This is a genomic window from Streptomyces sp. NPDC048516 (assembly GCF_043199875.1).
Classification (GTDB): Bacteria; Actinomycetota; Actinomycetes; order Streptomycetales; family Streptomycetaceae; genus Streptomyces.
On record NZ_JBICWS010000002.1, the window covers coordinates 570,368 to 626,272 of the forward strand.

The window sequence follows — 55,905 nt, forward strand, 5'->3', positions numbered from 1 at the left end:
GGGCGCCCGGGGCGCTTGTCGCAGGCTGGGCCAGCCCCGTCCTGCTCGCCGGGGTCTTTCTGCTGCCGCCGCCCCTGGCCGCACTGGCCGCCGTCCCCGGAGCGCTGACCGGTCCGGCGAAGGCGCGCTCGGCCGTCGCCCGCAGGCTCTGGCACGCCGCCGAGGCGGCACTGGCCTGCTGCGCGGCCGCCCAGGTCTTCCGGGCCGTCGGCCACCACCCGCTGTCCGCACCGCAGTTCCCCGTTCTGCTGCTGCCGGCCGCGGCCGCCGCCACCACCTTCTGCGCGGTGCTCGTGGCGCTCGACGGCGGCGTGCTGGTCGCCGCCGAGCGGCGCCCGCTGCGTACCGCCTGGCGCGGGGCGCTCTCCCGTTCGCTGGGGCCGCATCTGGTGCACGGCCTGGCCGGGCTGATGATGGCGGTCCTGTGGCGCAGCTCGTACGGGCCGACGGCGGCACTGCTGGTGCTGTTGCCGATGTGCCTGTCCTGCTGGGTCTTCGCCCAGTACCACCGGGAACGCACCGCCCATCAGGCCACCATCCGCGCCCTCGTCCAGGCCGTGGACATCAAGGACCGCTACACCCGCGGGCACAGCGAGCGGGTCGGGCGTGCCTCGGTGATGATCGCCCGGGAGCTGGGCATGACGGAGGACCGGGTGGAGGTATTGCGGTTCGCCGGGATCCTGCACGACGTCGGCAAACTCGGCGTCCCCACCCGGCTGTTGCGCAAGGACGGACCGCTGACGCCGCAGGAGCGCCGGGTCATCGAGCTGCATCCCGAGTACGGGCACGAGATCGTGCGGGGGATCGGCTTCCTGGGGGAGGCGCGGGCGGCGATCCTGCACCACCACGAGCGGCTGGACGGGCGCGGCTATCCCTACGGGCTGATGGGGCATCACATCCCGGAATGCGCCCGGGTGGTGGCGGTCGCGGACGCCTTCGACGCGATGACCTCGACCCGCTCCTACCGCCGGGCCCGGCCGGTGCCGGCGGCCGTGGCGGAGCTGCGCAAGTGCGCCGGGGCCCAGTTCGACCCGCGGATGGTCCGGGCGCTGGCGGCGTCGCTCGACCGGTACGGCTGGCACCCGGACCTGGTGACGGCGGCGGACACGGAGCCCGGTGCGGTGCGGGAGGGGCCGGGAGCCGGCGGCCCGCCGGGAGCCGGTGCGGCGCAAGGGGGCGGTGCGGTGGAGGGAGCAGGTGCGTTGCCGGGAGCGGGTGCGATGCCGGGAGCCGGCGTGACGCCGGGAGCGGCCACGGTGCAGGGGCCCGGGGAGCCGGGCGCCGGGGAGCAGGGCCCCGGCGGGCAGCGGCCGGCCCGGCGGTCCGAGCCGCGCCCCGAAGAGGCCGGCCGGAAGGGCGCGCGATGAGCGGCGCCCCGGAGCGGACCCGGCCGCCCCTGCCGCCCTGGCCGTCCGGGAGCCGGGCGCCGGACGGCCGCGCCACCCGCCCCGGGGCGCCTGCCGCACGGGGCGGCGCCGTGATCGCCGCCGTCTACGCCCCGGCCGGCGTGCTGGCGTGCTGGTCGCTCGGCCGCACGCTCTGGGAGGGCCTGGCCGAGCCCGGGATCGCGCTGGCCTTCGGGCTGCTGATAGCGGTGGGCGAGCTGGTGGGCCGGGGCGCCCGGCCGGCGGCCGGGGGGCGGGGGCCGGGAGAGCGGGAGGGCGCCCCGCTCGGCGCGGCCGGCGCCCTCGCGTACGCACTGCTCGGTGAGGCCGGCGGACGGCCGACGACCCATGGCGTACCGCAGATCGTGGCCGTGGTCCTGGCGGCCGGTCTGGTCGGACTCGTCCCGCAGGTCGCCCGCGGCCGGGGACCGGCGCTCGACCATCTCGCCCGCCGCATGCTGACCATCGGGTTCGCCGCCACCTGCTTCCAGCCCCTCTACAACACCGGGACCCTGAGCAGCTGGGTGGCCTCAGGACCGGTCTACCCGCTGTTCCTGACCGGCCTGATGGCGCTGACCGCGCTGTGCGACGCGGTGCTGGCGGCCGCACTGTCCCGCGCCCGTACCGGCTGGCCGTACGGGCCGCTGCTGCGCGACGAGTTGCGGGCGCTGCCCGGCATCGGCTCGGCGATCTGCGCCACCGGAGTGGTGATCTCGCTGGCCACCGCGGTCGCCGGCCTCTGGGCGCTGCCGGTCTTCTGCCTGCCGCTGCTGCTGACCCAGTTCGCCTTCCGCCGGTTCGCGGCCGTGCGCACCACCTACCGCCAGACCATCGCCTCGCTGGCCCGCTCCACCGAGATCGCCGGCTACACCCCGCACGGCCACGCCCGCCGGGTGGCCGCGCTCAGCCGCGCCGTGGGCCGTGAACTCGGGCTGAACGCACCGGACCTGGACGTGCTCGAATACGCGGCGCTGATGCATGACATCGGGCAGCTCTCGCTCCTCGACCCGGTGCCGGACGGCGCCACCGCGCCGCTGCCGCCCGCCCAGCAGCGCCGGATCGCGCTGCTGGGCGGCGCCGTGGTCCGGCAGACCGGGGTCCCCGCGGAGGTCGCGGTGATCGTCGAGCGGCAGGCCGATCCGTACCGGGACCAGCCGGTCACGGCGCGTATCGTCCGCACGGTCAACGCCTACGACGATCTGTCGGGGGAGTCGGCGGGGCCGGGCGGCTCGCTGCGCGCCCTGGAGCGGCTGCGGCTGGCCACCGCGCAGGACCACGAGCCCCGGGTCGTCGAGGCGCTGGCCAGGGTCCTGGCGTGCGGCGGCCGCGCGGTGTGAGATGTCGGTGCGTGCGTGCGGTGCGGGGCGGCAGTGCGAGGCGGCGGCGTGCGAGGTGGCGGCGTGCGAGGGCGGTGTGAGATGGCCGACTCCTCGCGCGGTGCGGGACCGGCGGTGCCCGGTCGTCCGGCGTACGCCACCCCGTCCCGGATCTGTATGCACCGGTAAGGCAGGAAACGGTCCCCGGCCGGTCAGCAGCCGCCTCGGGGGGCCGTCTCGCCGTTCCCGGCCCGCATTGCCGCCGCCCGGCCTTCACGGAGCGCCGGATGTCACGGAACCCATGGGTAATGAGCGCCCTCCGAGATGGGCATGGTTGGATGCGAAGGAAGCCCCTTTCAGGGGGTTCAGGGGGTCGGCGAAGGGCAAGGAGCCGCAGGGGGACCAGCAAACCGGGCTGAGCCCCACGGCAATCTGTGGCAGGTTGTCGAGTGGGCCCCTCAAACGGCCCCGGACGCCGCTCGGCACCCCACCGCAGTGGCACCAAGAGCAACCAGCAGGCGGGAATCGTGAGGATCTTCGGCAAGGTACGGCATCGGCCCTCCGCCTCGTGGCGGCAGGCGACCGACCGCGCTTTCACGCTGATCGGCGACGGCCGTTACGAGGACGCGGGGGCGCTGTTGACCCGCGCCGCGGACATGGAGCCGTGGCTGTCCGAGTCCTGGTTCAACCTCGCCCTGCTGCACAAGTTCCGCCACGACTGGGACCAGGCCAGGGCCGCCGGTCTGCGCGCGGTCGCGCTGCTGGACCGTGAGGCCGGGGCGCCCGACTGGTGGAACGTCGGCATCGCCGCCACCGCCCTGCAGGACTGGCCGCTGGCCCGCCGGGCCTGGCAGGCCTACGGCCTCAAGGTCCCCGGTGAGGGCTCGCCGTCCGGCGAACCGCTCGGTATGGCCCTGGGCAGCGCCGCCGTCCGTCTCTCCCCGGAGGGCGAGGCCGAGGTGGTCTGGGGCCGCCGGCTGGACCCGGCCCGTATCGAGGTGCTCTCCATCCCGCTGCCGTCCTCCGGGCGGCGCTGGGGCGAGGTGGTGCTGCACGACGGCGTCCCGCACGGCGAACGGACCATTGCGTCGGGCGCCGACGGTGCCACCCGGGCCTATCCGGTCTTCGACGAGATCGAGCTGTGGGCGCCCTCCCCGGTCCCCACCTGGGTGGTGCTCCTGGAGGCCGCCACGGAGGCCGACCGGGACGCCCTGGAGCGGCTGGCGGCCGATGCGGGCTTCGCCGCCGAGGATTGGTCGTCGTCGGTCCGGCTGCTGTGCCGTACGTGCTCGGAGAGCCGGATGCCCAGCGACGAGGGCGACGGCGAGCATCTGGACCCGCACGACCACAGTGAACCGGGCCACCCCGGGCCGCTGGGACACCGCACGGCGGGCTCGGGCTCGCTGTGGGTTCCGGAGCGCGAGTGCGGTATCGCGGCGCCGTCCGCCCTGGTGCGCGGTCTGCTGGACGGCTGGGTCGCGGACAGCCCGGACACCCGTGAGTGGCGGGATCTGGAAGAGGTCTGCTGAGAGCCGGGGCGCGCCCCCGTAGGCTGTAGGGCGACTACTCAGGGTTTTCAGGAAGGCGTACGGCGGAGATGGCCCAGCAGCCTGTTTTTGATCAAGACGGTGACCAGCGCGTGGACGAAGCATTCATCGATGACGTCACGGACGCGGAGGAGCGGGAGACCGCCCACCGTGAGCGCGGCACCTCGCGGCCGATCACGGTCGTCGGCAACCCCGTGCTCCACAAGGAGTGCAAGGACGTCACGGAGTTCGACGACCGGCTTGCTCAGCTCATCGACGACATGTTCGCCAGCCAGCGCACCGCCGAAGGCGTGGGCCTGGCCGCGAACCAGATCGGTGTGGACCTGAAGGTCTTCGTCTACGACTGCCCCGACGACCAGGGCGTCCGGCACGTCGGCGCGATCTGCAACCCGGTCCTGGACGAGCTGCCCGCCGAGCGCCGGATCCTGGACGACTCCAACGAGGGCTGCCTGTCCGTTCCCGGCGCCTACGCCTCGCTGGCCCGCCCCGACTACGCCGTGGTCCGCGGTCAGGACGCCAAGGGCGAGCCGGTCGCGATCGAGGGCACCGGCTTCTTCGCGCGCTGCCTGCAGCACGAGACCGATCACCTCTACGGCTACCTCTACATCGACCGGCTCAGCAAGCGGGACCGCAAGGACGCGCTGAAGCAGATGGCCGAGCTGGAGCCGCGCTACCCCGTCGTCGCCAACGACTGACGCGAGCGGGCGCCCGGCCGGCGGCCGGGCGCCCGGACGACGGGAACCCCGTTCACGAGCCCTGCTGGTAGGCGCTCCAGACCTTCGGCGGGAGGGACGTCCCCAGCCCGGTGCCGGACCCGCCGACGCCCTGCATCGGCAGCAGCTCGGGCGCGCCGGGCTTGTTGCGGAACATGGTGACGGCGGTGGTCGGTTCGTTTCCGGCATCGGCGCGGGGCGCCGGGTCGGGGCGGACACCGCCCCCCTTCTCCGGTCCGGCCCCGGGCACGGAACCGAGGTCCGGGCCGGCGCCCGAGGGGCTGCCGATGAACCACGCGGACTTCATCCGGTCGCCCGGCTCCGTGCGGCCGGCCGCGACGGCCTGCTGGGATGCGGTGTCCGGCTGTCCCATGGTGCGCCGGCCGACTTCCTCCAGTGCGGTGGACACCTGCTGGGCGACCCCGGCGTCGAGGACCTGTACGGGCTCGCGGCGGTGCACGCCGGGCACGTTCTTGCCGTTGTGGGTCATCCGGGTCACCGCGTAGGGGTCGGTGTGCAGCCCGCCGTTGGCGAAGGTGGTGTAGGCGCTCGCCATCCGTATCGCGCTGGGGGCCGAGGTGCCCAGCGGGAAGGTCTGCTCCAGAGGGGCCATGCTCTCCTTGCGCAGGCCCGCCTCCACCGCGAGATCCCGGATCCGTTCCAGCCCGAGCTGCTGCCCGGCCTGGACGAACGGCGGGCTCTGGGCCTTCATCAGTGCACCCATCAGGTTCCCGAACCCGATCTTTCGCCGGTCCGCCGCCTGTTCCGCGGTGTCCGGGGAGTCGTCGTCCGGCCGCTGGAGCGCGGTCGCCAGCACGAACGGCTTGAAGGCGGAGCCGGCCGGGACCGCCGTGGTGTCCGCGTTGTTGCTGAAGTGCCGGGTGGCGTCCGCGCCGCCGTAGAGGGCGACGATCGCCCCGTCCTTGGGGAGTACGGAGGCCGCGCCGAATTCCACATAGTTGTCGGCCGCGCGCTTTTTGGGATCGATGGTGTCCCGGCGGACGTCCTTCACGGCCTTTTCCAGCCGGTGGGTGCGCTCTTTGTCGAAGGTGGTGTGAATGCGGTAGCCGCCGCGAGCCAGTTCCTTGTCGGTCAGGCCGGTGTCGGCCTTGATGAACTTATTGGCGACATCGACGAGATAGCCGGTCTGGCCGGCCTGGCTGGTGGGTTTGGACAGCCCCCGGGGTTCCGGGAAGGTGCGGTACTTCGCCCGCTCCTCCTGGCTCATCCTCCCGGTGGTGACCTGGCGGTCGAGTATCCACTTCCACCGGGCCACCGCCCGCCGGTGATTGGCGTCGCTCAGCCCCGGATCGTACTGTTCCGACCCCTTCAGCAAGGCCGCCAGCACGGCACCCTGACTGGGATTCAGGTCCTTGGCGTCAATGCCGTAATACGCATGGGAGGCGGCCTGGATACCGTACGAACCACGTCCGAACCAGCTGGTGTTGAGATAGCCGCGCAGAATCTCCTGCTTGGACTTCTGGTTGCTCACCTTCAGCGAGATGATGAGTTCCTTCACCTTGCGGGTGAGGGTCTGGTCCTGTGAGAGATAGGTGTTCTTCACATACTGCTGGGTGATGGTGGAGCCGCCCTGGGTCTCCTCGCCGGAGACCATGTTGACCACCGCGCGGCCGATGCCCTGGACGGAAACACCGGCATCGCTGTAGAAGGTGGCGTTCTCCGCCGCGATCACGGAATTCTCGACGGAGTCGGGCACCTTGTCGAGGGTGACGTTCTGCCGGTTGACGGCGCCGACGCTCACCATCTGGCTGCCGTCCGCCCAGTAGTAGACGGAGGCCTCCTGGCCGGCGAGCGCGTTCTCACTCGGTATGCCGACCTGTGCGTACACCACGGCGAACAGGCCCGCCAGACCACCCACGCAGAGCGTGACGGCGCTCAGCCACTGCCGCCATGACGGCAGCCAACGCCGCAGACCTTCCCGTCCCTGACGCGGATAGTCGATGAACCGGCGACGCCCCTTCATGCCCTTCATGCCCGAGTAGATGTGGCGGCCCCGGCTCCGGTTGCCGGGGTAACAGAACGCTCACAAACGGCGGGTGGGCGGGGCGAAGGGGCGTCGCGGTACGTCTTCCAGAAATCGTGCGAGCCGTCTAGAAGTCGTCGTCGAAGGAGACCGAACCCTCGACGGCAACCTGGTAGGCGGACGCCCGGCGCTCGAAGAAGTTGGTCAGCTCCTGGACGTTCTGCAGCTCCATGAAGGAGAACGGGTTCTGTGAGCCGTAGACCGGTGCGAAGCCGAGCCGCTGCAGCCGCTGGTCGGCGACGCACTGGAGGTATTCGCGCATCGAGTCGGTGTTCATGCCCGGCAGGCCCTCACCGCACAGGTCGCGGCCGAACTGCAGCTCCGCCTCGACGGCCTCCTTGAGCATCTCGGTGACCTGCTGCTCCAGCTTGTCGTCGAAGAGGTCGGGCTCCTCCTCGCGGACGGTGTCCACGACCGAGAACGCGAACTCCATGTGCATGGACTCGTCGCGGAAGACCCAGTTGGTGCCGGTGGCCAGGCCGTGCAGCAGGCCCCGCGAGCGGAACCAGTACACGTACGCGAAGGCGCCGTAGAAGAACAGCCCCTCGATGCAGGCCGCGAAGCAGATCAGGTTCAGCAGGAAGCGGCGCCGGTCGGCCTTGTCCTCCAGCCGGTCGATCTTCTCGACCGAGTCCATCCACCGGAAGCAGAACTGCGCCTTCTCCCGGATGGAGGGGATGTTCTCCACGGCCGCGAAGGCGGCGGCGCGGTCGTCCGGGTCGGGGAGGTAGGTGTCCAGCAGCGTCAAGTAGAACTGGACGTGCACGGCCTCCTCGAAGAGCTGCCGGCTCAGGTACAGCCGCGCCTCGGGGGAGTTGATGTGCTTGTAGAGCGTCAGCACGAGATTGTTGGCGACGATTGAGTCACCGGTCGCGAAGAACGCGACCAGCCGGCCGATCATGTGCTGCTCACCCGGCGAGAGCTTGGCGAGGTCGGCGACGTCGGAGTGGAGGTCGACCTCCTCCACGGTCCAGGTGTTCTTGATCGCGTCGCGGTAGCGGTCGTAGAACTCCGGGTACCGCATGGGGCGCAGCGTCAGCTCGAAGCCAGGGTCCAGGAGGTTCTTGGTGCCGGTGGTGCCGGTGGTGGCGGTGTGGGCGGCAGCGTTCGTCTCGGGTGCGGTGGTCATTACTGGCAGGCCTCGCAGGACTCGGGGTTTTCCAGGGAGCAGGCGACCGCCTCGGGGTCGGTGGCCTGCTGCGGTACGGGGGCGGGGGCGGCGGCCGCGGTGCCGCGTGCCGACTGGGCGATCCGGGTCGCCGGCCGCGACCGCAGGTAGTACGTCGTCTTGATGCCGCGCTTCCAGGCGTAGGCGTACATCGAGCTGAGCTTGCCGATGGTCGGCGACGCCATGAAGAGGTTCAGCGACTGGCTCTGGTCGAGGTAGGGCGTACGGGCGGCGGCCATGTCGATCAGGGCGCGCTGCGGGATCTCCCAGGCGGTGCGGTACAGCGCCCGGATCTCCTCGGGGATCCACGCGACGTCCTGCACCGAGCCGTTGGCCTCGCGCAGTGCGTCCCGGGTCCGGGCGTCCCACAGCCCCAGCGCCTTGAGCTCTTCGATCAGGTAGGCATTGACCTGCAGGAACTCACCCGACAGCGTCTCGCGCTTGAAGAGGTTGGAGACCTGCGGCTCGATGCACTCGTACACGCCCGCGATGGAGGCGATGGTCGCGGTCGGCGCGATCGCCAGCAGCAGGGAGTTGCGCATGCCGGTGGCCGCGATACGGGTGCGCAGCGCCGCCCAGCGGTCCGCCCAGCGCGGCTCGGCGTTGGGGTAGTGGTCGGGGTGCAGCACACCGCGGGCGGTGCGGGTCGCGGACCAGGCCGGGTGCGGGCCGTGCCGCTCGGCGAGGTCGGCGGACGCCTCGTAGGCGGCGAGCATGATCCGCTCGGAGATCCGGGTCGACAGGTCCCGCGCCTCGGGCGAGTCGAAGGGCAGCCGCAGCCGGAAGAACACGTCCTGCAGGCCCATCAGGCCCAGACCGACCGGGCGCCAGCGGGAGTTGGAGGTCCCGGCCTGCTCGGTCGGGTAGAAGTTGATGTCCACGACACGGTCGAGGAAGGTGACGGCGGTGCGGACGGTGGCGTCCAGCCGCTCCCAGTCCATCTCGCCGTGCTCACCCAGGTGGGCGGCGAGGTTGACCGACCCCAGGTTGCAGACCGCGGTCTCCCCGTCGTTGGTCACCTCCAGGATCTCGGTGCACAGGTTGGAGGAGTGCACGACCTGGCCGGGCTCGGCGGTCTGGTTGGCGGTGCGGTTGGCGGCGTCCTTGAACGTCATCCAGCCGTTGCCGGTCTGCGCCAGGGTGCGCATCATCCGGGAGTACAGCACCCGGGCGGGGATCTGCTTGAGCGCCCGGCCCTCGGCCTCCAGCTTGCGGTAGGCGGCGTCGAAGTCGTCGCCCCACAGGTCCACCAGCTCGGGGGCGTCCGAGGGCGAGAACAGCGACCAGTCGGCGTCCGCCTCCACCCGGCGCATGAACTCGTCCGGGATCCAGTGCGCGATGTTCAGGTTGTGGGTGCGGCGGGCCTCCTCACCGGTGTTGTCGCGCAGCTCCAGGAACTCCTCGATGTCCGCGTGCCAGGTCTCCAGGTAGACGCAGGCGGCGCCCTTGCGCCGGCCGCCCTGGTTCACGGCCGCGACCGAGGCGTCCAGGGTGCGCAGGAACGGCACGATGCCGTTGGAGTGCCCGTTGGTGCCGCGGATCAGTGAACCGCGGGCGCGGATGCGGGAGTACGACAGGCCGATGCCGCCCGCGTGCTTCGAGAGCCGCGCGACCTGGTGGTACCGGTCGTAGATCGAGTCCAGCTCGTCCAGCGGCGAGTCCAGCAGGTAGCAGGACGACATCTGCGGGTGGCGGGTGCCGGAGTTGAACAGGGTGGGGGAGGAGGGGAGGTAGGACAGCGAGCTGGTGAGGCGGTAGAGCTCGGCGACGTCGTCCAGGGCGCGGTCGCTGTGGTCCTCCGCGAGGCCGCAGGCCACCCGCAGCAGGAAGTGCTGGGGGGTCTCGATGACCTGACGGGTGGTCGGGTGGCGCAGGAGGTAGCGCGAGTGCAGGGTGCGCAGCCCGAAGTAGCCGAACCGGTCGTCGGCACCGTCGGCCAGCGCCCGCTCGACCAGCGCGTCCAGACGGGCCGCATGGCTGCGGACGAACTCCGCGGTTTCGTCGGCGATCAGGCCCTCGCGGTGGCCGACCTCGACGGAGGCGGAGAAGGCGACCGCCCCCTGTCCGGCCGCCTCCTGCGCGATGGCGAGGGTGAGCAGACGCGCGGCGAGCTTGGAGTACTGCGGCTCGTCACCGATCAGACCGGCCGCTGCATCGATGGCCAGCGCCCGCAGTTCGGCCTCGCCCGCGCCCGGGTGCCGGCCGCGCAGGGCGGCGGCGGCCACCTTGCCGGGGTCGGTCGCGGTCAGGTCCTCGGTCAGCTCGGTCAGGGTGCGCAGCAGAGCGACGCCCGGACCGTCCTCGCCTGCTCCGTCGCCGGAAGAACCGGCAGGCGTGGCCACCACGGGCGGCACGACCTCGGCGTCTGACGCGGGCTCCGTTGGCGCGATGGTCACGTGATGCTCTCCCTCACTCGGCGGGGGCCGGGAGGGGAGGGACGCGAAGGGCGCACGCGGGCATGCGGCACCCCGAAAGCGTCAGGGGTGCGCGGGCACACCGCGCGGCGTCCATCGGCCCAACCCTCGGGGCCCGGACGTTTCGACACCCGCACCCATGGCGGTGCGGACGTACCATCGGCAGGTCCTCGGACTACACGAGCGCACGCCGGAGCCGGTGTCCGGCCGGTCGAGCGCGCTCCCACACCGTTGCGGGACAGTTCCGGATTCGCACCGGATTCCCCTGCGGCGACAGCGAGGACGAGCATACATGTGGTGGTGGCCCCTCAGCGGCACCCCCACATCTAGTGTGTCGTGAGTGATCACACAGTGTCTGTCAGTGGCCTCAGCTATCGTCGGAGGCGCGTTCCTGTTCCGTCCCGTGGAAGAAGGAGAAGGCCTCATGACCGCGCTCGCCGACCGTCCGCACATCACGACGACGGACTTCGAAGAGGCTGCCCGGATATTCGCTCGATTGGAGCTCGGCGCACGTCTGGAACTCATCGACGGGAAGGTCAGGAGCAAGCCCATGCCGGACGCGGATCACGCGCTGATCATCGAATGGCTAACGCGTATCTGCATCCAGTCGCGCCCCGAGCTGTGGCTCTACCCGGACCAGGGAATCAAGGTGCAGCCCTACCGGCGCGGCAGGGCCCGTCCGGACGGGGCACTCGCCCCCAGCGGCGTCATCGGCGGACAGGGTGAATGGGTGAACCCCGATCCGGTGTTGATGGCCGTCGAGGTCACCTCCCACGACTCGGACACCGACCAGCGTGACCGGGTGGAGAAGCCTCGTGCGTATGCGGAAACCGGCATTCCGATCTACCTGTTGATCGATCGCGATAGTTGTGAGGTTTCGGTCTACAGCGAGCCGAATGGCGCCCGGTACGAGATCGTCCATACCGTGCCGTACGGCAAGTCCCTCCGCCTCCCCGACCCCGTCGGCATCACCCTCGACACCGAGCAGCTGAAGAACTGGGTGAACTGAACGGCGAACGGGCAACGGGCCGCCGTGCCCCGGAGGGAGCGCGACGGCCCGTTGCCGGAAGGCAGGTGGTTCAGTGCCCCGCAGGAGCCCCCGCCGTGGCCGGCGGCAGTTCGACGGTGACACCCTTGTCGCCGGCGTCCGCGGTGTAGTCGGCGGGACTGGTCTCGTCGATGCCGTCAGGGGCCTTGGCGGCCTTCAGGGCGAAGGTCAGGACGACCGTGACCACGACGTTCAGCACGAAGGCGGTCAGGCCGATGTAGCCGATTTCGCCGATACCGGGGATCTCCGCGCTGGAGCCGCCGAAGTGCTTCTGGGTCGGGCTGGCCACGCCGTAGGCGGCGAGCGTGCCGTAGAGCATGCCGACCGCCCAGCCGGTCAGCAGCGCCCAGCGGTGGAACCAGCGGGTGAACAGCCCGCCGACCAGCGACGGCATGGTCTGCAGGATCCAGATGCCGCCCAGCAGCTGGAAGTTGATCGCCACGGTCTTGTCCATGGTGAGGACGAAGACCAGCGCGCCCACCTTCACCAGCAGCGAGACCAGCTTGGCGACCTTGTGCTCCTGCTCGGGCGTGGCGCCGGGCTTGAGGAAGTCCTTGTAGACGTTGCGGGTGAACAGGTTGGCCGCGGCGATGGACATGATGGCCGCGGGCACCAGCGCGCCGATGCCGATCGCGGCGAACGCCACGCCGGTGAACCAGCTCGGGAACATGTCCTCGAAGAGCTGCGGGATGGCCAGCTGCGGGTTGCCCTGGATGTCCGTGCCGGCCTTGACCGCCATGAAGCCGAGCAGCGCCAGCAGGCCCAGCATCAGGGAGTACAGCGGCAGGATGGTGGTGTTGCGCCGGATCACGTTGCGGCTGCGCGAGGACAGCGTCGCGGTGATCGAGTGCGGGTACATGAAGAGCGCCAGGGCCGAGCCGAGTGCCAATGTCGCATACGCCCACTGGGCGTTGGGGCCGCTGATCAGCTCGCCGCGCGGTTTGCCGGGGACCGGTCCTGGCTGGGCGAGCGCCTTGCCGGCCGAGTCGAAGATCGCGTCGAAGCCGCCGAGCTTGATCGGGATGTAGATGATTGCCACGGCGATGACGAGGTAGATCAGCCCGTCCTTGACGAATGCGATCAGGGCCGGCGCCCGCAGGCCCGAGGAGTAGGTGTACGCGGCCAGCACGGCGAACGCGATCAGCAGCGGCAGGTCCTTGACGAACCAGTTGGTGTTCTCGCCGCCGCCGATGCCCATCACGTCCAGGACGGCCTGGATGCCGACCAGTTGGAGGGCGATGTACGGCATCGTGGCCAGGATGCCGGTGAGCGCCACGGCCAGCGACAGGCCCTTGGAGCCGAAGCGGCCGCGCACGAAGTCGGAGGTGGTGACGTAGCCGTGCTTGTGCGAGACCGACCACAGACGGGGGAGGAAGGTGAAGATGAGGGGGTAGACCAGGATCGTGTACGGGACGGCGAAGAAGCCGGACGCCCCCGCCGCGTAGATCGCCGCCGGGACGGCCACGAAGGTGTACGCGGTGTAGAGGTCGCCGCCCAGCAGGAACCACGTCACCCAGGTGCCGAAACTGCGGCCGCCCAGCCCCCATTCGTCGAGGTTGGCGGACTGCTCGGCCTTGCGCCAGCGGGCGGCCAGGAATCCCATGACCGTCACGGCCAGGAAGAAGAAGACGAAGACGGCGAGTGCCACGCCGTCGATGCCCTTGGAGGAAGCGGCAAGAGCCTGGGAGGCGCCCGTCGCGGTCGCGGTGAGAGTCACTGGGACGCACCGCCCTTGCGGGCGCGCTGCTCACGCTGGACGAGCTTGTACGCGATCATGGTGAGCACCGTCGAGACCAGCACCCACGCCATCTGGTACCAGTAGAAGAACGGGATCCCGATGAGCTTCGGCTCGATTTTGGCGTACGAGCTCACCCACAGCATCGCCACGAACGGAGCGATCAGGCAGACCCCGGCCACCACGCGCGCGGGGGTGACCACCTGTCTGCGATCCGGCGATTCGACTGACTGTGTCATGGCCATGGCTCCGTCCCCTGGGCTGTGGCTGTCTCCTGTGTAATGGGCTGGAAATCTATGGCAGGGCCGTGGCGCGCGTCACTAGCTGTCCGCATATCGGTATGGAGAATCCACCTGGGGACGCCCTTGCGGTGCGGCCGTTGAACCTCTTTGTCCAGGTTGGGGCGGAATTGCTGGGGTGGGGGCAGGGTGCGCGGTGGGGGGCGGGGCGTCGAGGGGTGTGCCGTACCCGCGGAAGTCCGGGAGTACGGCGGGTCGTCGGTCCGTCGGGTGGACCGGCCCACCGGCCCATGAGGGGGCGGCCGGCCCGTGCGGCGCTCAGTCCGTGGGGCGGCGCAGTCTGGCGACGAACTTGTAGCGGTCGCCCCGGTAGACCGAGCGCACCCACTCCACCGGCTGTCCCTGTGCGTCGAGCGAGTGCCGGGAGAGCATCAGCATCGGCAGGCCGACATCCGTGCCCAGCAGGCCGGCCTCGCGCGGCGTGGCCAGCGAGGTCTCGATGGTCTCCTCGGCCTCCGCCAGGCGGACGTCGTACACCTCGGCCAGCGCGGTGTAGAGGGAGGTGTACTTGACGAGGTTGCGGCGGAGCGCCGGGAAGCGCTTCGCCGACAGGTGGGTGATCTCGATGGCCATCGGCTCGCCGCTGGCCAGCCGCAGCCGCTCGATGCGCAGCACCCGGCCGCCGGTGGCGATGTCCAGCAGGCCGGCGAGCCGGTCGTCGGCGGTGACATAGCCGATGTCCAGCAGCTGGGAGGCGGGCTCCAGACCCTGGGCCCGCATGTCCTCCGTATAGGAGGTCAGTTGCAGCGCCTGGGACACCTTGGGCTTGGCGACAAAGGTGCCCTTGCCCTGGATGCGTTCCAGCCGGCCCTCGACGACCAGCTCCTGGAGGGCCTGGCGCACCGTCGTGCGCGAGGTGTCGAACTCCGCGGCGAGGGTGCGCTCGGGCGGGACCGGGGTGCCGGGCGGCAGGGTCTCGGTGATCTCCAGCAAGTGCCGCTTCAGCCGGTAGTACTTGGGTACCCGCGCGGTCCGCGTGCCGCCGCCGCTCTCGGCACCGTTGCCCCCGTCCGTCTCCATGACCCGCCTCTCCGACTCCTGTCGCGCTGCCGTCACCGGCTCCTCCGTACGTAGCGGCTCACATCGTGGCACGGGTGGGTTCCCGCGCTCCCGTGCAGGTCCCCGCTCCGTCAGATGTCGGTCCGGTAACGGACCTGACAGCGACTCTTATACACCCTTGACACCCCAAAAGGTCTAGGCCAAGCTGCGGGGCACTGGTCTAAACCATTAAAGACCACACCCGGTCTTGGGGGGAGAGCGCGATGAAGCGTGGGCTCATAGCGGCGACGGCGGTCGCGGGAATGCTGGGGAGTGTCGCCGCCTGTGGGGGCGCGGGCGGCAAGGCGGACGCCGAGGGCTTCAAGGGGAAGAAGCTGACCGTTTGGGTGATGAGCGGTTCGAATCCGGAGCGGTGGACCGAACAGGTCTCCGAGCAGTTCAAGAAGAAGACCGGCGCCACTGTCGAGTTCAAGGTCCAGCAGTGGAACGGCATTCAGCAGAAGCTGAGCACCGCCCTTTCGGAGGACACCCCGCCGGATGTCGTCGAAATCGGCAACACCCAGACCGCCGCCTATGCCAAGGCCGGAGCCCTGGCCGAGCTCGGCGACCTGAAAAAGGAGATCGGCTCCGACTGGAACGATGCCTTCAACAAGGCCTCGCTCGTGGACGGAAAGCAGTACGCACTGCCGTGGTTCGCCGGAAACCGTGTGGTGATGTACAACAAGAAGATCTGGGCCGAGGCCGGCCTCAAGGGCACCCCCACGACGCGCAACGAGCTCTTCAAGGCCTTTGACGCCATCAAGAAGAAGACCGGCGCCGAGCCGCTGTATCTCCCCGGCCAGAACTGGTACTTCCTCGACGGCCTGACCCTCGGCACCGGCGCCGAGCTGGTGAAGAAGCAGGGCGGCAAGTGGGTCTCCAACCTCGGTGACCCCAAGGTCTCCAAGGCCATGCACATCTACCAGCAGTACCAGGCCTTCAGCACCGCTCCCAAGAACAAGGACGAGGCCACCCCGCAGCAGGGTGAGGTCTTCGCCAAGGGGAAGACCGGTGCCGTCATCGCCATGGGATACGAGGCCGCCACCGCCGTCAAGGCCAACCCGGGCATCAAGAACGACATCGGCTTCTTCACCATCCCCGGTGAGACCGCGGCCAAGCCTGAAGGCGTCTTCCTCGGCGGCTCCAACTTCGCCGTCGCCGGTATGAGCAAGAACCAGGAACTCGCCAGGGAATTCCTGAAGGTCGCCTTGTCGAAGCAGAACGACGGACAGATGGTCAAGGAAGCCGGCTGGACCCCGAAGTCCGCCGATCTGGCCGCCGTTGCCCAGAAGAATCCGGCCGCCGCTGCCGCCGCGCCCGCCGCGGAGAAGTCCGGCGGCACCACGCCGCTGATTCCCCAGTGGGCCGCGGTGGAGAACCTGCCGAACCCGATCAAGAGCTATATGACGGCCGTTCTCGGCGGTAAGTCCCCGGCCGACGCCGCCAAGGACGTCGAATCCGAGATCAACGCACGGCTCGCCCGGCAGTAACCGGCGGCTGTCCGCGGGCTGTCCCTCCGCGGGCCGCCCTTCCGCGGACCCGCGGGCGCAGGCCCGGCACCAGGTGCACCGAGGTTTCACGGCACGAGGGGGAGCAGGGGACCATGGCAGCGCAGCTCGATGACGCGGCGGGAAGCGCCGTGCCGCAGACCGGCGGGGGAGGGGCCCCGCCCCCACGGGGTGGCCCGGAGCGCCGGCGGGCGGGGCCCGGCACCCCTCGCCCGTCCGCCCGCCGCGCCCCTCGTCCCCCCACCCGCCGCGCCCCGTACCTCCTGCTGCTGCCCGCCCTGCTCGCCACGGCGGTCTTCCTGGGCTGGCCCATGGTGCGCAACCTCCTGCTCTCCTTCCAGAACCTCAATATGAAGGAGCTGATCCAGCACCTCACCGACTGGCGCGGGACCGGCAACTACCAAGAGGTCCTGGGCAGCGAGCAGTTCTGGCGGGTCACCCTGCGCACCCTGGTCTTCACCGCGGTCAATGTCGTCCTGATCATGGTTCTCGGGGTGCTGATCGGGCTGCTGCTGGCCCGGCTCGGCAAGAAGATGCGTCTCACGCTGTCCCTGGCGCTGGTACTGGCCTGGGCCATGCCGGTGATCGCCGCCACCACCGTCTTCCAGTGGCTCTTCGACTCCCGCTACGGCGTCGTCAACTGGCTGCTGGACAAGGCGGGCTGGCACGCCATGGCCCACTACGACTGGGTCGGCACCCAGCTGTCGGCCTTCTCCGTGATCACCGTGCTGATCGTCTGGCAGTCGCTGCCCTTCGTGGCCCTGAACCTCTACGCCGCCACCACGACCATCCCCAGGGAGCTCTACGAAGCGGCCCGGATGGACGGCGCCGGCACCTGGCAGGTCTTCGCCTCCGTCACCTTCCCCTTCCTCAAGCCCTTCTTCCTGGCCACGACGTTCCTGGAGATCATCTGGGTCTTCAAGGCGTTCCCGCAGATCTTCGCGATCAACGAGGGCGGTCCCGACCGGCTCACCGAAACGCTGCCGATCTATGCCTTCACCGAGGGCGTCGGCAACCTCCACTTCGGCATGGGCGCCGCGATCTCCCTGCTGACGATCGCCGTGCTGCTGGCCGTGACCGCCCACTATCTGCGCCTGACGCTCAGGCAGGAACGACACGAGGAGAACGAGCTGTGAAGCGCACCGCTTCCGCGGCGGCCCGCCGCCTCTGGACCGATGCCACGGCGCTCGTGCTCGCCCTCGGCTTCGCCTTCCCCGTCTACTGGATGTTCAGCACGGCCTTCAAACCGACCCGGGACATCATCACCGAAGACCCCGTGTGGTTCCCCCTGCACGGCACCACCGAGCACTTCGCGACAGCGGTGAACGCCCCCGACTTCTGGGCGCTGGCCCGGAACTCGGTCGTGGTGACCGTACTCGCCGTCGGCCTGTCGCTGGTGATCGCGCTCTGCGGGGCGTTCGCCCTGACCCGGATGCGCTTCAGGGGCCGCCGGGGCATCCTGCTGACCTTCATGATCGCCCAGATGGCGCCCTGGGAGGTCATGGTGATCTCCATCTACATGATCGTCCGGGACGCGGACCTGCTCAACAGCCTGCTGCCGCTCACCTGCTTCTACCTGCTGATGGTGCTGCCCTTCACCCTGCTGACGCTCCGTGGCTACGTCGCCGCGGTGCCCAAGGAGCTGGAGGAGTCCGCGATGGTCGACGGCTGCTCGCGCCGGCAGGCGTTCGGCAAAGTGGTCTTCCCGCTGCTGGCGCCCGGCCTGATGGCCACCTCGCTCTTCGGCTTCATCACCGCATGGAACGAATTCCCGCTCGTGCTGGTCCTCAACAAGGAACCGGCCATGGGCACCCTGCCGCTGTGGCTCTCGCGGTTCCAGAGCCAGTTCGGGGACGACTGGGGTGCCACCATGGCCGCGGCCTCGATCTTCGCCGTCCCGATCCTGGTCCTCTTCTTGTTCCTGCAACGCAAGGCGGTCGGCGGTCTCACCTCCGGCGCAGTGAAGGGATAACGCCGCACATGACCTCTTTTGCGGGCTCCGCAGGCTCTGCACGCTCGGTACGCTCCACGGACACCCTCACCCGCGATGCGCTCGCCGTCCTCCAGCCGGGCTTCACCGGCACCACCGCCCCCGACTGGCTGCTGCGCCGGATCGGCGAGGGGCTGGCCTCGGTCGGCCTCTTCGGCCGCAATGTCGCCGGCCCCGCACAACTCGCCGCGCTGACCGACCGGATGCGCGCCGAACGGGAGGACCTGCTCGTCGCGATCGACGAGGAAGGGGGCGATGTCACCCGGCTGGAGGTGCGCGGCGGCTCCTCTTTCCCCGGCAACCATGCGCTCGGCGCCGTCGACGACACCGCCCTGACCCGCGAGGTCGCCCGCGAAATCGGCCGGCGGCTGGCCGGCTGCGGTATCAACCTCAACTGGGCCCCCTCCGCCGACGTCAACTCCAACCCCGCCAACCCGGTCATCGGCGTCCGCTCCTTCGGCGCCGATCCGCACCTGGTCGCCCGGCACACCGCCGCCTATGTCGAGGGTCTGCAGTCCACCGGCGTCGCCGCCTGCACCAAGCACTTCCCCGGCCACGGCGACACCGCCGTCGACTCCCACCACGACCTGCCGCGCATCGCCGCCGATCTGGCCACCCTCCACCAACGGGAGCTGGTGCCGTTCCGCGCCGCCATCGCCGCCGGAACCCGGGCCGTGATGAGCGCCCACATCCTGCTGCCCGCCCTGGACGCCGACCGCCCCGCCACCCTCAGCCCGGCCGCGCTGCACGGTCTGCTGCGCGCCCCCGCCGCCGAGGGCGGCCTCGGCTTCGACGGCCTGATCGTCACCGACGGGATGGAGATGCAGGCCATCTCCGCCACCTACGGCCTCGAACGCGGCAGCGTCCTGGCCCTGGCGGCCGGTGCCGACGCCCTGTGCGTGGGCGGCGGACTGGCGGACGAGGACACCGTGCTGCGGTTGCGTGATGCCTTGGTACGGGCGGTGCACGAGGGCGCGCTGCCGGAGAGCCGGCTGGCCGACGCCGCGGCACGGGTGCGGGCCCTGGCCCGCTGGACCCGGAACGCGAGTGCGGGGGAGGGGGCCGCGCCCGGGATCGGCCTCACCGCGGCCCGGCGCGCCCTGCGCCTCACCGCCGACGGCCCGTACGAGCCCCTGACCGCGCCCGCGTATGTCGCCGCCTTCACCCCGCTCGCCAATATCGCCGTGGGGGACGACACTCCCTGGGGCGTCGCCGCCGAACTGGCCCGGCTGCTCCCGGGCACCGAGACCACCACCTGCACCGCCCGGTCCGCCGCCGCGGCCGGCCCCGCCGCGCTGATCGACGGCCTGCTCACGGCGGCCGGGGACCGCCGCGTCGTCGCCGTGGTCCGCGACGTCCACCGTCACTCGTGGATGGCCGACGCGCTTAGCACCCTCCTCGCCGCCCGCCCCGACACCGCGGTCGTCGAAATGGGCGTCCCCCAGGCCCCGCCCCGAGGCGCCCCGCACATCGCCACCCACGGCGCCGCCCGCGTCTGCGGCCGCGCCGCCGCCGAAATCCTCACCGGCCTCCGGGAGCCGTCGAGCGGGGAGTGAGCCTGCTCGCGCCCGTCGGTCCGGCTGCTAGAGACCCTGCCATTCCGGCTTCGCCGCGTAGGTGGCGCGGAAGTAGCCGGCGAGCTTCAACTTGGCGGCCGCGGCCTCGTCCACGACGACCGTTGCGTGCGGGTGGAGCTGCAGCGCCGAAGCCGGGACCAGGGCTGCGACCGGGCCCTCGACGGCACGGGCCACGGCGTCGGCCTTGCCCCCGCCGGTGGCGAGCAGCACCAGATGGCGGGCCTCCAGGATGGTGCCGATGCCCTGGGTGATGACGTGGTGGGGTACCTCGTCCGGGCTCTCGAAGAACCGGGCATTGTCCGCCCGGGTCTGCTGGGTCAGCGTCTTGATACGGGTACGCGAAGCGAGCGACGAGCACGGCTCGTTGAAGCCGATGTGCCCGTCCGTGCCGATGCCGAGCAACTGGAGGTCCACACCCCCGGCCTCGCGCAGCGCACGGTCGTACGCCTCGCAGGCGGCCTGGACGTCCTCGGCCGACCCCTCGGGCCCCATGAAGGAGTCCTCGCCGAGGCCGAGCGGCCGGACCACCTCGCGCAGGACCACCGAACGGTAGGACTCGGGGTGCCCGGCCGGCAGGCCGACATACTCGTCGAGCTGGCAGATGCGCGCCTGTGACGCGTCCACCGCGCCGGCCCGGACCTGCGCCGCCAGCGCCTCGTAAATGGGCAACGGGGTAGAGCCGGTGGCCACACCGAGCAGCGCGTCGGGCTTCCGGCGCAGCAGGGCGGCGAGGGCCCCCGCGATCAGCTCGCCGCCTGCCGTGGCGTCGGGAACGATGACAACTTCCACGCTTGGCCTGCCGTTCTGGAGAATGGTCCATGTGGTATAGACCAATCTAGCAGAACGGAGGCCTCCGGGCCCGGCGGCGCTTCCGGGCAACAGGGCACCCGACCGCGCCCTTCGTCATGGCGATCGCCGCGCCGGCGTTGCGGGCCCGGCCGGCGACGGGAGGGCAACCGGCGAGCGGCACCGCCTGCCGAAAGCCTGGACGGGGCGTGGGGAGCGGGGAGCGGGGTGCGGGGCCTGGGGCACGGGGCGATTGAGGGGCGACGCCCGCACCGGGAAGCCCCCGGAAACACCCGCGGGCCGCGGCGCCGGGACAGGACCCTCAACCTGTCCGGCACCGCAGCCCGGAGCTGACATCGGCCGGTCCCGCCTTGCGGGCGGAAGGTGCCCCTGTGTGCGGTAGGGGCACGGTCCCGTCCAGGGACCGGTCGATCGGAGGCCTCGGCGCAGTCAGGGCAGAGAGCGCTTCGGCCTCGTTCCGCCCTCCTGTGCGGGGAGAGCGGAGGCCTTTTGCTGAATTCTGGACTAGACCATTCTCACTTGTCCATGCCCGTGCAAAGACAACAGGTACACCGTACGCCGGTAGGCTCCAAGACGTGCCCTCCATGAACGATCTCGTACGCCAGCACACCGCTCTGAGCGACACCGACCTCGAGTGGCTCCATCTGCTGGTCTCGGAGTGGCAGCTGCTCTCCGACCTCTCCTTCGCCGATCTCGTGCTGTGGGTTCCCACCCTCGACGGCACCCGCTACGTCTCGGTCGCCCAGATGCGGCCCAATACGGGCCCCACCTCCTACCAGGACGACATGGTCGGCCATCTCGTTCCCCGTGGCCGCCGTCCGATGCTGGATTCCGCCCTGGACGAGGGCCGGATCGTGCGGGAGGGCGACCCGGAGTGGCGCGAGGAGGTGCCGGTACGCGTCGAGTCCATCCCGGTGCGCCGCGAGGGCCGGGTGCTCGGTGTGATCGCCCGCAACACCAATCTGCTGACCGTGCGCACCCCCAGCCGGCTGGAGCTCACCTACCTGCAGAGCGCGTCCGACCTCGCCCAGATGATCGCTGCCGGAACGTTTCCCTTCCCCGGCCAGCAGGTCGACATGGATGCCTCGCCGCGGGCCGGCGACGGACTGATCCGGCTCGACGCGGACGGCATCGTCCAGTACGCCAGCCCCAATGCGCTCTCCGCCTACCACCGGCTCGGCCTCGCCGCCGACCTCGTGGGCCATCACCTCGGCCAGGCCACCGCCGAACTGGCGCCCGCCCGCGGCCCGGTGGACGAGGCACTGGTCAAGCTGGCCAGCGGCTGGGCCCCCAGGGAATTCGAGGTCGAGGGTGACGAAGGCGTCATTCAATTGCGCGCCATTCCGCTCAAACCCAAGGGGACGCACAGCGGTTCACTGGTTTTGCTGCGTGATGTGACCGAACTGAGACGTCGCGAACGGGAACTGATCACCAAGGACGCCACCATCCGGGAAATCCACCACCGGGTGAAGAACAATTTGCAGACGGTCGCCGCGCTGCTGCGGTTGCAGTCGCGCCGGATGGATTCCGCGCAGGGCCGCGAAGCCCTCAACGAGGCCGTCCGCAGGGTAGGTTCGATCGCGATCGTGCACGAGACGCTGTCCCAGACCCTCGACGAACGGGTCGAGTTCGACGAGATCGCGGACCGGGTGCTGGCCATGGTCGCGGAGATCTCCCCGGGCAAGGTGACCACCCGCCGCACCGGGCGCTTCGGCATCCTGGACGCCGAGGTGGCCACCCCGCTGTCCATGGTGCTCACCGAGGTGCTGCAGAACGCCCTGGAGCACGCCTTCGACCAGACGGAGCACGGCACGGTCGAGGTCGGCGCGGTACGCGGCGGCAGCCGTGGTGAGCCGCGGCTGCTGGTCACCGTCCAGGACAACGGCCGCGGCCTGCCCGAGGGCTTCGATCCGCATCGCGCCGGAAACCTGGGGCTGCAGATCGTACGGACCCTGGTGGAAGGGGAGTTGGGCGGAAAGTTCGACATGGTGCGGGCGCCCGAGCGCGGTACCCAGGTCATCCTCGACGTACCGGTACTCGCCGAGAAGCAGCACTGAGACCGGGCGGGGGGGGGGGGGGGGGGGGGGGGGGCGCCCCCCCCCGGGCGCCCCCCCCCCCCCCCCCCCCGCCCGGGGGCGGGGCCGCCCCCCCCCCCCCCCCCCCCGCCCGGCCTCGGACAGCAGCAAGCCCCGGACCCATCCGGTCCGGGGCTCAAAGCTATTGCGATGCGATTACGACCGGGCCTGTGAGCTCCGGGGGTGCATCGGGGGTACTGCGCGCTGCGGCTCGGGGGCCACGGGGCTACTGGCTCAGGCGCTGGCGTTGCGCGCCCGGTTACGAGCGGCACGGCGCTTCATCGCGCGGCGCTCGTCCTCGCTCAGACCACCCCAGACGCCGGAGTCCTGGCCGGACTCGAGCGCCCACTGCAGGCACTGCTCCATGACGGGGCAGCGGCGGCAGACGGCCTTGGCTTCCTCGATCTGCAGGAGCGCAGGACCGGTGTTGCCGATAGGGAAGAAGAGCTCGGGGTCTTCTTCGCGGCAAACGGCGCGGTGACGCCAGTCCATGGCTGCTCCATCTCCTCGTGTGACGGGATCGTTGCTTGTGAATGTGAACGCTTTCACGAATCCCCCCACAAGCAAAGGGCCCGACTCCAGTTGCGAACTGGTGCGGTCCTGTGGAATGAGAGGGAGGATTCGGGCTCTCAAGGGGGCCGGTAAAGCGGCCGTCCCGATCGCCATGAAGAGACTCGCAAACCTCGGCTGCGGATACAACCCCTTCCGGAAACTTTTTTTTGATTCCTTGGTGTCGCCTAGCTCACAGCCGTCATTCCAGGGGGTGGAAACCAGTCTAAACGTTCGAGTGAAAGGACTTTAGGCCCTACTGCTCACACAATCACACGCAGTGCACGGCGAACGCCTGTGAACGTCACACTCGTACGCAGCCCCAGGTGGTCACCGTCCATCTGGAACGGCAGGGGGACCTGCGAATGCAAGGTGAAGTTCGTGAGGTCGTGAAGTGAGAGTGCGTGCCTGCCCCGGGGGCCGCGCTCGGGTGTTGACGTCAGCAGCTGGGTGACATATCGGGTCACCGCGGGCGGTGAGAGCTTGCTCAGTGCGAACAGATCCAGGCCCGTGTCGAACGAGGCGTCCGGGGACGGGTAGATCGGCCGATTGCCCAGGTAGGACCACGGAGCGGTGTTGCAGATTATGGCCAGCGCCAGGTCCTCGTCGCGCACCGCGGAGCCCTCGGCACCGCCAGGGCGTTCGAGGGTGATGATGCCCCGCCGGCGGTTCGCCTCGCCCAGGAACTGCCGTACGACCTGTCGCACGTACAGGGCGTGGGTCGAACGCTTGCCGCGTTCGCGCTGCTGCTCGACCCGGCCGACGACGCCTGCGTCGAAACCGAAGCCGGCGCAGAAGGTGAACCAGCGCTCCGGTACGCCCTCGTCCTCGGTCCCCGGTGTGCCCGCGGCCAGCCCCAGGCCGATGGTGCGCTCGCTGCGGTCGCGCAGCGCGTCCAGCAGGGCGCCGGTCGCCTCCACGACGTCGTTGGGCAGCCCGAGCGCGCGGGCGAAGACATTGGTGGAGCCGCCGGGGACGACGGCCAGCCGGGGATGGGAGTCCGGATCGGGGCCGCCTGCCAGCAGGCCGTTGACGACCTCGTTGACCGTGCCGTCGCCGCCGAGCGCCACCACCAGGTCGGTCTCCCCGCTCTCGGTGGCCTGCCGGGCAAGATCACGGGCATGCCCGCGGTACTGCGTCTGTGCGACCTCCAGCTTGAGGTCGCTGGCGAGCGCGTGGGCGAGCACCTCACGGGTGCGGGCACTGGTGGTGGTTGCTGCGGGATTGACCACGAGAAGTGCGCGCATATGGAGCAGCGTACCTACCTGCTGGTACCGGCCATGCGTCCCGTCCGGCTCCGGGGCTGCCCCGGCTGCCGGGGCGCCGGCGCTACCCTGCTGGGGTGAGCAGTCAGCAGAAGCAGTCCGTGTCCCGAGCCGCCGGCGCCCCCACCGCGCCCGAGCCGACCGGCCCGCGGCCCGCCCGGCTGAGCGCCGCGGCGGCGCTCACCGCGGTCGAAGGGCTCGCGCTGGCCGCCCTCGGCGGATACATGCTGTTCATGGGTCTCGCCGGTTCGCCGGACAGTCCGCAGCAGGCGGAAATGGGCGGGCTGACGGTCCTGGCGCTCGCGGTGCTGCCGCTGGTGGCCGCGCGGGGGCTGTGGCTGCGCCGCCGCTGGAGCCGGGGCCCCTCGCTGATCACCCAGATCGTGGCGCTGCCGGTGGCCTGGACGCTGGTCCACGGCGGCGGTGCGCTGATCGCGGCCGGTATCGGACTGGCCGTGGCCGCTTTGGTGGTGCTCGTGCTGCTGGTCAATCCGACGGCCACCGAGGCGCTGGGCATCGGGCCGCGGGAGACGCCCTGAGCACCGTCCCGTGTGCGGCCCGTCCGGACGGCCGGGCCTGACGGGAGGGAACCTGGCCTGGCGCGAGGCTCGCAGGATCTGACGCGCGGGCCGCAGGATCTGACGCGCGGGCCGCAGGACCTGACGCGCGGGCCGCAGGACCTGACGCGAGGGCCGCAGGACCTGACGCGAGGGCCGGGCCCGACGGGAGGATCCGGGGCCGGACGTGCGAGGGGCGGAGCCCGTGAGAGCCCCGCCCGCCCCGCTCAGTTCTCGTTCACTCCTCGACGAGCAGCTTGTCGCGCAGCTGGGCGAGGGTGCGGGCCAGAAGGCGGGAGACGTGCATCTGGGAGATGCCGACCTCCTGGGCGATCTGCGACTGGGTCATGTTGCCGAAGAAGCGCAGCAGCAGGATCTTCTTCTCGCGCGGCGGCAGGTCCTCCAGCAGGGGCTTGAGGGATTCGCGGTACTCCACGCCCTCCAGCGCCTCGTCCTCCGCGCCGAGGGTGTCGGCGACGGCCGGGGACTCGTCGTCGGTGTCCGGGACGTCCAGGGAGAGGGTGCTGTAGGCGTTGGCCGACTCCAGCCCCTCCAGGACCTCTTCCTCGGAGATCGCCAGATGCTCGGCCAGCTCATGGACCGTGGGCGCCCGCCCGTGCCGCTGGGACAGCTCGGCGGTCGCGGTGGTCAGCGACAGCCGCAGCTCCTGGAGGCGGCGCGGCACGCGGACCGCCCAGCCCTTGTCGCGGAAGTGCCGTTTGATCTCGCCGACGACGGTGGGGGTGGCGTACGTGGAGAACTCCACGCCGCGCTCCGGGTCGAAGCGGTCCACGGACTTGATCAGGCCGATGGTGGCGACCTGGGTCAGATCGTCCAGCGGCTCACCACGGTTGCGGAAGCGCCGGGCCAGATGCTCGACGAGCGGGAGGTGCATACGCACGAGGGTGTTGCGCAGCTCGGCGCGCTCCGGGGAGCCGTCGGGCAGCGTGCGCAGCTCGTAGAACAACGCCCGGGCGCCGCTGCGGTCGTGCGGCTCATGCGAATGCTGTTGATCCTGCAGCTGGTGTTCGGGGGCAGGCGCATCGTGCTGATGCGCCTGCTGCCCCGGCTGCTCGCTCTGCTCCATGTGGTCCGCCCGCTCTGCCTGCTCCGCCGCATCCAACCGGCCGCCGTGGTCGTCTACGCCCACCGGATGCGGCCGGGCCTGCTGCTCGGGGATGGTCGCACTGGACGCCATCCGCCCGCCGCGTTCGAGATCTTTCACGGGGCCCCCTGTTCGGTCATGACGGTCCGGGACCGGCGCCGCGCTCCTTGTACAGACTGATGGTGACCGTTCGGTCCTCGGCGACCGTGGAATCGACCTTGCCGGCCAGCGCGGAGAGCACCGTCCAGGCGAACGTGTCGCGCTCCGGGGCGCGGCCGTCGGTTGTCGGGGCCGAAACGGTCACCTGCAGTGCGTCATCGATGAGGCGGAAGACGCAGCTCAGCACACTGCCGGGGACGGCCTGTTGCAGCAGGATCGCGCACGCCTCGTCGACCGCGATGCGCAGATCCTCGATCTCGTCGAGGGTGAAGTCCAAGCGGGCTGCGAGTCCGGCCGTGGCCGTACGCAGCACGGACAGGTAGGCACCCGCAGCGGGCAGACGGACTTCCACGAAGTCCTGAGTCCCGGGCTCGCCTGCGATCTGGGACACCCTCACCTCCAAGGTGGCACAAGCTGGTTGAGCTGGAAATGCGCGATATTCGCGTTGTTCGGGATATTCCTGCCGGGCCTTTCTCCCCTCGGATGAAAGGAGAACGATCCGGCGCGACACATGGTTCGGCTGTGACGCTATCGCGATCTGCGGGCCGGTGTCGCCCGGAAGGAGCGCGGCTGCCGTCCGGCGCGATCCGGCCCCGGTCCGCCCGGCGCCCTCACTGTCACTGATTGTAAAGCCACGGGTACGGACAGTGGCTAGGGGTGTGCACTGTCAAATCGATGCCGATTACGCTCCGTTGACACGCGAGGTGCCCGCGAGGTTGTGCAGCGCCTCTCCAGTGAGCCGGAAGACCGTCCATTCGTCCATGGGCTGAGCGCCGATCGACCGGTAAAAACCGATGGACGGTTCATTCCAATCCAGGACTGACCACTCGAAACGCTCGTATCCACGGGCCACGCAGAGCTCCGCGAGGGCCGTGAGCAGCGCCTTGCCGTGGCCGCCGCCGCGCGCCTCGGGGCGGACGTACAGGTCCTCCAGGTAGACACCGTGCGTGCCCGTCCACGTCGAGAAGTTCCGGAACCACAGGGCAAAGCCCACCGGGGCGCCGTCGGCCTCCGCGATCAGTGCGAAGGCGGCCGGCTGCGGACCGAACAGGGCCTCCTCCAGCTGCGGCGCGGTGGCCTGCGCGGCCTCGGGCGCGCGCTCGTACGCCGCCAGCTCGCCGATCATGGCCAGGATGACGGGGACGTCGTCGGGGGTCGCTTCGCGGATCATGGGTGAAGGCTAAACGGGCGTCCGGGGACGCTTCACACCAGCGTCTGGTCGGCGAAGCACCAGCGCCAGGACTCGCCCGGCTCCAGCGTCCGCATCACCGGGTGACCGGTTTCCTCGAAGTGCCGGGTCGCATGCCGGTACGGCGACGAATCACAGCAGCCGACGTGGCCGCAGACCAGGCACTTCCGCAGCTGTACGGGGTGGCTGCCGGCGGCCAGGCACTCCAGGCAGGTGGCGCTCAGCGGGGCCGGCCCGGGGCGCGGCAGTTCGGGAACATGCGTGCACTCGCTCATGATGGCCAGGTTAGATCGCCGGGACGGGTGGCGAAGGGTTCGGGGACAGGACGGGTCCGATGGCAGTGATGCCGCTGTTTTTGCTGGTCGCGGGGAGCGCGGCGGTCGCCGGACTGGCGCGCCGTACCCCCGTCCCCGCGCCGTTGCTGCTGGTCACCGCGGGCCTGGCGGCTTCCTACATCCCGGGCATCCCGGACTACACGCTCGATCCGCATATCGTGCTGCCGCTGGTGCTGCCCCCGCTGCTGCACACCGCGGCGCTGGACAGTTCGTACCTGGATCTGCGGGCCAATCTGCGGCCGGTGGCGCTGCTGTCGGTCGGCTATGTCCTGTTCGCGACGCTGGTGGTCGGCGGTGTGGCGTACCTCGTCATCCCCGGGCTGCCGCTGACCGCCGCGCTCGTGCTGGGGGCGGTCGTCGCCCCGCCGGACGCCGTCGCGGCCACCGCCATCGCCCGCAGGCTCGGGCTGCCGCACCGGATCACCACGATCCTGCAGGGCGAATCGCTGTTCAACGACGCCACCGCGATCACCGCCTACAAGGTGCTGCTGGCCGCGGCCCTCGGGGCCGGCGCCACCTGGGGCGACGGGATCAAGGAATTCGCCGTCGCCTCGCTGGGCGGTATCGGCATCGGTGTCGTCCTGATGGTGCCGCTGCACTGGCTGCGCGTCCGGCTGCGCGAGTCGGCGCTGCTGGAGAACACCCTCTCGCTGCTCATCCCGTTCTTCGCCTACGCGGCGGCCGAGCAGCTGCACGCCTCCGGGGTGCTCGCCGTCGTCGTGGTCGGCCTCTACCTGGGGCACCGCTCCTGGCAGGTCGACTTCGAGACCCGGCTCCAGGAGGAGGCCGTGTGGAAGGTGGTCTCCTTCGTCCTGGAGTCCGCCGTCTTCGCACTGATCGGGCTGCAACTGCGGGTCGTGCTGCGCGGGCTGGGGGAGTTCGGCGCGGTGCAGGCCCTCTGGTACGCGGCCCTGATGTTCCTCGCCGTGGTCCTGGCACGCTTCGTGTGGGTCTTTCCCGCGACCTATCTGCCCCGTGCCCTGTCGGCCCGGATCCGTACCCGTGAGCCGGACACGAACTGGAAGGCCCCGGTCGTCGTCGGCTGGGCCGGGATGCGCGGCGTGGTGTCGCTGGCCATCGCGTTCTCCCTCCCCGTCACCGTGCCCGGCGGCGGGTCCTTCCCGGCCCGCAACCTCGTGCTCTTCCTGACCTTCACCACCGTCATCGCCACCCTGGTCATCCAGGGGCTGACGCTGCCCCCGCTGATCCGCGCGCTGAAGCTGCCGGGGCGGCCGGATCCGCAGAGGGAGACGCTTGCCGAGGCGCAGGCGCAGAACGAGGCCTCGCGCGCCGCCGAGGAGCGGCTGGAAGAGCTTCTGCGGGACGAGCGCAACGCGTTGCCCGGGCCGCTCGCCGACCGGCTGCGCACGATCATGGAGCGGCGCCGCAACTCCGTGTGGGAGCGGCTCGGCGCGGTCAACGAGGTGACCGGGGAGTCCGCCGACGAGACCTACCGGCGGCTGGCCCGCGAGATGATCGACGCCGAGCGGCGGGTGTTCGTCAAGCTGCGGGACGCCGGCCGGATCGATGACGAGATGCTGCGGACGCTGCTGCGCAGGCTGGATCTGGAGGAGGCGACGGCGTACCGGGAGGAGGCCTCGTAGGCGAGGTGGAACGGGGGCCGGTCCGTGCCGCGGTCGCCGGACCCGCTGCCGCGGCCGTAGCTCCGGCCCGGGTTCTGGCCCGTGGTCCTGGCCCGGGGCCCGGCTTGACGTGGCTCAGGGCGTGCCGGTGATCACTGCGGCCACCGTGCTGCCGGAGGAGAAGGCGCCCTCCTCGGCCAGCGTCGTCAGCCCGTACAGCAGCTTGGCGACGTAGATCCGTTCCAGGGGCAGTCCGTGCCGGTCCTCGAAGGCGTCCGCGAACGCGTCCAGCTCCGGGGTGCGGCGGGCGTATCCGCCGCAGTGGAAGCGGCCGTCCAGCCGCCAGTCGCCGCGCGGCCCGCCGAACGCCGCGCGCTGCAGTTCCCCGACCGTCTCCTGGAGGAAGTGCGGGTCGCCGCCCTTGAGTACGGGGATGCCCAGGGCACGCTGCCCCGGCGCCAGCCCCGCGGCGAGCCCGGCCAGGGTGCCGCCCGTGCCGCAGGCCACCGCGACGGTGCCGGCGGCCCCGCGCAGCTCCCGGCCCAGCTCCGTACAGCCTTGTGCGGCAAGGGAGTTGCTGCCGCCCTCCGGTATGACGCGGAACGCGCCGAAGCGGTCGTGCAGAGCGGCGAGCACGTCAGGGTCATCGGTGCGGCGGTAGCGGGCCCGGTCGAGGAAGTGCAGCCGCATACCGTCGGCGGCGCAGCGGGCCAGCGACCAATTGAGCGGTGCGGCGGCCAGCTCGTCGCCACGGACCACACCGATGGTGGAGAAGCCGAGCAGCCGGCCCGCCGCGGCGGTGGCCCGCAGATGGTTGGAGTACGCGCCGCCGAACGTCAGCAGCGCACGGTCGCCCGCGGCGGCCGCGGCGCGCAGGTTCGGCGCCAGCTTGCGCCATTTGTTGCCCGCCAGTTCCGGGTGGATCAGATCGTCCCGCTTGAGCAGCAGCCGTATCCCGCGGCGCGCGAACGGCTCGTCCTCGATCTCCTGGAGGGGTGAGGGCAGGCGCGGGTGCAGGGCGTGCGGATCCGGCAGCGGGCCGGGGGCGGTGCTGGTCACCCTGCCCATTGTCCCGGGTGCAGGCCGTGCCACGGGTGCCGGCGGGGTCACGGGTGCCGGTGGTGCGGTCCGTGCCCTGCCGCCGGACGCGATGTGTGCTACCCGCTCGTGTGCAGGAACGCGTCCCCGTGCGCATTGATGTGCGCCTCGAGGGTGTTGAGTGCGTCCTGGGTCGCCTGGGGCGAGCCGCTGCCCCGGCGCTCGGCGAAGTACGCGGTGCCCAGCTTTCTCAGCAGCTCGTTGCCGGCGCGGTTCTGCTGCACCTCGTCGACCTTCTGCTTGCCCTGGTTCAGCGCGCTCTGGGCCTGTTCCTTCGCGCGGTCGAGAAACCCTGACATGTGCCACCTCCGTGAGGTCCGTGTCGTAAGGGATCAACGGCGCGGACGGCCGTGGGGTTCCCGTGCCAGGCTGGGGGATATGGGTGAAGAGCGCTACTCGGATGAGCCGCCCGGCGTATCCGGCGCATGCGGTGAAGGCGGCGCATCCGGCGTATGCGACGTGTCCGAGGTATCCGGCGGGTACCGGGAGCGGGCGTCGCGGCTGGCCGGCGCGGTGCTGTGGACCCGCACGGCACCTCCCTCGGCCCGGCCGGTGCTGCCCGACGGCTGTATGGACCTGATCTGGAGCGAGGGCGGCCGGCTGCTGGTGGCCGGCCCGGACACCGGGCCGCATTTCCCGGGAGGTGTCGTCCCCGGAGCCGTTCCTCATGACCTTGAGGGTCCTCATCGCCTGGAGAATCCCCATGGTCTGGCGAGCTCCCACGGCCTGGAGGGCACGGGAGGCGGCCTCTTCGTGGGGCTGCGCTTCGCGCCGGGGCAGGGGCCGGCCGTCTTCGGTGTACCGGCCCATGAACTGCGCAACCGGCGGGTGCCGTTGGCGGACCTGTGGCCCGCCGGCCGGGTACGGGAGCTGGCCGGGCGGCTGGCGGCGGCACGGGAGACGGGCGGCGCGGGCGGCGTCGGCGGCGTCGGCCGTGTCCTGGAGGAGACCGCCGGGGCCCGCCTCCAGGACGCTGAGGTCACCACGGCACGGGGCCGGACCGCAGCCGTCGCCGCGGCACTCGCGCGCGGGCGACCCGTCGCCGAGGTGGCGAGGTCCGTCGCGCTCAGCGAACGCCGGCTGCACCGCCTCAGCCTGGACGCGTTCGGGTACGGCCCCAAGACCCTGACCCGGGTGCTCCGGTTCGTCCGCGCACTCGATCTGGCACGCTCCGGGATGCCCCGCGCACAGGTCGCGGCATGCGCCGGGTACGCGGATCAGGCGCATCTCGCCCGCGAGGTGAAGGCGCTGGCGGGGGCCCCGATGGGGGTGCTGCTCGCCCCGGGTTAGCGTGTCCGTCATGGACTACCAGGCCGTTCTCGAGGAGGTAGCGGCCCACGCCAGGCCGTATGTGCGACAGGGCAGGGTCGCCGACTACATACCGGCCCTGGAACGGGTGTCAGCGGACCGTTTCGGGATCGCGGTGGCCGATATCCACGGCGAGGTCTACGGCGTCGGCGACTGGGAGACCCCGTTCTCCGTCCAGTCCATCTCCAAGGCCTTCTCGCTGGCGCTGGTGATGTCGCAGAGCCACGACGGCCATGACGACATCTGGAAGCGGGTGGGGCGCGAGCCGTCCGGTACGCCGTTCAACTCGCTGGTCCAGCTGGAGGCCGAGGACGGCATCCCGCGCAACCCGTTCATCAACGCGGGCGCGCTGGTGGTCACCGACCGGCTGCAGACCCTCACCGGTGATGCCAGCACCTCGATGCTGCACTTCCTCCGTGAGGAGAGCGGCAACCCGGACCTCGCCTTCGACCAGGCGGTGGCCGACTCCGAGGCCGAACACGGCGACCGCAACGCCGCGCTGGCGCATTTCATGGCGTCCTTCGGCAACCTGGAGAACCCCGTCCCCAGTGTCATCGAGCACTACTTCTGGCAGTGCTCGATCGAGATGAGCTGCCGGGATCTGGCCGTGGCCGGCGGTTTCCTCGCCCGCCACGGGCTGCGCGCCGACGGCCGCCGCCTCCTGGAGGCCCGCGAGGCCAAGCGGATCAATGCGGTGATGCTGACCTGCGGGACGTATGACGCGGCGGGGGAGTTCGCCTACCGCGTGGGGCTGCCCGCGAAGAGCGGTGTCGGCGGCGGCATCATCGCCGTGATCCCGGGCCGCTGCACGCTGTGCGTGTGGAGCCCGGGACTCGACGCCCGCGGCAATTCGGTGGCGGGCGCCGCGGCCCTGGACCACTTCACGACGCTGACGGGATGGTCGGTGTTCTGACGGGCGGACGACCTGGCGCCCTCTGCGCGGGTCCTTCGGCCGTCGGTCCGGCGCCGCCCGTACGCGCCCTTCGGCCGTCGGCCCGGCTCCCCGTTGCCGTTGTGGGCGCCCGGCTGCTGGCGCATCGTGGGCGTAGGAGGTGCACGGCCATGGAGCACGAGATGCGCGCCGAGTACGAGGAAGGCGTCCTGCCGCACGCGGACACGCCGGTGAAGATCTGGCACATGGTACGGCTGGAGGGCACCCTCGCGATGTGCGGGCGCGAGCTGGCACCCGCCGCCGCCACCCAGACGGCCGATGTCTGGGGCACGCCCAAGGGAGAGCCCTTCTGCCACAGCTGCGGCGCGATGTACCTGCGCGAGCACCCCGGGGACATCGGCTAGGGGGTTACGCCCCACTACGGGCAGGTCCCACGACGGATACCCCATGACGGGCACGCCCCACGACGGATACCCCACGACGGGCACGTCCCAGGACAGGCACGTCCCAGGACAGGCACCTCCCACGACGGGCACGTCGCGAGGCGGACAAGGCGGACATGCCGTCCAAGCCCGGGGCGCATCCGACGCGAGCCCTGGGTGCCCCGGGCGCGCCTACGGCAGCGGCGCGAACAGATCGACCCCATGGCCGTCCGGGTCCTGTACGACGGCGTAACGCTGCCCCCAGAAGGCGTCCCACGGCGGTTTCTCGCCCGTGTAGCCGGCGGCGGTGAGTTCCGCGTAGACCGCGTCGACCCCGGCGGGGTCCGCGCACTCGAAGGCCAGCCCCGTCGGCGTGCCGCCCTGCGGCGGCGTCCAGTCAGGGTCGACCGCCCGCGCGGTCTCGTGGGTGTCCCACATCAGCCGCAGACCGCCCGGGAGCTGCGCCTCGGCGTGCGGGGCGCGGTCCGCTTCGGCGGGGACGTCCAGGCCGAGGCGGCGGTAGAAGGCGAGGGCCGCGGCCATGTCGGCCACGACCATGCCGATGGCGGCGAACCGCGGCGTGGACGGTGTGGTGGAGGACGGCGCGCTGGAGGAAGGAGTGCTGGTCATGCGGCGAGCGTAGGGCGCCCGCCGTGCCGCGGTCTTGAACGAATCGGACGTGACGGCGCCCGCCTCACGGGCAGCGGATGACCTGTCCCGCGTACGAGAGGTTGCCGCCGAAGGCGAACAGCAGCACCGGTGCGCCGGAGCTGATCTCACGGCGCTCGACCAGCTTGGACAGGGCGAGCGGCACGGAGGCCGCCGAGGTGTTCCCGGAGTCGACGACGTCCTTGGCGACCACCGCGTTGACCGCGCCGAGCCGTTCGGCGACCGGCTCGATGATCCGCAGGTTGGCCTGGTGCAGCACCACGCCGGCAAGATCGGCGGGCGTGATCCCGGAGCGTTCGCACACCGTGCGGGCGATGGCCGGCAGCTGGGTGGTCGCCCAGCGGTAGACGGTCTGGCCCTCCTGGGAGAACCGGGCCGGCTCGCCCTCGATGCGTACCGCACCGCCCATCTGCGGCACCGAGCCCCACAGCACGGGACCGATCTCCGGCTCGGGCGAGGCGCTGACCACCGCGGCTCCCGCCCCGTCGCCGACCAGCACACAGGTCGAGCGGTCCGTCCAGTCCACGACCTCGGTGAACTTCTCCGCCCCGATGACCAGCGCGTGGGTCGAGGAACCGGCCCGGATGGCGTGGTCGGCGGTGGCCAGCGCATGGGTGAAGCCGGAGCAGACGACGTTGAGGTCCATCGTGGCGGGTGCGTCCAGCCCGAGCCGGGCGGCGACCCGGGCCGCGGTGTTCGGGCTGCGGTCGGTGGCCGTGCAGGTGGCGACCAGCACCAGGTCGATGTCCTGCGGGGCCAGGCCACTGGCGGCCAGGGCCTTGGCCGCGGCGGCGGACGCCATGGCGTCCACGGTCTCGTCCGGGGCGGCGACATGGCGGGTGCGGATGCCGACCCGGCTGCGGATCCAGGCGTCGTCGGTGTCGACCATGGCGGCGAGGTCGTCGTTGGTGAGCACGCCGGAGGGCTGGTAATGGCCGAGAGCCAGGACGCGTGACCCGGTCATGAAATCCCCTGTACGTGGGTGGGCGGTACGTCACCAGTCTCACCCCTCGCTGCCGGCCGGCGGCTGCGTGAACTGCCAATGTTCCGCCGCCAGAACTGGAGACACTTGTCAGAACCCCGGAGATCCACCCCCGGCGACCGGCCCGGTGACCGGGCCCGCGGGCGGCCCGCGGGGAGCGGGGCGCCCGCGGGCGGCGGGGCGGAATCCCGCAGGGGCAGCAGCCCGCCCGATCCAACGGCAGAGCTACCGCGCCCGGGGCGTATTGCTCCGCCCGCGGGCGCGTCCCGCGGGCGGAGCCCGGAGGCCTGCCGCGGCCGGTGCGAGGCAGCTTCCCGCTACCCCGCCAGTGCCCGGAAGCGGCGCAGTCGCAGGCTGTTGCCGACGACGAAGACCGAGGAGAACGCCATCGCGGCCCCGGCGATCATCGGGTTGAGGAGTCCGGCGGCGGCCAGCGGCAGCGCCGCGACGTTGTAGCCGAACGCCCAGAACAGATTGGCCCGGATGGTGCCGAGGGTCGCCCGGGCCAGCCGGATGGCGTCCGCCGCGACGCGCAGATCGCCCCGTACGAGAGTGAGGTCGCCGGCCTCGATGGCGGCATCGGTGCCGGTGCCCATCGCCAGCCCCAGGTCGGCGCGGGCCAGCGCGGCCGCGTCATTGACGCCGTCGCCGACCATCGCGACCGAGCGGCCCTCGGACTGCAGCCGTTCGACGACGGCCACCTTGTCCTCGGGCAGCACCTCGGCGATCACTTCGTCGATCCCGACCTCGGCGGCGACCGCCGTCGCGACGGCGCGGTTGTCGCCGGTCAGCAGGACCGGCGTCAGCCCCAGGGCCCGCAGCCGGCGCACCGCCTCGGCGCTGGTGGGCTTCACCGCGTCGGACACCACCAGCACCGCGCGGGCCGCGCCGTCCCAGCCGACGGTGACCGCGGTACGCCCCTCGGCCTCGGCCGCCGCCTTGGCGGCCGCCAGCCCGGGGGTCAAAAACTGGGCCGCCTGGTTCAGCAACTGCTCGCGGCCCACCAGAACGGTGTGCCCCTCGACCACTCCTCGGACGCCCAGGCCGGGGACGTTCGCGAAGTCCTCGGGGGTGGGAAGGAAACTGCCGGCGGCGGGGAGGAAGCTCTCGGGGGCCGGCCTGGTGGCCGGGGCTGTCCCCGGGGCCGGGCTGCCGTCCGCGGTCCGCTGCCCGGCGCCGGCGACGGCGCCGGCGGCGATGGCACGGGCGACGGGGTGTTCGGAGGCGTGCTCCAGCGCTCCGGCCAGCCGCAGCACCTCCGGCTCCGTGACGCCCTCGGCGAGGTGGACACCGGTGAGCGTCATCACGCCGGTGGTGACCGTGCCGGTCTTGTCCAGGACGACGGTGTCCACCCGCCGGGTCGACTCCAGAACCTCGGGCCCCTTGAGCAGGATGCCGAGCTGGGCGCCGCGTCCGGTGCCGACCATCAGCGCGGTGGGCGTGGCCAGCCCGAGCGCACACGGGCAGGCGATGATCAGGACGGCGACGGCGGCGGTGAAGGCGGCCACCACGCCGGCGCCGGTGGCGAGCCAGCAGCCGAGGGTGCCGAGGGCGAGCGCGATCACGGCCGGGACGAAGACCGCGGAGATCTTGTCCGCCAGCCGCTGGGCCGCGGCCTTGCCCATCTGCGCGTCCTCGACCAGCCGCGCCATCCGGGCGAGCTGGGTGTCCGCGCCGACCCGGGTGGCCTCGACGACCAGCCGGCCGCCCGCGTTGACGGTGGCCCCGATGACGGTGTCGCCGGGGGACACCTCGACCGGAACGGACTCACCGGTGAGCATCGAGGCATCCACGGCGGAGGCGCCCTCCAGCACCTTCCCGTCGGTGGCGATCTTCTCCCCTGGCCGTACGGTGAAACGGTCGCCGGGCTGCAACGCCGCTGTGGGGACCCGGACTTCACGGCCGTCCCGGAGCACGGTGACGTCCTTGGCGCCCAGCTCCAGCAGCGCCCGCAGCGCAGCTCCCGCCTTCCGCTTCGCGCGCGCCTCGAAGTACCGCCCGGCCAGGATGAAGGTGGTGACACCGGCCGCGGCTTCCAGATAGATGCTGCCGCTGCCGTCGGTGCGGGCGATGGTCAGCTCGAAGGGGTGCGTCATCCCGGGCATGCCCGCGGTGCCGAAGAACAGCGCCCAGACCGACCAGCCCAGTGCCGCGAGGGTGCCCATGGAGATGAGGGTGTCCATCGTGGCCGTGCCGTGCCGCAGATTGGTCCAGGCGGCCCGGTGGAACGGCCAGGCGCCGTACGCCACCACCGGCGCGGCCAGGGTCAGCGAGAGCCACTGCCAGTTGGTGAACTGCAGGGGCGGCACCATCGCCAGCAGCACCACCGGGACGGAGAGGGCGAGGGAGATCAGCAGGCGCTGACGGAGCGCGGCGAGCCCGTCGCCGCCGGCCCTGCCGCCCGCCCGGCGTTCCTCCGCCCCTCCGCCCGCCCGGCGTTCCTCCGCCCGGCCGTCCCGGGGGCTCTCCGATCCTCCGTCCGCCTGCCCGGCCGTCGGGCCGTGGCCTTCGCCGCCGGCGGGTCCGGTGGTGCCCGGGGCCGGGGCCGGCGGCTCCGGGAGGACCGCGGTGTAACCGGTGCGCTCCACGGTGGCGATCAGATCGGCGGCCCCGACGCCGCTGCCCTGCGCGACGGTCACCCTGGCCTTCTCGGTGGCGTAGTTGACCGTGGCGGTGACCCCCTCCATGCGGTTGAGCTTCTTCTCGATGCGGGCGGCGCACGAAGCGCAGGTCATCCCGCCGATCTCCAGTTCGACTCCGTGCTCTCCGACCGCGGTCGTCATGGTTGCTCCTCGGTGTGCTGCGCGTGCCCGTGCCCGCCCCCGTGGCAACGATATACCCCCCTAGGGTATTCCTGCGGGTGTCACCGTGTCGCCGGCCCTTCTCCGCCCGCTCTCCGCCCGCTCTCTGTCCTTTCGCCCTCCTTCCGCCCTCCGCCCGCGGCCCTCCCGCGGCCCTCCCGTCGTCCTCCCGGCGCCCTCCCGTCATGCACTCCCCAGCGTCTTCGCCCCGCCGCGCTGCGTGAAACCGCCGCTGCGCCGTATTGCTCATGCGCCCCCGCGGGCCATACTGGCCGGGTGTCGATGATCAGCAACCTCCGCAAGGCCGTCCGGCTGCCGCAGCCGCGCACCCGGGGGGTCGACCTCAGCCACCCGGCGCGTTCGCCGCTCGGCACCGCCGTGGTGAACTGCGCGGTGTACGTGAACGGCGTGCGGCAGGACGGTAATCATCCGGCCGAGGCGGCGATCCGCCGGGTCCGCGAATCCGGCAGTGGATTTGTGTGGATCGGGCTGCATGAGCCGTCCGAGAAGGAATTCGCCGGAATTGTCGAACTGTTCGGGCTCCACCCGCTCGCCGTCGAGGATGCGGTCCACGCGCACCAGAGGCCCAAACTGGAGCGCTACGACGATTCGCTGTTCACCGTCTTCAAGACGGTCCGCTATGTCGAGCACGACCGGCTCACCGACACCAGCGAAGTCGTCGAGAGCGGCGAGATCATGGTCTTCACCGGCACCGACTTCGTGATCACGGTACGGCACGGCGGGCATGGCTCGCTGGGCCCGCTGCGCGAGCAACTGGAGTCCGTGCCCGAGCAATTGGCGCTCGGGCCCTCCGCCGTGCTGCACGCCGTCGCCGACCTGGTGGTGGACGACTACCTCGATGTCGCCGCCGCCGTCTCGATCGATATCGACGACGTCGAGAGCGAGGTCTTCTCCGTGCGCGGCAGCGGCGGGGCCGGCCGGATCTACCAGCTCAAGCGCGAGCTGCTGGAACTCAAGCGCGCGGTGGCCCCCTTGGACCGGCCGATGCGGGAGCTGGCGACCCAGCCGATGGCGCAGGTCGAGCCCCGGATCAAGACGTACTTCCGGGACGTCGCCGACCATCTCGACCGGGTCACCGAGCAGATCACCGCATTCGACGAACTGCTCAACTCCATACTCCAGGCCCATCTCGCCCAGGTCACCGTGGCCCAGAACGAGGACATGCGCCGGATCAGTGCCTGGGTCGCGATCCTGGCGGTGCCGACCATGGTCTGCGGTGTGTACGGCATGAATTTCGACCATATGCCGGAAAAGCGCTGGACGTTCGGCTATCCGCTGGTCATGGGGCTGATAGTGGCTCTCTGCTGGGTGATCCACCGCGGCTTCAAACGGAACGGCTGGCTCTGAGGCCCGTCCTCCGGGGTCCGTCCTCCGGGGCCCGTCCTTTGGAGTCCGTACGGGGAGCACGGTCGGCCGGACCGCCCGCCCCGGGCGCCCGTGAGCCGGTCGGGCGTGCACGCGGGGATGAAGTAAAGAGAAAGTTATGGAAGGTCATGGCGTGTTAAAGGCATGCTGCCGATACGCCGGATAAACATGCTCTGACCAGTTCCCCAGTGGGCGGGTGCTGGCGGCGCCGGGACCTCCGCGCGTCCCCGAACGCGCCCCCGGACGCCGGACCGCGGTCCCCGCCGGTTCTGTGAGGAGAGCACATTGCGGTACGGACAAGCACTGCGTGACGAGATCGCGGCCGAGGGGACGACGCCACTGATCGGCGTCCACGACATGCACTCGGCCTCGATCGCCGCCGCGCACTACAACGGCTTCTTCGTGTCCGGCTTCGGCTTCGCCGCGTCGTACTACGGGCTTCCGGACATCGGGTTCATCGCCTGGCCCGACATGGCCGCCTTCGTGGAGCGGCTGCGCGGCGCCTTCCCCCGCCACCATCTGCTGGTGGACATCGACGACGGCTATGTCGACCCCGAAGTGGCCTGTCATGTGGTGCAGCGCCTGGAGCGGACCGGCGCGACCGGGGTGATTCTGGAGGACCAGAAGCGGCCCCGCCGTTGCGGCCACGCGGACGGCAAGCTGCTGCTGCCGCTGGAGGAGTACCTGGAGAAGCTGAACCTGGTGCTGGCCAGCCGTACCGATCTGCTCGTCGTGGCCCGTACGGACGCCACGGAGGAGGACGAGATGCTGCGGCGGGCGGCGGCGCTGGCCGGGACCGACGCGGATGTGGTGCTCGTCGACGGGGTGCGCAGCGTCGAGGGGATCCGCAGGATCCGCGCGGTCCTCGGCACCAAGCCGTTGCTGTTCAACCAGATCGCGGGCGGGAAGTCCCCACGGCTCTCGCTGACCGAACTGACCGAACTCGGCGTCGATGTGGCCATCTACAGCACCCCCTGCCTGTTCGCCGCGCACCGGGCGATGGAGACCGCGATGGCCGAGCTGAAGTACGCGGACGGGCGGCTGCCCGCCACCGGGGGCAGCGGCGGCGAGATCGGGGTCAAGGAAGCCACCGAACTGCTGGCCCGGAACATCAGCCGGCACCACCCCGTACGGGAGACCGTTCCGGTGTGACCCGCGGTGCGGGGTGCCCCGGCACGTCCGCCCCGCTCCACCCCCGCGGCCACCGGTCCCCCGTCCCGCTCCGCTGTACCCCGGGGCCACCGGTGCCCCGTGCAGCGGCGTCCCGCACGCAGGGTTAGCCTGAGGTCGGCGATGATCTCGGGAGAGATATGGACGAGCGAGGCCGGCCGGCGGCACCCTGGAAGGGGCAGTGGCCGGTGATCGGCGTGGTGGCGGCGGGCGGCGCGCTCGGCGCCACGGCCCGTTACGGCGCCGCGGTGCTGTGGCCCACGGCCAACGGCGCCTTCCCCCTGACCACGTTCACCGTCAACGCCGCCGGCTGTGTGCTGATGGGTGTCCTGATGGTGGTCATCACCGAGGTCCGCGCGGCCCACCGGCTGGTGCGCCCCTTCCTCGGCACCGGCGTCCTCGGCGGCTTCACCACCTTCTCCACCTACGCCGTCGACATCCAGCGGCTGGTCGCCGCCGGGCGGGTGGCAGCGGCTCTGGCCGCTCTCGTCGGCACCGTGCTCGTCACCGTCGCGGCCGTGTGGGCCGGGGTGACCGGCACCCGGGCACTTCTCCAACTGAGGCGGCGGACGGCATGACACACGGCACGGCACAACCGGGCGGCGCCCCCGCGCTGCGGCTCACGGTCCTCGTCGGCGAAGAGGACGTATGGCACCACAAACCGCTCTACGCGGAGATCGTGCACCGCGCGCGCCATGCGGGACTGGCCGGGGCCGGCGTCTTCAGGGGGATCGAGGGCTTCGGCTCCTCCGGCATCGTCCACACCCAGCGCCTGCTGTCCCTGAGCGAGGAGCTGCCGGTGGCGATCGTCGTCGTCGACACGGAGGAGCGGGTGCGGGCCTTCCTCCCGCAACTGGACGAACTTCTCACGGACGGCGGGCTGGTGACCCTCGACCCGTGCGAGATGATCTCCTACCGGCGCACGGGAGGTACGGGAGGTACGGGCGCCGGGGAGGGCGGACGCGGGTGAACTGGCTGCTGGTGGTGGCCGGTGCCATGGTCGGGGCGCCGCTGCGCTTCCTCACCGACCGCTATGTGCAGTCCCGCCACGATGCCGTCTTCCCCTGGGGCACCTTCACCGTCAACGCCGTCGGCTCCCTGATCCTCGGCCTGCTGACCGGCGCGGCCTCCGCGGGCGCCGCTTCCTCGCACGTCCAACTGCTGATCGGCACCGGGCTGTGCGGTGCCCTGACGACCTACTCGACCTTCTCCTACGAGACGCTCCGGCTGGCCGCGGACCGGGCCAGGGCGAGTGCGGTGGCCAATGTCGTGGGGACCGTGGCGGCCGGACTGGCGGCGGCGTTCGCCGGAGTGGCCGCCGGCCAGGCGATCTGGGGCTGACGCCCCTCCGGTCGCCGCGGGCAGACGAAAACGGTGGGGCTCCCTGGGAGCCCCACCGCACGGACGGTGCAGGAGAGACGAGGGCTGGTGGGGTACGAGTGCCGACCGCCAGGTCCCGGCTCTCGACAGCCCCCTGCCGTGCGGCTTCCGACCACCGTCAGCTCGGTCGAATCCGCCGGCCACCGCCGAACTTCGTTACGTCACAAGGCCCGTGGGGTACGTCAGGAGGCCTTGCCGAAGTGGACGCCCGCCAGGCCGTTGGCCCAGAGCTGCTCCACCTTGGCGCTCTCGTTCGCGTCCGGCTGGGTGTTCTGGCAGGACGTGCCGGGGCCGCCGCCCGACATCAGCTCGCTGCACGGGCCCTCGTAGTGGTCCGGCAGGCCCAGCACATGGCCGGTCTCGTGCGCGGCCACCCGGGTGGAGTTGTACTCCTGGTTCTGCTGGTAGTCCAGGAAGACATAGCCCTTGCCGTGGCCGTCGGTGCTGGCGTACGAGCCGCGCGGGTCGTTGCCCTCGCGGTACTGGAAGTCGCCGCCGCTGCCCGCCTGCAGCTTCACGTTCGACACGGCGCTGTTCCAGATCGACGCGCTCTGGGCTATCTGGTTCGCGAAGGTCGGGGCCGCGCCGGCGTCGTAGGTGACGGTCACCGATGCGGCGTCCGGGTGCGCCTTCAGCTTGGCCTTGGCCGACTTCACCACTGCCTCGAAGAACGCCTTGGTGTCGGCCTTCTCGGCCGCCGAGCCGTTGTAGGCCGCGATCGAAGCGGGGGTGCTGTGGGAGGAGTTGGCGGGGGAGGGGGAAGCTGCCGAAACCGGCGCCGCGGCTGCGAGCGCGGCGACGAGGCCCAGACCGAGCGCCGCCGACAGCGCCGTCTTGGGAGATCTCATGTGGGGGCTCCTTTGACTCCGAGAGCCGTACGGTCGCCGTGTGGGGCGGCGACCGGGGCCCTGCGGATTTCTTGGTGCCGTTGAGTCTGGACGGAGTTCACCCGGAAGACAGAGATGCCAGGTGGCGATAGCACCGGCCAATACCCCGGAAAAAAGAGCGCGTTCCGGCAGGTTTGAGAGTCTGGTGTGACGTATGCCTACGTCGTTATGCTCCGGACGTGGAGCTCGAGGTAAGGCATCTTCGCGCATTGTGCGCCATCGCGGACTCCGGCAGCGTACGCAAGGCGGCCCGGCAGCTCGGCATGACCCAGCCTTCCCTGACGACCCAGCTCCACCGCATCGAGAAGGCCCTGGGTGGCCAGCTCTTCTTCCGCGAACCGACCGGCAGCCGGCCCACGCCCCTGGGGCATGCGGTGCTGTGCCGGGCCCGGCCGATAGTGGCCGAAATGCGAGCACTTATTGACGAGGTTGCCTCGGCCTCGCACCGCGACCAGGGCACGCGGCTGCACATCGGCAGCACCAACAGCCCCGCGGTCGCCGGGTGGCTGCGCCGGCTGCGGGTGCGGCTGCCGGACACCGACACCACGATAAGAACCGATGTGTCCGCCAATGCGCTGCTTCACATGGTCGCGACGGGACAGCTCGACGCCGCCTTCGTCCACGAGGTCGAGGGCGCGCCCCTACGGGTCCCCGACGGGCTGGTCGAGCATGAACTCATCGCCAGGGAACCGCAGTTCATTGCCGTGGGGGCCACTCATCCCGCGGCCGGGCGGACGGTGATCCGGGTGTCGGACCTCGCGGACGACCAGTGGATGGTCGACCCGACCGTGGACGGCGAATGGGCGGGACTGCGCCGCATCTGGGCCGCGGCCGGTATCAACCCCCGTGTCGTGCACGGCGACTACCTCACCACGGTGGATCTGGTCACGGCCGGCGAAGTGGTCACCCCCTGCCAGCCGACCGCGCGCTCCCGGCACGGCATGGCGATCCGCCCCCTGTACGGCGACCCGCTGGCCGTCCGCCTCTTCATGGCCTGCCGCCAGGAAGGCGCCCCCGCCGCTTCCGCCGACGACCTGTTCGCCGACCTGACCGCCTCGTACATGGAGACCGCCTGGGCGAGCGAGGCCTACCGGGCCTGGCTGGTGCAGCACAACGGGCCGCTGCCGGTGGGGCGGTAGGGAGACCCGGGGGCGGCCCGGAGGCGTGAACTCCGCGTCGGGATACGCTTCTTATTTTCCTTTTATGATTGCTTCATAGTGTTTCTTCATGGTGATCAAACGTATTGCTGCCGGAGTCGGCGTGCTGATGGCGATGACCTTGGCGGGGGTCGCCGCGGCCGCCCCGGGGCCGCACAAGACCGCCGTTCCGGTGTCCCACAAGAAGGCGGCGGCGAATTACTTGTACGCCTCGATCGGTGATTTCGACACCACGGTGAAACCGCTGATGGACCGCCCGGACATCGCCGGGGCGCAGGTGGTGGTGCCGTGGAAGGCGCTCGAACGGAAGAAGGGCCAGTATGATTTCTCGTCGATCGACGAGGCTCTGAACTATCTGCGGCCGCGTCACAAGAAGCTGGTCGTCCAGATCCAGGACCGGTTCTTCACGTCGGAGTGCAGGCTCCCTGGCTACCTGCTGACCGATCCGGAGTACAAGGGCGGCGCGGCTGTGACGAAGAACGACAGCGGCCTCGGCCCCGGTGAGCCCGGATCGATCGCGGCGCAGTGGAATCCGCAGGTGCGGGGCCGTTTCCAGCATCTGCTGAAGGCGCTGGCGCAACGGTTCGACGGTCGTCTGGCCGGGGTGAACCTTCCGGAAACCGCCACCGGAGTGGACACCGGCAAGGACCGCACCGGGTACACGAACGATGCCTACTTCCATGCAGAGCTCGACAACATGGCCTACGGGAAAAAGGTCTTCACCAAGACGCCGTTCATTCAGTACGTCAACTTCTGGCCAGGTGAATGGAACAACGATCACAACTACATGGGGCGAACCTTCGAATTCGCAAAATCCCACGGCATCGGCCTGGGCGGTCCTGACATCCTGCCGAACCGTCCGGCGCAGCTGGAGAACTCCTACCCGTTCTTCAAGCGTTACCGAGGAAAGCTGCCGCTCGTAGCCATGGCCGTACAGGAACCCGACTTCGAATACACCAATCCCAAGACAGGAAAGCCGTACACCCGTCAGGAGTTCACGGACTTCGGCACGAACACCCTGGGCGCCGACACCATCTTCTGGGCCACCAGCTCGCCCTGGCTGCATCAGTGACCCACCGCTGCGTCACCGAGGCCGTCGCGATCCTCGCCCTTCGCGCGCCCACGCCGGCCGAAGCGGTCGCGGCCGGGCGGCCGCCTCCCGCGGGTCCCGCCGGACCTGCCCGGCCACGCCCGGACCCGCCCGGCCACGCCCGGACCTGCCCCGGCCACGCCCGGGCCCGCCGGACATCCGGCTGACCGGCTGGACCGGCTGCACCGGACACCCGGGCTCTTCGGCCAACAGCGTGAAGGCGGCCCCCGGTCTGCCGTGCGCCGTCCCCGTGACGGCGGGGATGTCCGAAACTGGGCTGTCCGAAGGCCGACGAGGCCGAGCCCTGGAGAGACCCCGTGGACGGCACCTTTTCCCTGGTCCTGCTCCTGCTGTTCCTGTGGTGCCTGTGTTCGCGGCGGATGGAGCGCTACGAGCTGACCGCTCCCGCCGCCTTCGTCCTGCTGGGCCTGCTGCTGGGCGAGGGCACCGGGGTCCTCCACCTCCCCCTCCCGCACGAGACGGTCAAGCTGCTCGCGGAGATCACCCTGGTCTGGGTGCTCTTCACCGACGCCGCCCGGCTCTCCTTCCGGGCCCTGCGCCCGGAGCTCGGCCTCTACGGACGGCTGCTGGGGATCGGGCTGCCGCTGTGCGTGGCCCTCGGCACGGCGCTGGCGGCCGCCCTGCTCCCCGGTGTCTCCTGGTGGGCCGCACTGTACGTCGGGGCCGCGCTCGCTCCGACGGACGCCGCGCTCGGCGCCACGATGATGGTCAACCCGGTCGTCCCCGCGAAGATCCGCCGGCTCATCAACGTCGAGAGCGGCCTCAACGACGGCATCGTCACGCCCCTGGTGGTGCTGGCCCTGGCCGGGGTGTCCGCGGCCGAGCACACCGCCCCGCCGGACGCCACCGGCCATGCCGTGATGCAGCTCGCCGTCGGTGCGGCGTACGGCGCGGTGGTCGGACTGGCCGCCGGACGGCTGCTGCGGACCACGCTCCGCAACGGCTGGGCGGCCGAGGACTTCGCCGGTGCGGGCGTGCTGGCCCTGGCCCTCCTCGGCTACACCTCCGCGCTCGCGCTCGGCGGCAACGGGTTCATCGCCGCCTTCGTCGCGGGCCTGGCCGTCGGATCGACGCACGGTGCGCCGCAGCGGGTGCTCCTGTACGTCGAGCAGTCCGCCGCACTGCTCTCCGTACTGGTCTGGCTGGTTTTCGGCGCCCTCCTGCTGCCGGCGGTGTTCGACCACCTCACCTGGCAGAGCGCGGTCTACGCCGTACTGAGCCTCACGGTGATCCGGATGCTGCCCGTGGCGCTGTCCCTGATCGGGAGCGGACTGGACCTCAAAACGGTCCTGTTCGTGGGCTGGTTCGGCCCCCGTGGACTGGCCTCGATCATCTTCGGCCTGCTGGCGGTCGAGGAGCTGGCGGCCCCCGACGCCCGAGCGGTGGTGCCGGTGGTCACCCTCACCGTCCTGCTCAGCGTCCTCGCCCACGGCCTCACCTCCGCGCCCCTGGCGAACCGCTACGGCAAAGCGGCCGCAGCCAAGGGCATCGGCCCGGCCGGCATCACCGCGGACGAACTCCCGGTCAGGGGCATGGCGGCGGGCGGTCTGCACCACGGCCATGGCCGGCGCCGGGGCGGCCCGGCACCGTCGTGAACGCCGCGCCACTTGCCTGCATTTCCACAACGGCCGTGTGCAAGCCGATATCCACGTGATCAAGATAACGTCGCAGACCGGCCATGGCCGAAAAAGCCGAGCCGTAGACGTTCGGGCAGGCTCCGGCAAGAAGCCATCTCCGTGCGGAATGTGATGCTCTGTTTCCCGCCGGCGGAATGAAAGCCGCTGGATGGCAGTGGAAAGGATGAAGGCTCCTCCGTTTTGTGCGCTCGTGGAGTCGTCGTTCCCTTTCCTGCCGCCGGCCGGGAAAAGAGGGTCGGGATGGGGTATTCGGAGGCGGATTGAGACCGAAACTTGCTGGTGGGCGACCGTTGGCCCAGTGAAGGACAGTTGTCGATGAGCTTCGCAGCGAAGTAGAATAGGCTTCTTGCCTCCCCCGGTCAGCGTGGAATTCGCGCCTCTTCGGCGATCCGCACCGCACAACAGCCGGCCCGGTAGCTCTCCTTCTGTCCATAGGCCGCTGACTGCTGTCCGCGCTGTTCTCCCGGGGTCCTGAATACCGTCATGAATTTTCCTTTGGCCTTTCGCCGGTGCCGCCTGCCCGTCTGGCTGATCCCGATGGTATGGACCCTCGCCCTCGGCCTGTGGGGGCTCTCCCGGCAGCACAGTGTGTGGCGGGACGAGGCCGCCACCTGGCAGGTGGCCCAGCGGACCGCGGGGGAGATCTGGCACATGCTGGGCCAGGTCGATGTCGTACACGGCCTCTATTACCTGTTGATGCACGGCCTCTTCGGACTTTTCGGGCCCGGTACCACGACCCTGCGGCTGCCGTCCGTACTGGCCATGGCGGTGGCGGCGGCCTGTGTGATGGTCATCGGCCGGCGGCTGGCCGGGACCTGGGCGGGGTTAGGGGGAGGGCTGGCGTTCGGCCTGCTCCCGGCCGTGCAGTTCCATCTCCAAGAGGGCCGCCCTTATGCACTGGTCGCGGCCGGGGCCGCGATCTCGACACTGCTGCTCGTGAGCGTGCTCGTGGGACGCGGCAGGGCGATCTGCTGGGCCGCGTACGGCGGAACGGTCCTGGTGTGCGGGCTGCTGAACTGGCTGTCGCTGCTGATTCTGCCCGCGCACCTGGCAACCCTGGCCTGGGCAGGGGCCCGTCGCGGGATATGGATACGATGGGCGGCTTCCTCGGCGACCGCCGTCGCCTGTGTACTGCCGCTGATCCTCTTCAGCCGGGGCCAGTCCGACCAGGTCTCCTGGATACCGCCCCTGACCTGGCACATGATGATCGGCCCGGCCGTCCTGCTGGCGATCGGCGGCCTCGGAGCCCTGCTGGACCGGCCGCAGGCAGGCCGGCTGTCGGCGGCGGTCGTCGGACTGCCACTGCTGGCGGTGCCGCAGATTGGCCTGATCGGGCTCTCCCTGGCCCAGCCGCTGTATGTGGACCGGTACATATTGTTCAGCATGCTGGGGCTGGCGCTGCTGATCGGGGCCGGACTGGCTGCAGCCGTACGGTCGGCCGCGCCACGGTTCCCGCGCGCATCTTTGTGGATCCTGCCCGTTGCGTTCGCCGTGGCGATGGCGGCACTGGCGCCGCAAGCGCTGGCCGAGCGCTCTCCGGACAGCCGGGTGGACGACGTCCTGGCAGTGGCAGCGGAGGTGCGGCGGCTCAAGGAGGCCGGCGCTGCGGTGCTGTTCATACCGGCGGCGCGCCGCGACACCGCGTTGGTCTCCCCCGATGCCTTCACCGGACTGCGGGACATCGCTCTCATGGAGGGTCCAAAGGAGTCGGGGACCTTGAAGGGGGTGGAGGCCGACCCGGCACGGATACGGGCTGCGACAGCGGCCCAGCGACGGGTCCTGCTGGTCACCGACGCAACGGGGCCGGCGAAAGCGGTGTCGGCGGAGCGGGACAGGGCGAAGGCCTCCGTGCTGAAGGAGTACTTCACGGTGGTGTCGGACCAGCAGGTACGCGGCCGGCGGGTGACGGTGTACGAGCGGCTCGGACCAGGTCGGCGAAGCCGGCGGTGAGGAAGCCGGCGGGGGCTTTTCCCGCCCCAGGGGCCGCGAAGAAGACCGCACCCGCCCCGTCACGGGCGCCCTGCCGGGCGGCGTGCGGAGCGGGTGCGGACAGTGAAGCGGTGACCGGCGAGAACGCGGGTCGGACGCCTGGCCGGAGGTCAGGCCTTCTTCGTCTCCCAGAAGATCTTGTCGATCTGGGCGATGTAGTCCAGGGCCTTCTGACCGGTGGCCGGGTCGTTGGAACCCTTGGCCGCACTGAGGGCCTTGAGGGTGTCGTTGACCAGCTGGTGCAGCTCCGGGTACTTCTCGAAGTGCGGGGGCTTGAAGTAGTCGCTCCACAGCACCGAGACGTGGTGCTTGGCCAGCTCGGCGCGCTGCTCCTTGATCAGGACGGCGCGAGTGCGGAAGTCCGCGTCCTCGTTGGCCTGGTACTTCTCCTGGACGGCCTTGACCGACTCGGCCTCGATGCGGGCCTGGGCCGGGTCGTACACGCCGCAGGGCAGGTCGCAGTGGGCGCTGACCTTCACCTTGGGGGCGAACAGGCGCGAAAGCATGTTCAGTCCTTCCTCGTGATCGTCTTCTCAGGTGCGAGATTACTCGGTGCGGGAAGGCTTTTCTTGGCCGGGCCGGGGGTCTTAGGGCAAAAGTCCGGTGCCGGGGTGGGGCTGATGGAGGATGGACCGGTGAGCGAAGCGAGATGGGGGTGCCCCCGGACGGAGTCTGGGGGAGGGACGGACCGGGGCCAGGCCGGGAGGTACGGGATGCCGGAGCGGGTGCACGAGCGTGGACCGGAGCAGGGCGGGGACGCGGACGCGGGGCGCGGGCGGGCCGGGCTCCTCCGTGCCTTCGGGCTGGCCGAGGTCTACAACCCGTCGATGGTGCCGACGCTGCGGCCCGGGGACCAGCTGGTGGTGCAGTACGGGGCGGTGGTGCGGCCCGGGGACGTCGTCGTGCTCCGGCACCCGTTCCGGCAGGATCTGCTGATCGTCAAGCGGGCCGTGCGGCGGCGGGACGGCGGTTGGTGGGTGCAGGGCGACAATCCGTTCGTCGAGAACGACAGCCGGGAATTCGGGGTCGTTCCCGACGAACTGGTCATCGCCCGTGCCTGGGTGCGGGTGCGGCCCCCGCGGGGGATTCAGCGCTCGGTCACCGGGGTGCTCTCCTGGGTGGTCTCGGCGGTCCGGCCGGTGAGGCCCGAGCGCTCGCTCTCCAGGCGCTTGCGGGCGCGGTAGGCGGCGACATTGGCGCGGGTGGCGCAGCGGTCTGAGCAGTAGCGCCGCGAGCGGTTGGTCGAGGTGTCCAGGTAGACGTTGCGGCAGGGCTGCGCCTCGCAGATGCCGAGCCGGTCCACGCCCAGGTCGGTGAGGTGGAAGGCCAGGCCCATGCAGGCGGTCGCGGTGTAGCCCGCGGTGGCGTTGGCCGCGTGGTCGGCGATGTGCATGTGCCAGTCAGGGCGTCCGTTGTCGTCACGGTACTCGTGGCCGGAGATCTGCGGGCTGACCGGGAACTCCATCATCAGGGCGTTGAGGAGGTCCACGGCGCGCACCTCGTCGCCGCCGGCCGCGGCCTCGAAGACGGCGCGCAGCCGCGCGCGGACCGTACGCAGCCGGGTCACGTCGCTCTCGGTCGCGCGCCGGGCGGCCTGCTGGGCGGGGCCGAAGAGGTCGCGTACGGCTTCGACCGTGGTGAGGCTGTCGGTGCCGCGCTCGGGCTGCTCGGTGTTGACCAGTCGCACGGCATAGTCCGAGTAATAGGCCAGTTCCACTTGTAGTCCTTACGGGCTGAGGCTAAGGTGCGGAGTGCTTGCGTGAGGTAATAGGTGTTATTGCTATGAGGGTATTACGTCTTGGAGGGGAAGCGATGACCGAGACCGTTGCCGGCGCCGATTGGCAGGCGTGGCAGAACAGTTGGGACCGCCAGCAGGAGTGGTACCTCCCCGACCGCGAGGAGCGGTTCCGGGTGATGCTGGACATGGTCGAGGCCCTGGTGGGTCCCGCGCCCCGGGTACTGGATCTCGCCTGCGGCACGGGAAGTATCTCCGACCGGCTGCTGAAGCGGTTCCCCGAGGCCGAGAGTGTGGGCGTCGATCTGGATCCCGCGCTGCTGGCCATCGCGGAAGGGTACTTCGCCGGCGAGCGCCGGGTCCGCTTCGTACGCGCCGATCTCAAGGACCCGGCCTGGACGGACCGGCTGCCGCACGACTCGTACGACGCGGTGCTCACCGCCACCGCGCTGCACTGGCTGCACACCGAGGACCTCCGGGCGCTGTACGGGCAGCTCGGCACCCTGGTGCGGGACGGCGGGGTCTTCATGAACGCCGACCACATGCCCGAGGAGGCCACCCCGCGGATCAACGCCGCCGAGCGGGCCTTCCGGCATGCGCGGATGGACGCGGCGAAGGCGGCCGGCGCCGTCGACTGGGCCGAGTGGTGGCAGCTGGCGGCCGCCGACCCGCACCTGGCAGGACCGACCGCCGAGCGCTTCGAGATCTACGGCGAGCACGCGGACGGCGACACCCCCTCGGCGGCATGGCACGCGGCCGTGCTGCGCGAATCGGGGTTCGCGGAGGCGCGAGGGGTATGGGCCTCGCCCACGGATGCGCTGGTGCTGGGACTGAAGTAGGGGGCATGGCGCACCGCTGCGCCGGCCGGTGACGGGGAAGGCCGGAGACGGCGCGCGGGCGGAGGCGAAGGGCGGAGGCGTCGCACGGGCGGAGGTGAAGGGCGGAGACGGCGGAAAGGGCCGCGGCGAGCCTTCTCCCCGGGGAGCAGATCTCGCCGCGGCCCATGGAGCCCGGCACGGGCCCCTACGGCTACAGCTCCTTTACAGCACCTTCGACAGGAACGACTTCGTCCGCTCGTGCTGCGGGTTGCCGAGCACTTCGCGCGGGTGGCCGGATTCGACCACCACCCCGTCGTCCATGAAGACCAGCGAGTCGCCGACCTCGCGGGCGAAGCCCATCTCATGGGTCACGACGATCATCGTCATACCGTCCGCCGCCAGGTCCTTCATGACGTCCAGGACGTCACCGACCAGCTCCGGGTCCAGGGCCGAGGTCGGCTCGTCGAAGAGCATCAGCTTGGGTTCCATCGCCAGCGCACGGGCGATGGCGACGCGCTGCTGCTGGCCGCCGGAGAGCTGTGAGGGGTAGTTCCCGGCCTTGTCGGACAGTCCGACGCGGTCCAGGAGCTTGACCGCCCGCTCCCGCGCCGCGGACTTCGACTCGCCCTTGACCTGGATCGGCGCCTCCATGATGTTCTCCACCGCGGTCATGTGCGGGAAGAGGTTGAAGCGCTGGAAGACCATGCCGATGTCGCGGCGGCGGGCGGCGACCTCGCGGTCGCGCAGCTCGTAGAGCTTGCCGTGGTGCTCGCGGTAGCCGACCAGTTCGCCGTCGACGGACAGCCGTCCTGCGTTGACCTTCTCCAGGTGGTTGATGCAGCGCAGGAACGTCGACTTGCCGGAGCCGGACGGGCCGATCAGGCAGAAGACCTCCCGGGGCGCGACCTCCAGGTCGATGCCCTTGAGGATGTGGGCCGCGCCGAAGGACTTGTGGACGCCCTCGGCCTTGACCATCGGGCCGCCGCTCGTACCGGCCGGCTTGCTCGTCGTGATCTTGCTGGTCATCCCATGCCTCCGGGGCGGTTGAAGCCGCCGGACAGCTGCGCCTTGGCGCGCTGGAGCGGAGTGAGCGGCAGTTGGCGGCTGGAGCCGCGGGCGTAGTAACGCTCGAGGTAGTACTGGCCGATGCTCAGCACCGTGGTGGCGATCAGGTACCAGGCGGCGGCGAGGATCAGCATCTCCACCACGACACCGGAGTCCCGTCCGACGTTCTGCGCGGCCTGCAGCAAATCGTAGTACTGGACGGCGATGACCAGGGAGGAGGTCTTGAGCATGTTGATGACCTCGTTGCCGGTCGGCGGCACGATCACCCGCATCGCCTGCGGCACGATGATCCGGCGCAGCGTCCTGGCGTGGCTCATGCCCAGCGCGTGCGCCGCCTCGGTCTGGCCCTCGTCGACGGCGTTGAGGCCGGCCCGGCAGATCTCCGCCATGTACGCCGCCTCGTTGAGCCCGAGGCCCAGCAGCGCGCACAGGAACGGGGTCATGAAGTCCGACCACTCGTCCTTGTAGAGCGGCATGATGTCGATGTACTGGAAGACGAGGCCCAGGTTGAACCAGAGGAACAGCTGGACGTAGACCGGCGTACCGCGGAAGAACCAGACGTAGAACCACGCGACCGTCGAGGTGACCGGGTTCTTGGACTGGCGCATCACGGCCAGGATCACGCCGCCCACGATGCCGATGATCATCGAGAGCACGGTGATCAGCAGGGTGTTGCGCAGGCCCTTGAGGATGTCCGCGTTGAACATGTACTGGGGGATGGCGTCCCAGTTGACGTTCCCGGCGGCGAAGGCCCGGCCGAGCAGGGCGATCAGTCCGAGGACGACGACCGCCGCCACCCAGCGGCCGTAGTGGCGGACCGGAATGGCCTTGATCGGCTCGGGCTGGGGCGGCGGAGCGTCCGCCGGCGGCTGGGCCGACTTGTCGACGTCAACTGACACGGGTGTTGCCTTTCAGCGTTCGGCGGGAGGGGCGCGGAGCGGAGGGGTGGGCGTTCGACGGCTCAGGAGCCGCCATTGAGCTGCACCTTCTTGACCGCGGCATCCTTGACGTCCCACTTGTCCAGGACCTTGGCGTACGAGCCGTTCTTGATCGCGAGTTCCAGCGCGGCCCGGAGCGTGTCACGCAGCTGCTCCTTGCCCTTGGGGACCGCAATGCCGTACGGGGCCGCCTTGAGCGGCGCGCCGCCGACCATCTGGAAATCCTTGCCGTGACCGGAGACCTTCACCGCATACGCCGCGACCGGGTAGTCGCTGGAGACGGCGTCGACACCGGCGGTGCGCAGCCGGGTCTGGGCCTCGGAGTCGTTGTCGAAGGCCTCGATCGAGATCGGCTGCTCGCCGTTCTTCTCACAGGCCTTCGACTTGTCCTTGGCCAGGTCGTGCGAGACCGTGCCGCGCTGCACCGCGAGCTTCTTGCCGCACAGCGTCTCCCAGCCGTCGATGCCCTTGGTCTTGCCCTTCTGGGTGTAGAGCGACACACCGACGTTGAGGTAGTCGATGAAGTCGACACCCTGGCCGATCTTCTTGCCGGTGTTGCTGTCGATGCCCTCCTGGCGTTCCTTGGTGTCCGTCATCGCCGACATCGCGATGTCGTAGCGCTTGGACTTCAGGCCGCCCATGAGGGTGTCGAAGGTGGCGTTGTTGAAGTTGAGCTTGATGCCCAGCTCCTTGCTCATCGCCTCCGCGAGATCCGGGTCGATGCCCTCGATCATGCCGTTGGAACGGAACTCCACCGGCTTGTACGTGATGTCCGAGCCGACCTGGAGCATGGCCTTTTCCTGGACGTCCTTGGGCAGCTTCTTGAACAGCGGCGCATTGACGTCGCGGTTCTTCTTCGCCTCGCGCTTGGCGATGGCCGCGTCCGTCTGGTCGCCGCAGGCGCTGAGCAGCAGCAGCGAGGCGGCGACCGCGGCCGCCGCGGCCACGGCCGTGCGAGACCTGCCGGCGGCCGTGCGACGGGTGGTGCTTGCGGTCATGCTGAGCCTCCTGCGAATGGAGAAGCCGATGGAGAAGCCGACGTGACAAAGGGGCCGGGGGCACACCGTCGAGCGTCGCGACCTCGGTTGGTGACGGAATCCTGCCATCCGGGCTCCGGTATTCGGACTGTCGTTATGGTCAAAATCGGATAACGGACGGAGAAGGCGAGGTGACGCCCTTGTGGCACAAGGGGAGCCTCCGCCTCCGCCGAGGCCGGCGCTTCCCGCCCCGTTCCCGGCGTCTCGGGATCCGGACCGGAGGGGATGGCTCTTCTGCGTTTTTTGTGCATTTCGCGGTTATTGTCGGAACTCTGAACTCGAGGGTAAGGAATCTGACTCGTCGGGGCCCGCGCCCGTCGGGTAGAAAGGTTCGTTACACCCCTCATCCGGGGCTCAGGGCGCGTGTGCGGCGCGCCCGGCGTCCGAAACCTCCCCGCGCGCGGCGGTCATCCGCCGTGCAGGGCGCGGACGCGGTGCCCGCCCACCCCTCAACCAGGGGGTGGCCACCCTCAACAGAATTTCGATTAAAGGGGTAAGACAAGTGGCAGCGGAGATCGTCAATCCTCGCAGCGACAGCAATACCGGCGCGGGCGCGGGCAGTGCGCCCGACGATGCTTTCGACCCGGCCTTCGCGCTGCATCGCGGCGGCAAGATGGCCATCCAGGCGACCGTGCCGGTCCGCGACAAGGACGACCTGTCCCTCGCGTACACGCCGGGTGTCGCCAAGGTGTGCAGCGCCATCGCCGAGCAGCCCGAGCTCGTCTACGACTACACCTGGAAGTCCCAGGTCGTCGCCGTGGTCACGGACGGCACCGCGGTGCTGGGCCTCGGCGACATCGGCCCGGAGGCCTCGCTCCCGGTGATGGAGGGCAAGGCCATCCTCTTCAAGCAGTTCGGCGGCGTCGACGCGGTGCCGATCGCGCTCGGTACCACCGACACCGACGAGATCATCGAGACCGTCGTCCGTATGGCCCCGTCCTTCGGTGGCGTCAATCTGGAGGACATCTCGGCGCCGCGGTGCTTCGAGATCGAGCGCCGGCTCCAGGAGCGCCTGGACATTCCGGTCTTCCACGACGACCAGCACGGCACGGCCGTGGTCACGCTGGCCGCGCTGCGCAACGCCGCCAAGCTCACCGACCGCTCGCTCGGCCAGCTGCGGGCGGTCATCTCGGGCGCCGGCGCGGCAGGCGTCGCCATCGCCAAGATCCTCATCGAGGCGGGCATCGGCGACGTCGCGGTCTGCGACCGCAAGGGCGTGGTCTCCACCGACCGCGGCGACCTCACGGACGTCAAGCGCGATGTGGCCGGCTTCACCAACAAGGGCCGGCTGACCGGGTCGCTGGAGGACGCGCTGGACGGCGCCGATGTCTTCATCGGGGTCTCCGGCGGCACGGTGCCGGAAGAGGCGGTGGCCAAGATGGCGAAGGACTCGCTGATCTTCGCGATGGCCAACCCCACCCCGGAGATCCACCCGGAGGTCGCGCACAAGTACGCGGCCGTGGTGGCCACCGGGCGCAGCGACTACCCGAACCAGATCAACAACGTGCTGGCCTTCCCGGGCATCTTCGCCGGTGCCATGCAGGTGCGGGCCACCCGGATCACGGAAGGCATGAAGCTCGCCGCCGCCGAGGCGCTGGCCGCCGTCGTCGCCGATGAGCTCAGCGCCGACCGGGTCATCCCCTCGCCGTTCGACGAGCGGGTCGCACCGGCCGTCACCGCCGCCGTCGCGGCCGCCGCCCGCGCCGAGGGCGTGGCCCGTCGCTGACCGCGCCGCCACCGGAGTAACCGGAGTCGTCCGCCAACGGGCCGGGCCCGCACCTCACCCAGGTGCGGGCCCGGCCCGTTGTGGTGGCGCGGTACGGGCGGCGCGGCGCGGATGACACGGCGCGGCACGGCGGCGCGGTGCGTGTCACACCCCTGCGCGGTACCGCAGCGCCCGGCCGCGGCCTACGTTGGGATCATGTTTGCTGCCTATGCCGCCCGCATCGACCGTGACCAGCCGCTGAACGGCCTCGAATTGGGGGAGCGCCCGGCCCCTGACGTACGCCCCGGCTGG

52 protein-coding genes and 1 riboswitch (2 of these 53 only partly in view) are annotated in these 55,905 nt (G+C 70.7%); of the genes, 28 read left to right on the forward strand and 24 right to left on the reverse strand.

All coding sequences use genetic code 11. The features are described from left to right. The 4 genes from ACGFR7_RS06410 to def all read left to right on the forward strand — a co-directional run. On the forward strand, window positions 1–1,367 hold the 3' portion of the coding sequence (locus ACGFR7_RS06410) for an HD-GYP domain-containing protein (RefSeq protein WP_393313743.1). The gene continues 205 nt to the left of window position 1, outside the view; only the last 1,367 of its 1,572 coding nucleotides appear in the window; its start codon lies beyond the left edge, outside the window; it ends in the stop codon at window positions 1,365–1,367. After that, window positions 1,364–2,722 (forward strand): HD-GYP domain-containing protein, encoded by a 1,359-nt coding sequence (locus ACGFR7_RS06415; protein WP_393313746.1) that lies wholly within the window; start codon window positions 1,364–1,366, stop codon window positions 2,720–2,722. The genes ACGFR7_RS06410 and ACGFR7_RS06415 overlap by 4 nt, the downstream gene beginning before the upstream one ends. A gap of 506 nt (window positions 2,723–3,228) precedes the next feature. Continuing rightward, window positions 3,229–4,230 (forward strand): hypothetical protein, encoded by a 1,002-nt coding sequence (locus ACGFR7_RS06420; protein WP_129294260.1) that lies wholly within the window; start codon window positions 3,229–3,231, stop codon window positions 4,228–4,230. Between the two features lie 68 nt (window positions 4,231–4,298). After that, complete coding sequence (gene def, locus ACGFR7_RS06425; protein WP_129294259.1) at window positions 4,299–4,943, forward strand: peptide deformylase; 645 nt, start codon at window positions 4,299–4,301, stop codon at window positions 4,941–4,943. Window positions 4,944–4,995: 52 nt separating this feature from the next. Here the strand turns inward: def and ACGFR7_RS06430 are convergent, their stop codons facing one another. The 3 genes from ACGFR7_RS06430 to ACGFR7_RS06440 all read right to left on the reverse strand — a co-directional run bounded on the left by ACGFR7_RS06430 (window position 4,996) and on the right by ACGFR7_RS06440 (window position 10,569). After that, window positions 4,996–6,954 carry a transglycosylase domain-containing protein gene (locus tag ACGFR7_RS06430; protein WP_393313750.1) on the reverse strand — a complete coding sequence of 653 codons (1,959 nt, stop codon included), beginning with the start codon at window positions 6,952–6,954 and terminating at the stop codon, window positions 4,996–4,998. A 118-nt stretch (window positions 6,955–7,072) separates the two neighbouring features. Continuing rightward, window positions 7,073–8,134 carry a ribonucleotide-diphosphate reductase subunit beta gene (locus ACGFR7_RS06435; RefSeq protein WP_393313753.1) on the reverse strand — a complete coding sequence of 354 codons (1,062 nt, stop codon included), beginning with the start codon at window positions 8,132–8,134 and terminating at the stop codon, window positions 7,073–7,075. Continuing rightward, window positions 8,134–10,569 carry a ribonucleoside-diphosphate reductase subunit alpha gene (locus ACGFR7_RS06440; protein WP_393313756.1) on the reverse strand — a complete coding sequence of 812 codons (2,436 nt, stop codon included), beginning with the start codon at window positions 10,567–10,569 and terminating at the stop codon, window positions 8,134–8,136. The genes ACGFR7_RS06435 and ACGFR7_RS06440 overlap by 1 nt, the downstream gene beginning before the upstream one ends. Window positions 10,570–10,752: 183 nt before the next feature. Beyond that, window positions 10,753–10,852, reverse strand: a riboswitch (cobalamin riboswitch). Window positions 10,853–11,011: 159 nt separating this feature from the next. Here ACGFR7_RS06440 and ACGFR7_RS06445 point away from each other — a divergent pair. Beyond that, on the forward strand, window positions 11,012–11,596 hold the full coding sequence (locus tag ACGFR7_RS06445) for a Uma2 family endonuclease (RefSeq protein ID WP_393313759.1): 585 nt from the start codon (window positions 11,012–11,014) through the stop codon (window positions 11,594–11,596). A 70-nt stretch (window positions 11,597–11,666) separates the two neighbouring features. Here ACGFR7_RS06445 and mctP read toward each other — a convergent pair whose 3' ends face one another. From mctP to ACGFR7_RS06460, 3 genes are all read right to left on the reverse strand, one after another. Further along, window positions 11,667–13,292, reverse strand: a complete 1,626-nt coding sequence (gene mctP, locus ACGFR7_RS06450; protein WP_393314231.1) for a monocarboxylate uptake permease MctP — start codon at window positions 13,290–13,292, stop codon at window positions 11,667–11,669. 56 nt (window positions 13,293–13,348) lie between these two features. Then, window positions 13,349–13,609: a DUF3311 domain-containing protein gene (locus tag ACGFR7_RS06455; protein WP_393313762.1), complete on the reverse strand. Its 261-nt coding sequence runs from the start codon at window positions 13,607–13,609 to the stop codon at window positions 13,349–13,351. Between the two features lie 318 nt (window positions 13,610–13,927). Continuing rightward, window positions 13,928–14,689, reverse strand: coding sequence for a GntR family transcriptional regulator (locus tag ACGFR7_RS06460; RefSeq protein WP_088799881.1), 762 nt, complete (start codon window positions 14,687–14,689; stop codon window positions 13,928–13,930). A 242-nt stretch (window positions 14,690–14,931) separates the two neighbouring features. Here ACGFR7_RS06460 and ACGFR7_RS06465 point away from each other — a divergent pair, with 242 nt between their 5' ends. The 4 genes from ACGFR7_RS06465 (at window position 14,932) to ACGFR7_RS06480 (ending at window position 19,761) form a co-directional block, all read left to right on the forward strand. Further along, window positions 14,932–16,197, forward strand: a complete 1,266-nt coding sequence (locus ACGFR7_RS06465) for an extracellular solute-binding protein (protein WP_393313765.1) — start codon at window positions 14,932–14,934, stop codon at window positions 16,195–16,197. 113 nt (window positions 16,198–16,310) lie between these two features. Continuing rightward, window positions 16,311–17,351 (forward strand): carbohydrate ABC transporter permease, encoded by a 1,041-nt coding sequence (locus tag ACGFR7_RS06470; RefSeq protein WP_393313768.1) that lies wholly within the window; start codon window positions 16,311–16,313, stop codon window positions 17,349–17,351. Beyond that, window positions 17,348–18,187, forward strand: a complete 840-nt coding sequence (locus tag ACGFR7_RS06475; protein WP_393313771.1) for a carbohydrate ABC transporter permease — start codon at window positions 17,348–17,350, stop codon at window positions 18,185–18,187. The genes ACGFR7_RS06470 and ACGFR7_RS06475 overlap by 4 nt, the downstream gene beginning before the upstream one ends. 8 nt (window positions 18,188–18,195) lie before the next feature. After that, the gene (locus ACGFR7_RS06480; protein WP_393313774.1) at window positions 18,196–19,761 is read left to right on the forward strand and encodes a glycoside hydrolase family 3 protein; all 1,566 of its coding nucleotides are present in this window, start codon (window positions 18,196–18,198) and stop codon (window positions 19,759–19,761) included. Between the two features lie 27 nt (window positions 19,762–19,788). Here the strand turns inward: ACGFR7_RS06480 and nagB are convergent, their stop codons facing one another. Then, window positions 19,789–20,571 (reverse strand): glucosamine-6-phosphate deaminase, encoded by a 783-nt coding sequence (gene nagB, locus ACGFR7_RS06485; RefSeq protein ID WP_393313776.1) that lies wholly within the window; start codon window positions 20,569–20,571, stop codon window positions 19,789–19,791. 602 nt (window positions 20,572–21,173) lie between these two features. Here nagB and ACGFR7_RS06490 point away from each other — a divergent pair. Further along, window positions 21,174–22,646 carry a sensor histidine kinase gene (locus tag ACGFR7_RS06490; protein WP_393314235.1) on the forward strand — a complete coding sequence of 491 codons (1,473 nt, stop codon included), beginning with the start codon at window positions 21,174–21,176 and terminating at the stop codon, window positions 22,644–22,646. Between the two features lie 252 nt (window positions 22,647–22,898). Here the strand turns inward: ACGFR7_RS06490 and ACGFR7_RS06495 are convergent, their stop codons facing one another. Then, entirely contained in the window at window positions 22,899–23,156 is a 258-nt protein-coding gene (locus ACGFR7_RS06495) for a WhiB family transcriptional regulator (RefSeq protein WP_003983230.1), read from the reverse strand. A gap of 320 nt (window positions 23,157–23,476) precedes the next feature. Next, the gene (locus ACGFR7_RS06500) at window positions 23,477–24,460 is read right to left on the reverse strand and encodes a diacylglycerol/lipid kinase family protein (RefSeq protein WP_393313778.1); all 984 of its coding nucleotides are present in this window, start codon (window positions 24,458–24,460) and stop codon (window positions 23,477–23,479) included. A 95-nt stretch (window positions 24,461–24,555) separates the two neighbouring features. On the opposite strand from ACGFR7_RS06500, the gene ACGFR7_RS06505 reads away from it, so the two are divergent. Further along, on the forward strand, window positions 24,556–25,017 hold the full coding sequence (locus ACGFR7_RS06505; RefSeq protein ID WP_393313781.1) for a hypothetical protein: 462 nt from the start codon (window positions 24,556–24,558) through the stop codon (window positions 25,015–25,017). Between the two features lie 256 nt (window positions 25,018–25,273). Here the strand turns inward: ACGFR7_RS06505 and ACGFR7_RS06510 are convergent, their stop codons facing one another. The 4 genes from ACGFR7_RS06510 to ACGFR7_RS06525 form a co-directional block, all read right to left on the reverse strand. Further along, entirely contained in the window at window positions 25,274–26,233 is a 960-nt protein-coding gene (locus ACGFR7_RS06510; RefSeq protein ID WP_393314238.1) for an RNA polymerase sigma factor SigF, read from the reverse strand. Between the two features lie 43 nt (window positions 26,234–26,276). Further along, window positions 26,277–26,690 (reverse strand): anti-sigma factor, encoded by a 414-nt coding sequence (locus tag ACGFR7_RS06515; RefSeq protein ID WP_003985353.1) that lies wholly within the window; start codon window positions 26,688–26,690, stop codon window positions 26,277–26,279. Window positions 26,691–26,981: 291 nt separating this feature from the next. Next, the gene (locus ACGFR7_RS06520; protein WP_393313785.1) at window positions 26,982–27,470 is read right to left on the reverse strand and encodes a GNAT family N-acetyltransferase; all 489 of its coding nucleotides are present in this window, start codon (window positions 27,468–27,470) and stop codon (window positions 26,982–26,984) included. Window positions 27,471–27,502: 32 nt separating this feature from the next. Beyond that, on the reverse strand, window positions 27,503–27,763 hold the full coding sequence (locus ACGFR7_RS06525) for a UBP-type zinc finger domain-containing protein (RefSeq protein WP_393313787.1): 261 nt from the start codon (window positions 27,761–27,763) through the stop codon (window positions 27,503–27,505). A gap of 59 nt (window positions 27,764–27,822) precedes the next feature. Here ACGFR7_RS06525 and ACGFR7_RS06530 point away from each other — a divergent pair, with 59 nt between their 5' ends. Next, complete coding sequence (locus ACGFR7_RS06530) at window positions 27,823–29,427, forward strand: Na+/H+ antiporter (protein WP_393313790.1); 1,605 nt, start codon at window positions 27,823–27,825, stop codon at window positions 29,425–29,427. A gap of 114 nt (window positions 29,428–29,541) precedes the next feature. On the opposite strand, the gene ACGFR7_RS06535 is transcribed toward ACGFR7_RS06530, so the two are convergent. Both ACGFR7_RS06535 and ACGFR7_RS06540 read right to left on the reverse strand, forming a co-directional pair. After that, a complete protein-coding gene (locus ACGFR7_RS06535; RefSeq protein WP_393313792.1) occupies window positions 29,542–30,474 on the reverse strand; it encodes a 1-aminocyclopropane-1-carboxylate deaminase/D-cysteine desulfhydrase in 933 nt (310 codons plus the stop codon). Between the two features lie 89 nt (window positions 30,475–30,563). Further along, window positions 30,564–30,803, reverse strand: coding sequence for a hypothetical protein (locus tag ACGFR7_RS06540; protein ID WP_393313795.1), 240 nt, complete (start codon window positions 30,801–30,803; stop codon window positions 30,564–30,566). Window positions 30,804–30,963: 160 nt separating this feature from the next. Between ACGFR7_RS06540 and ACGFR7_RS06545 the strand changes: the two genes are divergently transcribed. From ACGFR7_RS06545 to ACGFR7_RS06555, 3 genes are all read left to right on the forward strand, one after another. Beyond that, window positions 30,964–31,794, forward strand: a complete 831-nt coding sequence (locus tag ACGFR7_RS06545) for a helix-turn-helix domain-containing protein (RefSeq protein WP_393313798.1) — start codon at window positions 30,964–30,966, stop codon at window positions 31,792–31,794. A gap of 10 nt (window positions 31,795–31,804) precedes the next feature. Then, window positions 31,805–32,725, forward strand: coding sequence for a glutaminase (locus ACGFR7_RS06550; protein ID WP_393313801.1), 921 nt, complete (start codon window positions 31,805–31,807; stop codon window positions 32,723–32,725). A gap of 149 nt (window positions 32,726–32,874) precedes the next feature. Continuing rightward, on the forward strand, window positions 32,875–33,108 hold the full coding sequence (locus ACGFR7_RS06555; protein WP_393313803.1) for a hypothetical protein: 234 nt from the start codon (window positions 32,875–32,877) through the stop codon (window positions 33,106–33,108). A gap of 210 nt (window positions 33,109–33,318) precedes the next feature. On the opposite strand, the gene ACGFR7_RS06560 is transcribed toward ACGFR7_RS06555, so the two are convergent. From ACGFR7_RS06560 to ACGFR7_RS06570, 3 genes are all read right to left on the reverse strand, one after another. Further along, window positions 33,319–33,756 (reverse strand): VOC family protein, encoded by a 438-nt coding sequence (locus ACGFR7_RS06560; RefSeq protein ID WP_393313805.1) that lies wholly within the window; start codon window positions 33,754–33,756, stop codon window positions 33,319–33,321. A 64-nt stretch (window positions 33,757–33,820) separates the two neighbouring features. After that, window positions 33,821–34,759 (reverse strand): beta-ketoacyl-ACP synthase III, encoded by a 939-nt coding sequence (locus ACGFR7_RS06565; protein ID WP_350253850.1) that lies wholly within the window; start codon window positions 34,757–34,759, stop codon window positions 33,821–33,823. A 335-nt stretch (window positions 34,760–35,094) separates the two neighbouring features. Continuing rightward, window positions 35,095–37,560, reverse strand: coding sequence for a heavy metal translocating P-type ATPase (locus ACGFR7_RS06570; RefSeq protein ID WP_393313808.1), 2,466 nt, complete (start codon window positions 37,558–37,560; stop codon window positions 35,095–35,097). Window positions 37,561–37,860: 300 nt separating this feature from the next. On the opposite strand from ACGFR7_RS06570, the gene ACGFR7_RS06575 reads away from it, so the two are divergent. The 5 genes from ACGFR7_RS06575 to crcB (ACGFR7_RS06595) all read left to right on the forward strand — a co-directional run bounded on the left by ACGFR7_RS06575 (window position 37,861) and on the right by crcB (ACGFR7_RS06595) (window position 41,475). After that, complete coding sequence (locus ACGFR7_RS06575) at window positions 37,861–38,946, forward strand: magnesium and cobalt transport protein CorA (RefSeq protein ID WP_393314241.1); 1,086 nt, start codon at window positions 37,861–37,863, stop codon at window positions 38,944–38,946. Window positions 38,947–39,249: 303 nt separating this feature from the next. Then, window positions 39,250–40,116: an oxaloacetate decarboxylase gene (locus ACGFR7_RS06580; RefSeq protein WP_393313810.1), complete on the forward strand. Its 867-nt coding sequence runs from the start codon at window positions 39,250–39,252 to the stop codon at window positions 40,114–40,116. A 158-nt stretch (window positions 40,117–40,274) separates the two neighbouring features. Continuing rightward, a complete protein-coding gene (crcB, locus tag ACGFR7_RS06585; RefSeq protein ID WP_393313813.1) occupies window positions 40,275–40,712 on the forward strand; it encodes a fluoride efflux transporter CrcB in 438 nt (145 codons plus the stop codon). Further along, window positions 40,709–41,104, forward strand: a complete 396-nt coding sequence (locus ACGFR7_RS06590; protein WP_393313816.1) for a DUF190 domain-containing protein — start codon at window positions 40,709–40,711, stop codon at window positions 41,102–41,104. Before crcB (ACGFR7_RS06585) ends, ACGFR7_RS06590 begins: the two co-directional genes overlap by 4 nt. Further along, entirely contained in the window at window positions 41,101–41,475 is a 375-nt protein-coding gene (gene crcB, locus ACGFR7_RS06595) for a fluoride efflux transporter CrcB (protein WP_393313819.1), read from the forward strand. The genes ACGFR7_RS06590 and crcB (ACGFR7_RS06595) overlap by 4 nt, the downstream gene beginning before the upstream one ends. 221 nt (window positions 41,476–41,696) lie before the next feature. On the opposite strand, the gene snpA is transcribed toward crcB (ACGFR7_RS06595), so the two are convergent. After that, window positions 41,697–42,362, reverse strand: coding sequence for a snapalysin (gene snpA / locus ACGFR7_RS06600; protein WP_393313822.1), 666 nt, complete (start codon window positions 42,360–42,362; stop codon window positions 41,697–41,699). A gap of 218 nt (window positions 42,363–42,580) precedes the next feature. On the opposite strand from snpA, the gene ACGFR7_RS06605 reads away from it, so the two are divergent. From ACGFR7_RS06605 to ACGFR7_RS06620, 4 genes are all read left to right on the forward strand, one after another. Next, window positions 42,581–43,540, forward strand: a complete 960-nt coding sequence (locus ACGFR7_RS06605; RefSeq protein ID WP_393313825.1) for a LysR family transcriptional regulator — start codon at window positions 42,581–42,583, stop codon at window positions 43,538–43,540. Between the two features lie 88 nt (window positions 43,541–43,628). Beyond that, window positions 43,629–44,630 (forward strand): hypothetical protein, encoded by a 1,002-nt coding sequence (locus ACGFR7_RS06610; RefSeq protein ID WP_393313827.1) that lies wholly within the window; start codon window positions 43,629–43,631, stop codon window positions 44,628–44,630. Window positions 44,631–44,965: 335 nt separating this feature from the next. Next, window positions 44,966–46,264, forward strand: coding sequence for a cation:proton antiporter (locus ACGFR7_RS06615; protein ID WP_393313830.1), 1,299 nt, complete (start codon window positions 44,966–44,968; stop codon window positions 46,262–46,264). Between the two features lie 525 nt (window positions 46,265–46,789). After that, window positions 46,790–48,256, forward strand: coding sequence for a hypothetical protein (locus ACGFR7_RS06620; RefSeq protein ID WP_393313833.1), 1,467 nt, complete (start codon window positions 46,790–46,792; stop codon window positions 48,254–48,256). Between the two features lie 149 nt (window positions 48,257–48,405). Here ACGFR7_RS06620 and sodN read toward each other — a convergent pair whose 3' ends face one another. Next, window positions 48,406–48,801: a superoxide dismutase, Ni gene (gene sodN / locus ACGFR7_RS06625; RefSeq protein WP_030085982.1), complete on the reverse strand. Its 396-nt coding sequence runs from the start codon at window positions 48,799–48,801 to the stop codon at window positions 48,406–48,408. Between the two features lie 207 nt (window positions 48,802–49,008). On the opposite strand from sodN, the gene sodX reads away from it, so the two are divergent. Then, complete coding sequence (gene sodX, locus ACGFR7_RS06630; RefSeq protein ID WP_393313836.1) at window positions 49,009–49,479, forward strand: nickel-type superoxide dismutase maturation protease; 471 nt, start codon at window positions 49,009–49,011, stop codon at window positions 49,477–49,479. Here sodX and ACGFR7_RS06635 read toward each other — a convergent pair. Next, a complete protein-coding gene (locus ACGFR7_RS06635) occupies window positions 49,383–50,012 on the reverse strand; it encodes a CGNR zinc finger domain-containing protein (RefSeq protein WP_393313838.1) in 630 nt (209 codons plus the stop codon). The genes sodX and ACGFR7_RS06635 overlap by 97 nt on opposite strands. Window positions 50,013–50,107: 95 nt before the next feature. Between ACGFR7_RS06635 and ACGFR7_RS06640 the strand changes: the two genes are divergently transcribed. Beyond that, window positions 50,108–50,869 carry a class I SAM-dependent methyltransferase gene (locus ACGFR7_RS06640; RefSeq protein WP_393313841.1) on the forward strand — a complete coding sequence of 254 codons (762 nt, stop codon included), beginning with the start codon at window positions 50,108–50,110 and terminating at the stop codon, window positions 50,867–50,869. A gap of 201 nt (window positions 50,870–51,070) precedes the next feature. Here the strand turns inward: ACGFR7_RS06640 and ACGFR7_RS06645 are convergent, their stop codons facing one another. From ACGFR7_RS06645 to ACGFR7_RS06655, 3 genes are all read right to left on the reverse strand, one after another. After that, entirely contained in the window at window positions 51,071–51,823 is a 753-nt protein-coding gene (locus tag ACGFR7_RS06645; RefSeq protein WP_393314244.1) for an amino acid ABC transporter ATP-binding protein, read from the reverse strand. A gap of 47 nt (window positions 51,824–51,870) precedes the next feature. Then, a complete protein-coding gene (locus tag ACGFR7_RS06650; RefSeq protein WP_393313844.1) occupies window positions 51,871–52,812 on the reverse strand; it encodes an amino acid ABC transporter permease in 942 nt (313 codons plus the stop codon). A gap of 62 nt (window positions 52,813–52,874) precedes the next feature. Beyond that, window positions 52,875–53,849 carry an ABC transporter substrate-binding protein gene (locus tag ACGFR7_RS06655; RefSeq protein WP_393313847.1) on the reverse strand — a complete coding sequence of 325 codons (975 nt, stop codon included), beginning with the start codon at window positions 53,847–53,849 and terminating at the stop codon, window positions 52,875–52,877. Window positions 53,850–54,390: 541 nt separating this feature from the next. Here ACGFR7_RS06655 and ACGFR7_RS06660 point away from each other — a divergent pair. Next, the gene (locus ACGFR7_RS06660; protein ID WP_393313850.1) at window positions 54,391–55,614 is read left to right on the forward strand and encodes an NADP-dependent malic enzyme; all 1,224 of its coding nucleotides are present in this window, start codon (window positions 54,391–54,393) and stop codon (window positions 55,612–55,614) included. Window positions 55,615–55,809: 195 nt separating this feature from the next. Beyond that, window positions 55,810–55,905, forward strand: partial view of a zinc-binding dehydrogenase gene (locus tag ACGFR7_RS06665; protein WP_393313853.1) — the start only. It continues 867 nt past the right edge of the window; the window shows 96 of its 963 coding nt (coding positions 1–96); the start codon lies at window positions 55,810–55,812; the stop codon falls past the right edge of the window.

Coding starts and splice junctions, on each gene's coding strand:
- ACGFR7_RS06460 (WP_088799881.1), bottom strand. CDS start 14,689: ATGGAGACGGACGGGGGCAACGGTGCCGAGAGCGGCGGCGGCACGCGG.
- ACGFR7_RS06550 (WP_393313801.1), top strand. CDS start 31,805: ATGGACTACCAGGCCGTTCTCGAGGAGGTAGCGGCCCACGCCAGGCCG.
- ACGFR7_RS06495 (WP_003983230.1), bottom strand. CDS start 23,156: ATGGACTGGCGTCACCGCGCCGTTTGCCGCGAAGAAGACCCCGAGCTC.
- def (WP_129294259.1), top strand. CDS start 4,299: ATGGCCCAGCAGCCTGTTTTTGATCAAGACGGTGACCAGCGCGTGGAC.
- sodN (WP_030085982.1), bottom strand. CDS start 48,801: ATGCTTTCGCGCCTGTTCGCCCCCAAGGTGAAGGTCAGCGCCCACTGC.
- ACGFR7_RS06640 (WP_393313841.1), top strand. CDS start 50,108: ATGACCGAGACCGTTGCCGGCGCCGATTGGCAGGCGTGGCAGAACAGT.
- ACGFR7_RS06470 (WP_393313768.1), top strand. CDS start 16,311: ATGGCAGCGCAGCTCGATGACGCGGCGGGAAGCGCCGTGCCGCAGACC.
- ACGFR7_RS06530 (WP_393313790.1), top strand. CDS start 27,823: ATGGCAGTGATGCCGCTGTTTTTGCTGGTCGCGGGGAGCGCGGCGGTC.
- ACGFR7_RS06455 (WP_393313762.1), bottom strand. CDS start 13,609: ATGACACAGTCAGTCGAATCGCCGGATCGCAGACAGGTGGTCACCCCC.
- ACGFR7_RS06480 (WP_393313774.1), top strand. CDS start 18,196: ATGACCTCTTTTGCGGGCTCCGCAGGCTCTGCACGCTCGGTACGCTCC.
- ACGFR7_RS06500 (WP_393313778.1), bottom strand. CDS start 24,460: ATGCGCGCACTTCTCGTGGTCAATCCCGCAGCAACCACCACCAGTGCC.
- ACGFR7_RS06575 (WP_393314241.1), top strand. CDS start 37,861: ATGATCAGCAACCTCCGCAAGGCCGTCCGGCTGCCGCAGCCGCGCACC.
- ACGFR7_RS06430 (WP_393313750.1), bottom strand. CDS start 6,954: ATGAAGGGCATGAAGGGGCGTCGCCGGTTCATCGACTATCCGCGTCAG.
- ACGFR7_RS06435 (WP_393313753.1), bottom strand. CDS start 8,134: ATGACCACCGCACCCGAGACGAACGCTGCCGCCCACACCGCCACCACC.
- ACGFR7_RS06520 (WP_393313785.1), bottom strand. CDS start 27,470: ATGATCCGCGAAGCGACCCCCGACGACGTCCCCGTCATCCTGGCCATG.
- ACGFR7_RS06565 (WP_350253850.1), bottom strand. CDS start 34,759: ATGACCGGGTCACGCGTCCTGGCTCTCGGCCATTACCAGCCCTCCGGC.
- ACGFR7_RS06540 (WP_393313795.1), bottom strand. CDS start 30,803: ATGTCAGGGTTTCTCGACCGCGCGAAGGAACAGGCCCAGAGCGCGCTG.
- ACGFR7_RS06490 (WP_393314235.1), top strand. CDS start 21,174: ATGAACGATCTCGTACGCCAGCACACCGCTCTGAGCGACACCGACCTC.
- ACGFR7_RS06525 (WP_393313787.1), bottom strand. CDS start 27,763: ATGAGCGAGTGCACGCATGTTCCCGAACTGCCGCGCCCCGGGCCGGCC.
- ACGFR7_RS06590 (WP_393313816.1), top strand. CDS start 40,709: ATGACACACGGCACGGCACAACCGGGCGGCGCCCCCGCGCTGCGGCTC.
- ACGFR7_RS06510 (WP_393314238.1), bottom strand. CDS start 26,233: ATGGCGTCCAGTGCGACCATCCCCGAGCAGCAGGCCCGGCCGCATCCG.
- sodX (WP_393313836.1), top strand. CDS start 49,009: ATGCCGGAGCGGGTGCACGAGCGTGGACCGGAGCAGGGCGGGGACGCG.
- ACGFR7_RS06560 (WP_393313805.1), bottom strand. CDS start 33,756: ATGACCAGCACTCCTTCCTCCAGCGCGCCGTCCTCCACCACACCGTCC.
- ACGFR7_RS06570 (WP_393313808.1), bottom strand. CDS start 37,560: ATGACGACCGCGGTCGGAGAGCACGGAGTCGAACTGGAGATCGGCGGG.
- crcB (WP_393313813.1), top strand. CDS start 40,275: ATGGACGAGCGAGGCCGGCCGGCGGCACCCTGGAAGGGGCAGTGGCCG.
- ACGFR7_RS06535 (WP_393313792.1), bottom strand. CDS start 30,474: ATGGGCAGGGTGACCAGCACCGCCCCCGGCCCGCTGCCGGATCCGCAC.
- ACGFR7_RS06645 (WP_393314244.1), bottom strand. CDS start 51,823: ATGGTCAAGGCCGAGGGCGTCCACAAGTCCTTCGGCGCGGCCCACATC.
- snpA (WP_393313822.1), bottom strand. CDS start 42,362: ATGAGATCTCCCAAGACGGCGCTGTCGGCGGCGCTCGGTCTGGGCCTC.
- ACGFR7_RS06465 (WP_393313765.1), top strand. CDS start 14,932: ATGAAGCGTGGGCTCATAGCGGCGACGGCGGTCGCGGGAATGCTGGGG.
- ACGFR7_RS06415 (WP_393313746.1), top strand. CDS start 1,364: ATGAGCGGCGCCCCGGAGCGGACCCGGCCGCCCCTGCCGCCCTGGCCG.
- ACGFR7_RS06445 (WP_393313759.1), top strand. CDS start 11,012: ATGACCGCGCTCGCCGACCGTCCGCACATCACGACGACGGACTTCGAA.
- ACGFR7_RS06555 (WP_393313803.1), top strand. CDS start 32,875: ATGGAGCACGAGATGCGCGCCGAGTACGAGGAAGGCGTCCTGCCGCAC.
- ACGFR7_RS06655 (WP_393313847.1), bottom strand. CDS start 53,849: ATGACCGCAAGCACCACCCGTCGCACGGCCGCCGGCAGGTCTCGCACG.
- ACGFR7_RS06610 (WP_393313827.1), top strand. CDS start 43,629: ATGGTGATCAAACGTATTGCTGCCGGAGTCGGCGTGCTGATGGCGATG.
- ACGFR7_RS06620 (WP_393313833.1), top strand. CDS start 46,790: ATGAATTTTCCTTTGGCCTTTCGCCGGTGCCGCCTGCCCGTCTGGCTG.